The organism is Flavobacterium xanthum (genome assembly GCF_900142695.1).
GTDB lineage: Bacteria > Bacteroidota > Bacteroidia > Flavobacteriales > Flavobacteriaceae > Flavobacterium > Flavobacterium xanthum.
In genome coordinates this window covers 1-57671 of sequence record NZ_FRBU01000016.1, presented here as the reverse complement: position 1 = coordinate 57671, position 57671 = coordinate 1, and the positions used below count along the sequence as shown (strand labels likewise).

The window sequence follows — 57671 nt, the reverse complement described above, 5'->3', positions numbered from 1 at the left end:
TTTCACCTTCAATCTCACTTTTTGGAGTCAAAGCCGCAACCGAGTCAATTACAACAATGTCAATTGCTCCGGAACGAATCAAGTTCTCCGCAATTTCTAATGCTTGTTCTCCATTGTCTGGTTGTGAGATGATCAAGTTTTCGATATCTACACCTAATTTCTCTGCATAATTTCTATCGAAAGCGTGTTCTGCATCAATAAAAGCAGCGATTCCTCCTGCTTTTTGAGCTTCGGCAATGGCGTGCAATGTAAGGGTTGTTTTTCCAGAGGATTCTGGACCATATATTTCTATGATTCGCCCTCTTGGATAGCCACCTACTCCTAAGGCTAAATCGATTCCTAATGAACCTGAAGAAATCGTTTCCACTTCTTCAATGGCTTTATCGCCCATTTTCATTACGGTACCTTTACCGTAAGTTTTGTCTAGTTTATCCAGCGTAAGTTGTAGCGCTTTTAATTTAGATTCTTTTTCTGTACTCATCTTCTCTTTTACCTTTTCTTTCATCTATTTGTATTATTTTATAACTGTAAGAAACTGACAGGATGACTAATTATCCTGAAAATTCCAATTATGTGAGAATATTTTTTTTCGTAAAAATACTTCTTTTTTTAATGTAAATTTTCTCTTTCAAGAATATTTTAAAATAAAAATAACAAGCTAAAATGTTGCTACATGAACAACGCTTTTAATTCGGTTGCGTCATGCGGATTCATTTTTCCAGCCAAAACTAAACTTAATTGTTTGCGTCGCAGTGCGGCTTCAAAACGTTGTTTTTCCAGTTCGGTTTCTGGAACAATTTGGGGCACTTCAACGGGTCTCCCAGTATCATCCACGGCTACAAAAGTGTAAATCGCTTCATTGGCTTTGGTTTTATTACCAGATTCGCGGTCTTCCACCCAAATATCAATGTATATTTCCATCGAACTTTTGAAAGCGCGCGAAACTTTGGCTTCGACCGTAACCACACTTCCTAGTGGAATGGCTCTGTTAAAGGCGACGTGGTTTACAGATGCTGTAACCACAATTCTTCGGGAATGTCTTCTTGCCGCAATGCTGGCTGCACGATCCATACGGGCCAATAATTCGCCACCAAAAAGATTATTCAAAGGATTAGTCTCACTTGGTAAAACCAAATCAGTTAGTGTCGTTAAGGATTCAGAAGGATGTTTTGGAGTCATATTTTTATGTAAGAGGATAGTATTATTTTGTATGCGGAAGCTTTTTATTTTTAATTCAACCAATATACGGCTAATATCGCAGGGATAAAATAGATGACAATGGTTCTTGCGCCATCATAATCCTTAGCCAATCGTTGACCAAATAGCAACATTAATAGCGTGATACAAGAGAAAACAGCTCCGTAGAAACCAAAAATTCTTCCGTTGTTTACCAGTAATTCGATGCAACCCACTACGCATAAAATTCCGGAAATTAATTCTAAAATTAAAATGTTTAGTAAAGCCAGTGGGACTTGATTTTTTAATGGTGTTTTAGCGAAGTGTCCTTTTAACCAATCTACATTGTCTTTCCAATAAAACAGTTTGTCATATCCGGATTGTAGAAAAGTAATGGCTAGGAAGATTAAAATCAAAATTGAAGTAATGTTGTTCATTTTTTTATTTTTGGTGAATTAAACGGGTTAGTTTTATTGATAAATCGGTTAAAATAATTTTAGGATTTCCGTTGCGCTCAATGTGATACATGGCGTCTGACAGTTCTTTAAAAATAGCATTGATATTATTTCCATTTACAAAAGGCGCAAAATTTTCGAGTTTGAATTTCTCTACTTGCGGTTCCATGTAAACCAAGCTTGTTGTTTGGTAATTTAACAACAACGCCTGACGAAACATCTCAATACAAAAATGTAAAAATTTCTTTTGGGTTTCTCTTCCTAAACCAGCAATTTGCTCGCTCCATTGAATCAAATCCTGAATTGCTGCTGCGTTTCCTTTGGCTCTAAAAGCAGCTCGAACCCAATCGACAAACCATTTTTCAAAAAAAACGGATTCGCTATCCGGTTGCAGTAATTGTAATGCTTTATTGAAATTTCCTTGTGCCTGATGCGCTATTTTTATGGCGGTTTTTGATTCTATATTTTCTTTTGAAACCAAAGCTTCAGCGATTACTTTTTCGCTTAATCCATTAAAATGTAGGACTTGGCATCTAGAACGAATGGTTTGAATAATATCTTCTTCGTTTTCTGAAATCAATATAAAAACTGTTCTGTCCGTAGGTTCTTCCAGTAATTTTAGCAGTTTATTAGATGCAGCGATGTTTAGTTTATCAGCCATCCAAATAATCATTATTTTGTAACCGCCTTCGTAGGATTTCAACGCTAGCGATTTCAAAATCTCCTGCGCATCATCAACCCTAATTTCTCCTTGTTTGTTTTTAACACCCAACATTTGATACCAATCAAACAAACTTCCGTACGGATTATGTTCTAAAAACTGTCGCCATTCTGTGATAAAATCAATGCTTTTGGGTTTCGTCTTTACCTCTTCCGTACTTACCGTTGGGTATATAAAATGCAAGTCCGGATGTGAAGTTTTCTGGAATTTGAGGTTACAGGCTTCATTTGATCCCGAGTTTTCCGAGTTTTGATTGCTGCAAATAATGTACTGCGCATACGCAATCGCCATAGGCAAGGTTCCGCTTCCTTCAGGGCCAACAAACAATTGTGCATGTGGAATTCTACCCAAATCAGCACTTTTTGTCAAATGACTTTTGATGTGTTCTTGTCCTAAAATTTCTGAAAATTGCATGAAGCAAAGATAGTAGAAAATGGTTTAGTCTAAAATTTTAGCAAGCAAAGTTTCAGTACCAGCAAGTGTCGTGAAGTGGTAATTAACGCATTTATTTTTGAAATTTAATTTGTGTTTATTTCGAACAAAAAACACATAAAGTATTAAAAAGAAACATTATTTATTAATTTACAACGATTTCGTTGCTTAAAATTTATTTTATATGGTTTTCTCTAATTTATTAATAATTTAAAAGTTCTATATTTGTTACTCTTTCAAAAAAAATAAACTAAAAAACATACTGATGAAAACGTTAAGTGATTTCAATTTTGCAGATAAAAAAGCCATAATCCGTGTTGATTTTAATGTGCCATTGGACGAAAATTTCAATGTAACAGACGCCACTCGTATCGAAGCAGCAAAACCTACTATTGATGCGATTCTTGCTCAAGGCGGAAGCGTGATTTTGATGTCGCATTTAGGCAGACCAAAAGGTGTTGAAGGCAACTATTCATTGAAACACATCCTAAAAACAACTTCAGAAGTGCTTGGAGTTCCAGTTCAATTTGCATCAAACTGCATTGGAGCTGAAGCTAAAGCAGCAGCTGAAAAAGTGCAGGCTGGAGAAGTTTTATTATTGGAAAATTTACGTTTTCATAGCGAAGAAGAAGCGGGTGATGTTGCTTTTGCAAAAGAATTAGCGTCACTTGGAGATATTTATGTAAACGATGCTTTTGGTACGGCACACAGAGCGCATGCTTCGACTACCATTATTGCTCAGTTTTTTCCAACAGAAAAATGTTTCGGATTGTTATTGGCTAAGGAAATCGAAAGCTTGAACAAAGTATTGAAAAACAGTGAAAAACCAGTAACAGCTGTTCTTGGTGGCTCTAAAGTGTCTTCGAAAATTACGGTGATTGAAAATATTCTTGATAAAGTAGACCACATGATTATTGGTGGTGGAATGACCTTTACTTTCGTAAAAGCATTAGGCGGTAAAATTGGAGATTCTATTTGTGAAGATGACAAACAAGAATTGGCATTGGAAATCTTGCGATTGGCTAAGGAAAAGGGAGTTCAAATTCACATTCCGGTTGATGTTGTTGCTGCCAACGCATTTTCAAATGATGCCGAAACGCAAATTGTTGATGTAAAAGAAATTCCAGATGGATGGCAAGGTTTGGATGCAGGTCCAAAATCATTGGAAAACTTCAAAAAAGTGATCATGGAGTCTAAAACGATCCTTTGGAACGGACCATTAGGCGTTTTTGAAATGGAGAATTTTGCAAACGGAACAATCGCTTTGGGTAATTTTATTGCAGAAGCTACTGCAAAAGGAGCCTTTTCACTAGTAGGAGGAGGAGATTCTGTGGCGGCAGTAAAACAATTTGGATTGGAAGATAAAGTGAGCTACGTTTCCACCGGTGGAGGAGCGATGCTTGAAATGCTGGAAGGTAGAACTTTGCCTGGAATTGCAGCTATTTTAGACTAATGCAGTTGTTGAAAAACAAATACTAACGGTTAGATTTTAATTATTTTAAATTAAAAAAACACTCTCATAATACAATGAAACCTTAGCGATAAACTATTTATTGCTAAGGTTTTTTAATTTAAACTGTTAATTAGAATTATTAAAAACTTCAATTAATATTAAAAAAATTAACCATATAGAAACATAGAAAATAGAATCAGATAGCCCAATTCTTGGATTCTCATAACTATGATTTCCTCTAATATAGTGAAACGCCTTCCAGAATTTTAAATCTATGTTTCTATGTGGTTAAAAAATTTAACGAATTGATTCATACCCAATGGATAGACTAATAATTATGAATCTGGATTTATAATTATTTTTATTGTCAATTCAGGTGAAAATTCTTTGTAAATGCATCTAAGATTGCATTTTTAACAATATTTAAAGAAATTTTTAGTTTAAACCTATTAAGTTTGTAAAAACAAGCTTTGTAATCATTTGTAATATAGGTCTTTGATCGTAAAAATATGAATATAAAAAATACCACATTATCACTTTTGCTGCTGCTATCGTCGCAATTGTTTGCTCAAGAAAGTTCCGAAAATAAAGAAATTTCTAGATTCGAAACAAAATTATCCTATTTAGATTCCATCAAAAAAACATTCGTAAAAGATGATTTAGCCGCCTGCGTAGATAGCTTGTGGATGAAGGAATTGACTAATTTAGATTTGTACAACTCCATTTCGGATGATATTAAGAATGTCAATGTCGATGAGAAAATTGAGTATGAATTGTCAACGGAACTTCTCAAAGAAAGATTGGCTGCAATGGATGCGAAATCGCCTTTCAACATTGAATACAATCAAGGATTAGAAAACATCATCAAATCATTTTTGAAGAATCGAAAAAAATCCTTTGAACGTTTAATGGCGGTTTCTGAGTATTATTTTCCTGTGTTTGAAGAAGCTTTAGCCAAACAAAATGTCCCTTTAGAAATAAAATATTTAGCCGTTGTGGAATCCGCTTTAAATCCTAAAGCAGTTTCTAAAATGGGAGCAACCGGATTGTGGCAATTTATGTATCAAACGGGAAAACAATATGGTTTAAAAATTGATTCTTATATAGATGAACGCAGCGATCCTTTGAAAGCCAGTGCAGCCGCGGCCCAATATATGACTAATATGTACCGAATATTTGGTGACTGGGATTTGGTTTTGGCGTCCTATAATTCAGGTCCTGGAAATGTTTCAAAAGCAATCAGACGTTCCGGCGGTCAGCAAAACTATTGGAACATCAGAAAAAATCTGCCTAAAGAAACACAGGGATATGTTCCGGCTTTCCTGGCAACGATGTATATTTATGAATACCATAAAGAACACGGAATTGTTCCTAACAGAGCCACTGTGCAACATTTTGCTACAGATACCATACTGATTAAAAAGCAAATGACTTTCAAGCAAATATCTGATTTGTTGGATGTTCCTGTAGTTCAGTTGCAAGTACTAAACCCATCGTATAAACTCAATGTGATTCCGTTTTATCACGACCAAAATCATTATTTAAGATTACCTCAAGAAAAAATTGCTGTTTTTGCGTCTAATGAGGATCAGATTTATGCGTACACGCAATATGAATTAGACCAACGCGAAAGACCGTACCAAACTTCAAAAGCAGTTGTCAAAAACACTCCAAATACCTTTAGTCAAAGTAGTACAGCTGGTAAAATAGCGTACTATAAAGTAAAACGAGGAGATAATCTAACTAGCATTGCTTTTAAATATGGTGTTTCTATTACCGAACTAAAGAAATGGAATAACCTTAATAGTAATGCGCTTGCTTATGGCAAGAACTTGAAGATTAGTACAGGACAGCCTTTAATTAAATCAACAACAGTAGAACCTAAAGAAAATAATAGCATCTTAAAAAGCCAAATGATCTTGGTCGCCGAAACAAAAAATAATAAAGAAGAAAAAGTAAATAGTGCTTCAAGCATTTCTGCAACGGAGGAAGCAAAACTTTATTTGGTACAAAAAGGAGATAATCTAGGGAGCATTGCTACTAAATATGATGTTACAGTAGCAGATCTTCAAACCTGGAATGGGCTTACGAGCGATGCAGTTCAAGTAGGGGCTTCCTTGCAAATAGCGAATAACGAACTGGAGGAAAAACCAGCATTAGCTTCGATCCCAGAACGAAAAGATGTTGAATATATAGTTTTGAAAGGAGATAATTTAGGAGCTATTGCCGGTAAATTTGGAGCTTCCGTCGTGGATTTAAGACACTGGAATAAGTTGCCAGACAATACGATTACTATTGGAAAAACATTAATCGTTGCCAAAGATGAAATCGCCATTGTTACTGACAAGGCCACTGTCAATTCCTTCAAGAGTAAATCAAGTATAACGGCCTCCTCTAAAAAAGTACCTTCTAATTATTATGTCAAAAAAGGAGACTCTTTATTTAGCATAGCCAAAAAATATCCTGGCGTTACCACTTCGGATTTAAAAAAATGGAACGGTATTAGCGGTGAAGAAATCAAGCCTGGAATGAAGTTAAAAATTAACGGATAAATCAATTAACTTCGATAAATTTGGGTTTTACTTTATAATCGAACCGTAATGAATAAAGCCCATTTTCTATTTCTTTTTGTTTCTCTGCTTTTATTTTCTTGTAAAAAAGAGAATAATCTAGTAGCACGTAAAACTACCGGTAAAATCAACACGATTTCTGTAATTATCGATGATCAGCTATGGAACGGGGATATTGGTGATAGCATTCGGAACAAGTTTGCATCTCCGGTGATTGGATTACCACAAGAAGAACCTTTATTCAATATCAATCAATATCCAGTCAAGCTTTTAGAAGGATTTATGACGGATACGCGAGCGATTATAGTGGTCAAAAAAGCGGAAGAAAATAAGTTTGAAATTCGAAAAAATCAATACGCTTCCCCTCAAAATGTATTCCATATTTCTGGAAAAACCAATGCCGATATTCTCGCTTGCATTGAAAAAAATGCGCTGCAAATGGTTCAGATGATCAAACAAGCTGAAATTGCCGAGAGCCAACGAATAAACAGCCTGTCCCTAATAGATCCTAAAATTATAGAGAACAAGTTTCACATTGGTCTACAGGTTCCCTCTGGATATGCTTATGTGCTTCAAAAAAGTAATTTTATGTGGCTAAAAAAGGAAATCATAGGCGGGAATACCAGTTTATTGCTCTATCAAGTTCCTTTGAATACCATTAATAAAGACACTGATTTAATTACCAGTATTATAAAAATGCGGGATTCCATAGGTCATCTGTACATAAGCGGAAAAGAACCAGATACTAACATGATGACGGAAGAGGCCTACGCGCCTTATCTATTTAAGATCAATCTTGACGGAAAAGTTACTTATGAAACTAAAGGAACTTGGCAATTAAACAATGATTTTATGTCCGGACCTTTTATTAATTATGCTATTATTGATGCCGATTATAACCGAGTTTTGGTTTTAGAAGGGTTTTGTTACGCGCCTTCAAAAGATAAAAGGGATTTAATGCATGAACTCGAATCCATTATAAAATCAGTGGTAGTTGTTAAAAGAGTGCCTTAAATTTCTTTTATTTGCATTTTATAAAAAATATCTAGGCATGACAATACAATGGGAAATTAAGGCATTTGATGCCCTGACTGTACACGAGCTTTATGATTTATTACGCTTAAGAAGCGAAATTTTTGTGATAGAGCAGAACTGTGTTTACCTAGATCTCGACGGAAAAGATAAAGTAGCATTGCATCTTATTGGTTCGTTTGAAGGCAAAATTGTCGCTCATTCCAGATTGTTTAAACCGGGAATCAGTTTTGATTATGCTTCTATCGGAAGGGTAACTGTTGATGCAAATTACCGCGACAGAAAATGGGGACATGATCTTATGCGGGAATCAATTGCTGGAATTGCGCATCATTTTGGCGAAAGCAAAATTACTATTGGAGCACAATTGTACCTGAAAAAATTCTATGAAAGCCATGGTTTTGTGCAAACCAGCGAAATGTATCTGGAAGATGATATTCCACATATTGAAATGAAACGAGAATAATCAGATTTTCAGAATTATAAATTCAACTCTGCGATCCAGTGCTTCACCTTGGCCTAAAGGAAACTTGTTTCCGCTTCCCACATAGTGCATTCTAAGGCTGTTTATTCCCTTATTTATGAGATAGCGATAGACGTTTTTGGCCCTATTTAAAGATAGTTTTCGTTCCTGTGTGTCTTTATCTATGGCATCTTGGTAATGACTAGGCGTGCAGCATACATGTCCTCTGATTTCGAATTCCATTGTTTTTTGCTGTTGCAAAAGTAGTGCAATGGCATCCAATTCTTTCTTGGACTGTTCCGTTAATTTACTGCTGCCAAGGGCAAAAAGAATATTGTCTAGATAAATACGATCTCCCACTTTATGGCTTTCCTGAAATGAAGTATAAATACCCTTCCCAAAACTGTTTTTCTTGACAATAAATAAATCAACGCGCCTGTTTTTAGATCGGGTTTCAGACAGGTTTTCCACCCTATCTTTTTGTACAATTATACGACCTCTGCCTTCAATAATGACAATCTTATTTTTGTTAAAACCATTTTCCGTAAGAATATTTTGAACCGTAATTACCCTGTTTTTTGATAATTCAAAATTATAATCGTTGGCGCCTCGATCATCGCAGTAGCCATAAATTTGTATCGATTCGATTTTGGTTGTATCAGCTTTTTTTATAAAATCAATTATCGTTTGTACTTGCTCATCGTACAGAGTGAATTTGTCAAATTCAAAATAAACTGTTTCCACAGGTCTTGCTTGAGCGAAAAAATAGCTCGAAAAAAGAAGTAATGCTATGGAAAATGCTTGTTTCATTACATTTTTAAAATAGAGCGATACGCCGCATTAGTACTCAAAATAGAAGTAGCTTTTTTGATTTCTGAATTGTTTTTGGTGTAATATTGATACAATCCTTCTTGGTATTGGTATCTCTTAATGATTTCATCAACCATTAATTTTTTGATTTCTTTTTGATTTTTATCCAATAATGCATTTTCACTTTTCTGCAATGCGGTTAATAATTGTTGGTATTCGGCCTGAATAGATTCGTCCAGTTTTTCTTTTTTGGCTACAGCCAAAGTGTTTTTCAAAGCCAATTCCGTTTCGGTGTCAAAAGAAAATTTTTGCGCTTTCAAGAATTGTTTGAAATCTTCATAATCAGCATCAGAGAGGACCGGAATCTGATTCCCTAAACTCGGATTTTTATAGTAATAAGTTGTGGCATAGTTGAAAATTCCGTCGTTACGCAACAAAGCATTTGTGATGGGACTCGATTTTGTTTCTTCCATTTCCACGTCAGGTTGTATTCCGCCACCGTCATAAACGGTTCTGCCTTTTCTGGTTTTAAAAGCATTGAAGTTCTTCTCTTCTGTTTTAATTGCCATTCCATTTTTGTCTTTTCGAGAGTAATCCAAAGCTTGAATACACCTTCCGGACGGCGTGTAGTAGCGAGAAATAGTCACTTTTAGCTGTGTTCCAAACGTCAAATCTACAGGTCTTTGTACCAGTCCTTTTCCAAAACTGCGGCTTCCTACCACCACAGCGCGATCTAAATCCTGTAGTGCGCCAGCGACAATTTCAGATGCCGAAGCACTACGGCCATTTACCAGAATGATCAAAGGAATTTCAGTATCTACAGGATCTTTAGTCGTTTTGTAGGTGCTGTTGTGTTTTTCTATCTTGGATTTTGTTGTAACAATAATTTCGTTTTTTGGAACAAATAAATTACAGATATTAACGGCTTCATTCAAAAGTCCGCCCGGATTGTCTCGTACATCCAGTATAATACGTTCCGCACCTTCTTTTTTGAGTTGTTCCAATGCCTCTTTAGTTTCTACCGATGCTTTTTTATTGAAATGCGACAACACAATGTAGCCTGTTTTATCGTCTACTTTTCCAAAGAACGGAACTGATTTGATTTCGACTTCGTCCAAAATAATCTGTGTAGTATTTACTTTTCCCTGACGCATGTACTTGACATCAATTTTCGTGTTTTTAGCACCTTTGAAAAGTTGAGAAGCCTCGTCTTTGAAATCAGATAAAAGTACGTCTCCCACTTGAATAATTTCATCGCCGGCTTTCAATCCTGCTTTGTCGGCAGGAAAATCTTTATAAGGTTCCTTCACGATTAACTTATCTTCTTTCCGAGTCAATAAAGCGCCAATTCCAGTATATTCTCCGGTATTGTTGATCTTGAATCGCACCACATCCTGCTCGTTGAAATAGACGGTGTACGGATCTAAGTTAGCCAGCATTCCTTTGATGGCTTTGTCCATTAATTCACCGGGATTTGTCTCATCGACATAGTTCCTGTTCAATTCTTTGAAAAGTGTGGTGAATATCTCGATTTGCTTGGCAATTTCGAAAAAATCATCTTTGAAACTGGTTCCAATAAACAGAAATGCCGAAGCGACAACGGGAATTATTAATTTTTTTTTGAAGAAGTTCATAGGCCTAAATAGCTAAATTTGAGTCCACTAAAATAAGAATAAATCACCAAATAATTGTTCGGACGGAATCTAAAGGCAACTTTGTTTAATTAAAAAAGGTCAAATGTTTAAATTTCAGAAATAGAATCGATTTCTGATGCTGGTTTTTTAATGTTTTGAGCAATAAACTTCTCAAATAATTGAATGGTTTTGGTGTTGATTTCCTGATAGGACAATCGGTCCTTCGTTTGGTAAAAAAACATAAAGGAATACGGTTGATCCAGATTGTCAATCAATAAGTGTTTGTTCAAGCGATAAGTTTCGCGCAGTACACGTTTGAAATAATTGCGATCTACGGCTTTCTTGAAATTCTTTTTGGAAACTGAAACGCCCATTTTTATTTTTTCACTTTTGTCAAAAGAACCAGCTTTATATACCAATCGCAACGGATATTTAGATACTGATTTCCCTTCGGTAAACAATAATCCAATCGTAATTTTGCTTTTCAGCTTTTCGGTTTTCGGGTAAGTGAAATTCATTTTAATAGAAAAAATTCGTAGTTTTTGACTCGCAAAGTTACGATTAAACGTTGAGTCGGGATATTGTTTCCGATTTAAATAACGCTAAAAATATATTTCTTACTTTTGCCTTAAATTTTTAAGCATGCAAAAACTGATTTCGTATCCCATTTCCGTTATTTATTATTTATGTTTCGGTCTAACTTTGGTTATTTTTCATCCGATACAGTGGGTTTGTTTCCATGGCTTTGGCTATCAAGCCCATAAAAAAAGTGTTGATTATCTGAACTTTTTCTTAGTGAAATGTACAAATCTGCTAGGAACAACATACAAGTTTGAAAATATTGAGAATATTCCAAAGAATGTACCCTTGATTTTTGTCTCTAATCATCAAAGCATGTACGATATTATTGCTATGATTTGGTTTTTTCGCCGTTTTCATTGTAAATTTGTTAGTAAGAAAGAATTAGGAAGTGGTATTCCAAGTGTATCGTTTAATTTGCGTCATGGGGGTTCAGTGCTTATCGATCGTAAAGATCCCAAACAAGCTATTCCTGCCATTAAAGGATTGGCAGAATATATTGAAAAACACAACCGTTCAGCCGTTATCTTTCCAGAAGGAACACGAAGCAAGACCGGAAAGCCAAAAGAGTTTTCTCAAACGGGATTGAAAATATTATGCAAAAATGCTCCTTCAGCTTTCGTGGTTCCAATAAGCATAAACAATTCTTGGAAAATAGTTAAATACGGGTTTTTCCCCTTAGGTCTAGGAAATCGCCTTACCTTTGTAGTACATAAACCGTTAGCGGTTGCAGCGTATGATTTTGCGGAGTTAATGGAAAAGACAGAAGCAGCAGTAGTTCAAGGAATAAAAATTTAATTTATATATAATGTCAATAAAAAACATTCGATTAGAAGTAATGCAGTTTTTGGAAAAAAACGTAGACAGCTTTGTCGATCAGTATCTAATTCCAGTAGAAAAAATATGGCAACCAACTGATTTTTTGCCTAATTCTCAAAGTGATACTTTTTTTGATGAGGTCAAAGAATTACGTGAAATTGCAAAAGAATTACCATACGATTTCTGGGTAACATTAGTGGGAGATACTATTACTGAGGAAGCGTTGCCAACTTACGAATCCTGGTTAATGGATGTCGAAGGAATTGATAACGTGGAGAGAAATGGTTGGTCTAAATGGATTAGACAATGGACTGGTGAGGAAAATCGTCATGGTGATTTGTTGAACAAGTATTTGTATTTGTCAGGTCGTGTGAACATGCGTGAAGTTGAAATGACAACACAGCACTTGATCAACGATGGTTTTGATATTGGAACCGGAAGAGATCCTTACAAAAACTTTGTTTACACTAGTTTTCAAGAATTAGCAACGTATGTTTCTCATAACAGAGTGGCGCAAATGGCTAAGAAATATGGAGACAACAAATTGTCAAAAATGTGCAAAATGATTGCTGGTGACGAAATGCGTCATCATCATGCGTACAGCGAATTTGTAACTCGTATTTTTCAGGTGGATCCAAGCGAAATGATGCTTGCTTTTCAATACATGATGAAAGCAAAAATTGTGATGCCAGCGCATTTCTTGAGAGAATCTGGTGAAAAAATAAGTACTGCTTTTGAGCAGTTTTCTGATTCAGCTCAACGAATTGGGGTTTATACTGCAGCCGATTATGTAGATATCATGCAAAAACTAATCGAGAAATGGGAAATTGACAAAATTATAGGGTTGACGGATGAAGCAGAAAAAGCACGTGATTACCTGATGAAATTACCAGCTAGAATGGCCAGAATTTCAGAACGATTGGTAATTCCACAAGAATCCCATATTTTCAAATGGGTGGAGCCAGCTTTAATAAGATAGATTTCTGAATTCTAAATAAAGAATAAAAATGTTGGATTTTGAAGTTGAAGAACTTTGAAATTCAACATTTTTTTTAAATAAATATATAATGATTAATCCAGATTTAATACCTAGAACAATTCTTTTTGTAAAAGAAAAATTAGAAAATGCCGAAGGAGGACACGACTGGTTTCATATAGAGCGCGTGTACAAAAACACGTTGTTGATTGCTAAAAATGAAGCTTGTAATACTATAATAGTGCAACTTGGCGCTTTGCTGCACGATATTGCCGATAGTAAGTTTCACAATGGTGACGAAACCGTTGGTCCAAGAGTAGCTCGAGAATTTTTAGAATCTGAAAATGTTGATGAAGAAATAATCGAACATGTGGTAAATATTATTGAAAACATCTCCTACAAAGGTGGGAATTTTGAGAAAAAATTTACTTCGATAGAATTGAATGTGGTTCAGGATGCGGACCGTTTAGACGCCATAGGAGCCATCGGAATCGCCAGAACATTCAATTATGGCGGTTTTAAAAATAGAACGCTGTATGATCCCGAAATAGCGCCAAATTCAAGTATGACCAAGGAAGAATATAAAAAAAATGATTCGCCAACGCTCAATCACTTCTACGAAAAATTATTACTCTTAAAAGACAAGATGAATACCGAGACCGGAAAACAAATCGCACAAGAACGACACCGTTACATGGAAGGATTTCTAGCGCAGTTTTATGCGGAATGGGAAGGGGAGAAGTAGTAGTTCGCGTTCAGTTTTTTAGTTATCGGTTATCTGTTTTCCGCTTAGCAGTGATTTGGTATCCTATTTATCTCACTGGAAGCGTTTCACAGTTTGTTGTTACAGTAAAATCATATTATTGTCGGGATTCCTTCGGAATGATAAATTAATAATTTTTATTACCTGTTTTTTCGGGCTAATTTTTCCAACACAGTTTTTCCACTCCAGTTTGTCACGCTGGAAGCGTCTCATCACTTGCAGCTAAAGTAAAATCACACTATTGTAGGGATTCCTCAGAAATGACACTGTAAGCAGATAGTTTTATGACTGGGTTTTCCTAATCCAATTTTCCTAGTCCAGTTTTCCCAGTCCAATTATCCCAGTCCAATTATCCAGTTTAGTTTGTCACGCTGGAAGCGTCTCATCACTTGCAGCTAAAGTAAAATCACACTATTGTAGGGATTCCTCAGAAATGACACTGTAAGTAGATAGTTTTATGACTGGGTTTTCCTAATCCAATTTTCCTAGTCCAGTTTTCCCAGTCCAATTATCCCAGTCCAATTGTCCAGTTTAGTTTGTCACGCTGGAAGCGTCTCATCACTTGCAGCTAAAGTAAAATCATATTATTGTAGGGATTTCTCAGAAATGACAATGCAAGTAGGTAGTTTTATGACTTGGTTTTCCTAATCCAGTTTTCCTAGTCTAGTTTTCCCAGTCCAATTATCCAGTTTAGTTTGTCACGCTGGAAGCGTCTCATCGGTTGCTGCCGAAGCAAAATCATATTATTGTCGGGATTCCTCAGAAATGACAAATTAATAATTTTTATTACCTGTTTTTTCGGGCTAATTTTTCCAACACAGTTTTTCCACTCCAGTTTGTCACGCTGGAAGCGTCTCATCACTTGCAGCTAAAGTAAAATCACACAATTATAGGGATTCCTCAGAAATGACAATGTAAGTAGGTAGTTTTATGACTTGGTTTTCCCAATCCAGTTTTCCTAGTCCACTTATCCTAGTCCAGTTTTCCCAGTCCAATTATCCAGTTTAGTTTGTCACGCTGGAAGCGTCTCAGTGCCGGGTACTAAAGAATAATCAGACTATTGTAGGGATTTCTCCGGAATGACAAATTAGGATAAAGCACTTGCCTTTCTCAAAATATTTATTAGTTTTATCTTAAAAAAATGATTGAATATACAGAAGGAATCTACAACTTTTATGTTTACATGATAACAAATAAAAACAGAACTGTTTTATATACTGGTGTTACCAATAATTTAAAACGAAGGCTAAATGAGCATAAGAACCACATTAATGCTAGTAGTTTTACTGCTCGTTACAATGTCGAGTTTTTGATTTATTATGAACATTTCGGATGGATTCAGCTTGCCATTGCTAGAGAAAAGGAAATCAAAGACATGCGGAGAGAATTGAAATTAAATCTAATTCAAGAACTTAATCCAGAAATGAAATTCTTGAATTCTCATTTTGAGTAGTTTTTAATGTAATCTCAAAATCATAGTAGTGTAGTGATTCCTCCGGAATGACGAAGTTAGTAGATAATTTAACACCCGATTTTTTTAGTCCAGTTTTTCCAATCCAGTTTGTCACGCTGGAAGCGTCTCATCACTTGCTAATAAAGTAAAATCACACTATTGTAGGGATTCTTCCGGAATGACAAATTAAATAGATAGTTTTAGTACTTAGTTTAGTATAATTTTCTCAATCCAGTTTTCCCAGTCCAATTTGTCACGCTGGAAGCGTCCCATCGTTTGGTAATAAAGAATAATCACACTTATGTCCGGATTCCTCCGGAATGACAGAGTGAAAAGATGATCAAAAATCTTAAATTGAAATCCCTTTCGATTGCATTTCCATAATCACATCTGATGCGTTTTTAAAAGTTGGCGCTTGTTCAATAATACTCGCTACTCTTTTTTTATTGAGTTTAAAGGTGATGTCATTTTCTGTGGTAAATAAAAGGGCCGTTAAAAAAGGATTATTCATAAAAGGAGCCAATATCATGAAAGCTTCGTCTAAGGTATGAAATGACTCTATTTCTTCCGTTTTGTACTTTGCAGTAAGGGAAAGACTAAAAACATCATTTTCTAATAAAACGGGACGAACATAGATGTTTTTCAACTCGGTGTCACCTATCGTTTTGGCAAGTGTTAATTTGGCGTAAGTGCCATTTTGAATGCTTTTTTTTACATTTTCCCAGAAAAGTGCAAATACAGGTTGATATGACATAAGTTTATTTTTAAGAGATCTTCTATTCCGAAACCGGATTGCAAAATTAAGTGTTGTAATTCAAACAATCTCTTTTTGAAGAAAAATTATTTTAAATCAAAATACTTTAAACAAAAAAGAGAGTCAATTGACTCCCTTTTTTGTTTATTTCCCACTAAACACCGCTTTTCTTTTCTCTAAGAAAGCCGTCGTTCCTTCTTTAAAATCTTCTGTCCCAAAACATTTTCCAAAGGCCTTTATTTCGGTTTCAAAGCCGTTTTTTCCTTCTTTGAAATTTGCATTCACTGCTTTTATAGCTTTGCCAATAGCATACGGAGAGTTCTTGATTATTTTATTGGCTACACTCACACAATAATCAAGAAGTTCCCCTTCAGGAACAACGTGATTTACTAAACCGGTTCGGTATGCATCTTGCGCACTTATCATTCCAGCGGTCATAATCATTTCCATCGCACGGCCTTTTCCTACCAATTGAGGCAAGCGTTGTGTTCCTCCATAACCTGGAATTACACCTAAGGAAACTTCTGGCAATCCCATTTTTGCATTTTCTGAGGCAACTCTGAAATGACACGCCATCGCTAATTCTAATCCGCCACCCAATGCAAAACCATTGACAGCTGCAATAACAGGCGTTTTTAAATTCTCAATAAAATCGAATAATTTTTCTTGTCCTTCTGCCGCTAATTGTGTTCCTTCTTCAATCGAAAAATGAGCAAATTCAGAGATATCAGCTCCGGCTACAAACGCTTTTTCGCCGCTTCCTGTTAAAATAATAACTTGAATTTCATTGTTTTTTCCTAATGTTTTGAATGCTTTATTCAAATCAGAAATGGTAGCAACATTCAAAGCATTCAATTTCGAAGGACGATTGATGGTAATCGTTGCAATGTTATTTTCAGTTGCAATTAAAATATTTTCGTAGTTCATAAGTGTATTTTTAGGTGTTAATTATGGGAAGTGAAACAATAAAATTGGTTCCTTTTCCAAATTCAGTTTCAAAGGTAATCGTTCCTTTATAATTTTCGATAATGTTTTTTATAATTCCAAGACCAAGTCCCATTCCGCTACTTTTTGTGGTGAATTTTGGTTCAAATATACGGCTGATGTCTTTAGGTTGAATACCAATTCCATTGTCTGAAACCGTTATTAGTACATTGTTCGTGTCTTTACGAATGCGTACCACAACGGATTTTTCTTCTTGTTGCTCTGGAATCGATTGAATGGCATTTTTTGCCAAATTAGTAATAATTCGAATGAGTTGGGTTCGGTCAATTTTCGAAATAATTTCGGGAGAATCACTTTTAAATTCAATATATTCCTCGTTGAAAATATCCATTGCCAGCTCTACCACTTCTACCACATTTAAGGTTTCATTTTGCTGTGCAGGCATTGAGGCAAAATTTGAAAAAGCCGAAGCCACCGCACTCATCGTATCAATTTGCTGTATTAGAGTTTCGGAGTAGTCGTTCATTTTCTGTTTCACATTGGGATCCATTGGATCAAATTTTCGCTGGAAACTTTGTACCGTTAGTCGCATTGGTGTAAGCGGATTCTTGATTTCATGCGCCACTTGTTTCGCCATTTCGCGCCAGGCTTCTTCTCGTTCACTTTGGGCCAGTTTTATGGCACTTTTTTCCAACTTGTCCACCATTCCATTATAAGAGTTGATCAAAAGATTGATCTCTTTGCTACTAGCTTCCAAAACAATTTTTTCATTTTTTTGATTCAAGCTTGTTTCACTCAACTTGTCTGAGATTGTTTTTAAAGACTTGGTGATATAGGACGATAGAAAATAAGCAAACGCGAAAGCTATAATAAGCATGAAGGTATAAACTTGACCCAGACGAATTAGAAAACTTTTCAATTCATTTTCATAGTAGCCGTCATCTTCTACATAGGGTAAATTTAAAATTCCTAAGGGTTTAAATTTATCGTCTTTGATTTGGCTAAAAGCGGAACGATTTTTTTTACCATCAATTGTTTTGATGTCTACGTATCTTTTTTCAATTGAAGAACGGACGAGCTTCAAAATGTATTTTGGAATCGGGGGTGCTACTTTATCAACAGAGAAGGACTCCTTAGAGGATTTTAACAATTGTCCCTCCAAGCTATAAATGTTGATTTCAATGTTATGAATGTGAGCTAATTCGTGAATTTTATCTTTAAAAATAAGGTCTAGATTTCCAGAGGTCAACGGATAAGTCGTGGTGGATAAGATGAAGTTAATGTGTTGCTTTACGGCATTTTCATTTCGTTCCAAGCGCTCTTGGTGGTATTCTTTGGCTTCATTTTTAAATTGGAAAATCGAAATGGAAGCAAGAATCACAGAAGCCATTAATATCAATACAATCATCGAAAGGAAAATCCTGATTCGTAACGAGAGCGTTGCTATTTTGAAGCTTTTAAACATATTAAGATTGATTTCTTTCTCTAATTCTTTTGTAAAATTTGAACCCAAGCATAATCAAAATGGAAAACAAGAAGATGCCAAGCACACCATAGATCCAATTAACAGCATTTTTTAAAATTACTAAAAATACGACAGCAAAAAGGATAATTGTCGCGCCTTCGTTCCATAAGCGCATGAAAGTTGTGGTATATTTTACTTCGTCATTTTGCAATTGCTTGAATATTTGTTGGCATTTTGCATGGTACAAATACAGGGCAAATACGAAGCCAAGTTTTACATGCATCCAAGGCATTTTTAACCACGCTTGGCCTAAATCAGTAAAGAACAACATCCAAAAAGCAAAAATACTGGCTAAAACGGCTGATGGCCAAGTGATGATGTACCACAAGCGATAGGTCATTATTTTGTACTGTTTTTGTAAAATTTCTTTTTCTGGCGAAGGTTTTTGAGCGGCCTCAATTTGGTAAACAAACAAGCGCACAATATAAAAGAGCCCAGCAAACCAGGTGATGACAAAGATGAGGTGTAAGGATTTTAAATAATTATAGTATTCCATCGTTAGTTTGAATCAGTTTTGTGTTCATTTCTTTTTTTAGAAAATAGCCAGTCAATAGCGTTGATAAGATATCTGCAATTGGGAATGCAATCCACACTCCAAAAATACCTAAAAAATTTGGTAGTATCAGTACTAATGGAATGAGGAAAAAGCCCTGTTTGCTTAAGGTTAATAATAGTGCTTTTTTTGCTTTTCCGGCTGCTTGAAAATAAGCGGCACCAATGAGTTGAATGGCAATAATTGGCGAAGCTGCGAAAACCCAGCGCAACGCTTCTGGAGTTTGGTCAATCACGAGTGCATCTGTAGTGAAAACAGCAACAATAGGTTTGGCAAAAATTAATATAACCACAAAAATTAATGAAGCTAAAACAGCAGCATATTTTATGGAAAGCAACACACTTTCCTTGACTCTCTCATAATTTCCTGCGCCATAATTAAAACCTGCGATAGGCAAAAAACCCTGAGTTATGCCCAAAATGGGAAATAAAGCAAACATCAGCATCCGGCTGATAATTCCATAAATAGCAACGGAGTGCTCACCGCCATAGGTGTACAAAGTGTGATTTAGAATTATGGCTAAAACACTCACTACGCCTTGTCTTGAGAATGTTACAAAACTCAACTCCGAAATTTCCTTTACAATTGGCATTTTGAACTTAAAATGCTTCATTTTTAGCTTTAGTTCGCTTTTGAAAACAAAAAACCAAAGCACAAACAGGAAACAGGTGAAATAAGAAATGGCTGTTGCCATAGCAGCGCCAAACATTCCTAAATTTAAGTATTTGATGAAGAGAATGTCCAAGGCGATATTTACAAAAGCAGGGATAATCATGGCGACCATTGCAAACTTGGCTTTGCCTTCTGCCCGAATCACATTGTTGCCCATCATACAAAGAGCTAGAAACGGAACACTAATGATTATGGGAGTAAAAAATTCTTTTGCGGGTTCCATAATGGCGCCTTTTGCACCAAAAAGCATTAGCATTTCATCACTGAAAAAAAGACCAAACAGCACGAAAACAGACGCCAATAAAAAAGTCATCATGATTTGATTGCCAAAAGTGTGTAATGCTTTTTCCTTGTGATTTGCTCCCAATGCTCTGGAAAGTACAGAACCTCCGCCCACACCAATCGCCATCCCTAGTGAAGAAATCAAAAAGGTGATAGGCAAAACTACGGTTACCGCAGCTATAGCTAATGAACCGATCCATTGTCCCACAAAAATGGTGTCGATTAAAATATTAACCGACATGAATAAAATTCCAATGGAGGATGGAACGGCTTGCTTGATCAAGAGTTTTTTGATGTCCTGAGTGCCTAACTCATCGGCGGTAACAGCCATTTAAGCGATTGTTTTTTCAACATCAACTTTAATGGATGAAGAGGCATTCGACCAATTTGAAATCCAATTGCTTACTGTTTTACACCAATCGTCACCGTCATTTAAACAAGGAATTGCTTTGAAGTTTTCTCCTCCATGAACTTTAAATTCATGATTGGCTTCCATCGCAATTTCTTCTAATGTTTCTAAACAATCAGAAACAAAAGCAGGTGTTACAACAGCCAAATTTTTAATTCCTTTTTCTGGCATTTTGTTTACTTCCACATCAGTATAAGGGGTTAACCATTTGTCACCCGCTAAACGCGATTGAAAAGTCTGGCTGTATTTTCCTTCTGGGATTCCAAGTAACTTTACCACTTGTTTGGTGGTTTCATAACATTGGTGTCGGTAGCAAAATTCATGCGCTGGTGAGGGCGTGTTGCAGCAAGAACCGTCTATTTTACAATGTGATTTTGTAATATCTGTTTTGCGAATGTGACGCTCTGGAATTCCATGGTAGGAGAATAAAAGATGGTCGTAATCATATCCTTCTAAATGTCCTTTTATAGAGTCGGCAAGGTTTTGTAAATAATCGGGTTTGTTGTAAAAAGCAGGCACAATTGTAAATTTCATTTCTGGGAAATATTTTTTACGGTGCTCTTCAGCTAGTTCTAAAATGGTAGTTGTCGAAGCCATGGCGTGTTGTGGATACAAGGGGAAAAGCAACACTTCAGTTACTCCTTTATCATGTAATTCTTGTAAACCAGATAGCAAAGATGGATTTCCATAGCGCATGGCTAGTGATACAGGAACATCAACTAGTTTTTGTACTTTCTCGTGCATTCTTTTAGAAATAACGACAAGTGGAGACCCTTCATCCCACCATATCTTGGCGTAAGCTGCGGCTGATTTTTTAGGTCTTGTTTGCAAAATGATTCCACGCACTAATAAGGCTCGCAACAAAAACGGAACGTCAATTACGTACTTGTCCATTAAAAATTCATCTAAATACGGTTTTACGTCTTTTGCTGTTGGACTTTCTGGGGAACCTAAATTTACTAATAATACACCTTTCATATTTGCTATTTTTTTCATTATTGTCATTGCTTCGCCAGTTCGGGTAAACCCTCGTGTCCGAAGAATGAGGAATCTTGGTACAAAAGTACTTAAACTTACTTTTTTATAAATTCCGATTAACTATTTTTTATTTATTGTTTAATATAAGAAATCAATGGATTACGTCATATTTGGGTTGATGGACATCAAGTATTTCTTTGGCGTGGTAGCAAATTTCTTTTTGAATGCGGCTATAAAATGGCTTCCGGTACTGTAGCCAATTTTGAGTCCTACTTCGTTTACGTTGTAGGAACCACTATCGAGTAACTTTCGAGCAAAATCCATTTTATAGTCAAATAGAAATCCATAGACTGTATCGCCATAAATTTGTTTGAAACCCATTTTTAGTTTCTTTAAATTCAAACCAATTTGATCAGCTAGTTCCTGCAATCCAGGAGGTTCTGCCATGTTAGCAATAATGATTTCTTTGGCTTTCTTAATTTTGATGACATTATCTTCATCAATTAAAAACGGACATTGTTCTGCGTTGGGATCTTCGGTTCTATTGAAGTATAGGCTTAATAACTCGTATCCTTTTCCCTTGTAATACAGGTTTTTTATGGAAGGATGCAAGCTATAATGAAACAATTGAGACAATACAATAGCCATTGATGGACTTATATTTCCCTCATTATAGTATTTTTTATCTTTATTATCGGCGCTTAAAAACGTGATGTAATCTGCTTCGGTCGAAAATAAAGCATGGAATTTTTTGATGGAAATAATCACAGAAATCACCCATGAATTTGGTGCCAATTCTAGATTTAAGGGTAATTCTTTTTGTGGATTGTATAACAGCAGTGATTTCTCCTCTTTCAGTTCTAAAGCGTAATTGCCTTGATTAAAGATGAATTTGGCGCTACCTTTTAAGCCAAAGTGAAACTGAATTAATCCGCTGCCTACTTCGCGTTGGGCAATAAAGGCATTAATTCCATCATTTTGAAAGCGAATGAGCGTAAAGTCATCCTCAATTTTTATAATTTCCTGAGAACCCATAGCGATATTTTTTTAATATAAAAATGATCTTTATCAAACCTTTTTATTTAGAACAACTCTAAATAGATTGATTCAAACAACTTGATTTCACTACAAAAATAGAATTTTTTACCATAAAATACGCAATTAGAACTAAAAAATCACGTAGCGATACAAAAAGAACTTCTAGCGTTACTTTTATAAATACTATAGTGATAATTTTGTTCCACTTTCTGGAAAAGTGCAAATATGGAAAACAAGAACACATTAAAGCATCACTATTTTTACGCAGTAGGATTGAGTTATAAAAAAGCAGATGCTGAGATTAGAGGTAAGTTTAGTTTAGATGCCGCTGCAAAAACGCGTTTACTGGAACAAGCTAAGAATGAAGGAATAGAGAGTTTAATAGTTACTTCAACCTGCAACCGTACTGAAATTTATGGTTATGCAGAACATCCATTTCAATTAATCAAATTAATTTGTGAGAATAGTCAAGGCTCCGTTGAAGCATTTCAAAAGGTTGGTTTTGTCTATAAAAATCAAGAAGCGATCAATCACTTGTTTCGTGTAGGAACTGGTTTAGATAGTCAGATTCTAGGTGATTTTGAAATTATTTCACAAATAAGAAATTCTTTTTCTCAGTCCAAATCTTTGGGTTTAGCCAATGCTTTCATGGAACGATTGGTGAATGCTGTGATTCAAGCCAGTAAAAAAATAAAAACCGATACGGAGATTAGCTCTGGTGCTACTTCGGTTTCTTTTGCAGCAGTGCAATACATTTTCAAAAATGTAGAAGACATCGGAAACAAAAATATTTTATTGTTTGGTACAGGAAAAATTGGTAGAAATACCTGTGAAAATTTAGTAAAACACACTAAAAACGAACACATCACGCTAATTAACCGAACCAAAGAAAAAGCAGAGAAATTAGCCGGAAAATTGAATTTAATTGTAAAAGATTATTCGGAATTGCATTTGGAACTTCAAAAAGCAGATGTTGTGGTAGTTGCTACTGGCGCTCAAAATCCAACGATAGACAAAGCCATTCTGAATCTGAAAAAACCACTATTGATTTTGGATTTATCTATTCCGAAAAATGTAAATGAAAATGTGGAAGAAATTGAAGGTGTCACACTTGTTCACATGGATTACTTGTCTCAATTAACGGACGAAACTTTAGAAAACAGGAAAAAACACATTCCTGCTGCCGAAGCCATCATAGAAGAAATAAAAGAAGAATTTATGACCTGGACCAAAGGGCGTAAATTTGCTCCAACAATCCATGCATTAAAAGCGAAGTTAAATGCGATAAAAATCTCTGAATTGGATTTCCAAAGTAGGAAAATTTCAAACTTCAATGAAGAACAAGCTGAAATAATCAGTAATAGAATTATCCAAAAAATAACCACTCATTTTGCCAATCATTTAAAAGACGATGATACCATGGTGGATGAAAGTATCGAATGGATCGAGAAAGTTTTCAAAATAGGACTTGCAGCAAAATAAATTTATATAAAACATAATGAATCTTAATTTCGTAATGGTTTTTAATTTTTTATAACCATTAAGAAATCAAAATATAAAAATGGCTGAAAAAACAATACGAATTGGTACCAGAGACAGTGAACTCGCACTTTGGCAAGCACATACAGTAGAAAAAAAACTAAACGATTTAGGGTATAAAACTCAAATTATATCGGTTAAATCTACAGGAGATATCATTCTTGACAAACCACTTTACGAATTAGGAATCACAGGAATTTTTACTAAAACACTCGATGTGGCTATGATAAATGGCGATGTTGATATTGCAGTGCATTCCATGAAAGATGTTCCTACGGCTTTGCCTAAAGGGATTGTTCAAGCAGCAGTTTTAGAGAGAGCCAATACCTTAGATATTTTAGTGCATAAAGGCAATCTTGATTTTCTTAATGAATCAGGAACTATTGCTACAGGAAGTTTGCGTCGTCAAGCACAATGGTTAAATAAATACCCAACACACAAAGTAGTTGACTTACGCGGAAATGTAAATTTGCGTATGAAAAAGTTAAACGAAGGAGACTGGAACGGAGCTATTTTTGCTGCGGCTGGTTTAGAAAGAATCAACTTAAAACCGGAGAATTACATTGATTTAGACTGGATGATTCCCGCTCCAGCACAAGGCGCTATGCTAGTTGTTGCCATGCAAAACGATGCGTTTACCTTAGATGCTGTATCGCAGCTAAATAATATTGAAACCGAAATCGTAACGTACATAGAACGTCAGTTTTTGAAAACTCTAGAAGGCGGTTGTACGGCACCTATTGGAGCTTTGGCACGTTATGATGAAAAGGAAGACACCCTCCATTTTCAAGGAGTTCTATTTTCGCTTGACGGAAAAGAAAAAATAGAAGTGGATAAAGTGGTTCCTATAGAAGAATGGAAAAAATTAGGTTTCTATTCTGCTCAGGAAGTTTTGAATAATGGTGGAACGAAATTAATGATGGAAATTAAAAATAATTTAAAGAAATAATGGATCAAATAAGCATTTTATCAACCAAAACCTTGTCTGATGAACAAAGACAAGTATTTCTTGACGCAGATTTCGATCTTTTAGAACAAGATTTTATCGAAATTAAAAACAATCTTTTTGAATTAAATACGATCAATGCTAATTTGATTTTCAGTAGTCAAAATGCTGTTTTAAGTTTAATAGAGCAAAATGGATGGGAAGTTCTTAAAAACAAAAGTGTGTTTTGTGTGGGCATTAAAACTAAAGAATTGCTCGAGCTTAACGGTTTTAAAGTGGATGTTTATATGGACTACGCTTCAGAACTAGCAGAAATTATCACCTTAATTTACAATAAGGAAAGTTACACTTTTTTAAGCGGAAACTTACGCAAAGAAACGTTACCACAAGCCTTGAAAAATGAAGGGATTACTTTTAATGAAATCGAAGTCTATCAAACTACATTAGCGCCTTTTAAAATATCCGATCAAGAAAAATTTGATGGAATTCTTTTTTTTAGTCCATCTGCTGTTGAGAGTTATTTGACAAACAACAAAATCAAAAACGAAGTTTGTTTTTGTGTGGGTACTACCACTGCAAAAACATTAGAATCAAATAAAATTAAGAACATCATAATTGCCGAGACACCTACAATTGAAGAGGTTATTGTGGAAGTTATAGACTATTATAGAAGTCCCAAAGCCCCTGAAGGGGGAACTGAGGAAAGGGTAACCGTATAAATAAAAATTAAAAACTTAGATCAAGTTTAAAAAAACTATATGATGAACGATAAAGATTTGCAAATTCCCCTTTCGGGGGGTAAGGGACTTAAGAATGATTTATTTTTAAGAGCATTAAAAGGAGAAACCGTGCAACGTCCACCCGTTTGGATGATGCGTCAGGCAGGACGATATTTACCTGAATTCATCGCATTGCGCGATAAATATGATTTTTTTACGCGTTGTCAAACACCGGAATTAGCTGCTGAAATCACTGTGCAACCGATAAGAAGAATTGCTCCCGATGCAGCGATTTTATTTTCAGATATCTTGGTAATTCCGCAAGCGATGGGAATTGAGGTTGAGATGAAACCTAATTTTGGTCCCTATTTACCCAATCCTATTCGTACGATTCAAGACGTTGAAAGAGTAATCGTTCCAGATGTGAATGAAACTTTAGGATACGTTTTTGACGCGATCAAATTGACCAAAGAAATGTTGAATGATGAGGTGCCATTAATTGGTTTCGCAGGTTCACCATGGACAATTATGTGCTATGCAGTGGAAGGAAAAGGGTCTAAAAGTTTTGATATGGCTAAAGGATTTTGTTTTCAACATCCAGAAGCAGCACACGTTTTATTACAAAAAATCACAGATACTACTATTGCGTACCTAAAAGAAAAAGTAAAAGCAGGCGTAAATGCAGTTCAAATTTTTGACTCTTGGGGCGGAATGTTATCTCCAGTGGATTATCAGGAATTCTCTTGGAAATACATCAACCAGATTATAGAAGCTTTGGCCGATGAGACACCGGTAATTGTTTTCGGAAAAGGATGTTGGTTCGCCTTAGGCGAAATGGGAAAAAGTAGAGCCGCTGCACTTGGAGTAGATTGGACCTGTTCTCCAAGAAATGCACGATACTTGTCAGGTGGAAACATCACGTTGCAAGGGAATTTTGATCCGTCAAGATTGTTGTCTCCAATTCCGGTGATCAAGAAAATGGTACACGAAATGATTGACGAATTCGGAAAAGACAAATACATCGTGAATTTAGGTCACGGAATTTTACCTAATATTCCTGTGGATCACGCGAAAGCATTTATCGATGCGGTGAAGGAGTATAATCAGTAAATTGTTCAATCCTACAAGGTTTTTTTAACTTTGTGGTAGGTTGGCCTTTTTACTTAAAATTGATACCTACAATTTGTTGAAAACCTTGCAGGAGATTTAAATAGAGGGTAAACTATAATAATAGGATAGCTTTAGCGGAAGCCAATAATGAATACAAACTCCTTATAATTTTGTAGTGGAAAAAGATTGGTATACAGAAAATTTTATGATTGATCCACTGATACCAGCCGATGCCAATCAGTTGTATCAATTTATGGTTGATAATACGGATCGTTTAAAGTATTATTTGCCAGTTACACTAGCAAATAATGCAACACTAGAAAAAACTATAGCATATATTGCCACAAAGAATAAAGAGATTGAAGAAAAGATAAATTTCACTTTTGCAATTAGAAATAGAATAACAAATGAAATTGCGGGGTTAATCATTATAAAAAAAATAGATTGGGCAAATAAGCAAGGGGAATTTGCCAACTGTATTGGTTTACATGAGGAAGGAAAAGGATTGACATCTTATGCAGTAAAGGAAAGGATTACATTTGCTTTTAGTGAATTAGAATTAAAAACACTTCAAATCATTGCTCATAAATCGAATTTAGGAAGTGTAAAGGTGGCTAAAAATAATGGTTTTATTTGGCAAAAAACAATGGTAAACGAATTTACACCAACGAATCAAGCGCCATTAGATATGGAACTTTATGAATTAACAAGATGAAAGAACAATTTTACGCATATATACAAAACCTACAAGACCAAATCGTCGCAGGATTAGAAGCTGTCGAAGGCAAAGCCAAATTCCGTGAAGACCTTTGGGATCGTCCAGAAGGTGGCGGTGGAAGAACACGTGTTATTGAGAATGGCAAAGTTTTCGAAAAAGGCGGTGTGAATATTTCGGCAGTTCATGGTAAATTACCGGAAGCCATGCAAAAAATGTTCAATGTAGGCGAAGCTGATTTTTTTGCTTGCGGATTAAGTTTGGTTTTGCACCCAAAAAATCCAATGGTGCCAACCGTTCATGCCAATTGGCGTTATTTCGAAATGTACGATGATAATGGAAACGTGATCCAACAATGGTTTGGTGGCGGACAAGATTTAACACCGTATTATTTGTTTGAAGAAGATGCGGTTCATTTTCATCAAACGTGTAAAACTGCTTGCGAAAAACATAATCCGGAGTTTTATCCAAAATATAAAAAACAATGTGATGCCTATTTTTGGAACGCTCACAGAAATGAAGCACGCGGAATAGGAGGATTATTTTTCGATTATCGCAAAGCGACTGACGATATGACCATGGAAAATTGGTTTGATTTCGTATCCGAAGTGGGTAATAGTTTCCTTGAAGCTTACGTTCCCATTGTTGAGAAAAGAAAACAGTTACCGTATACACCAGAACAAAGAACTTGGCAGGAAATCCGTCGTGGTCGTTATGTGGAGTTTAATTTAGTTCATGACAAAGGCACTTTATTTGGTTTAAAAACCAATGGAAGAATCGAGAGTATCCTAATGAGTTTACCGCCAAAAGTGCAGTGGGTTTATGATCATCACCCAGAAGCCGGAAGCGAAGAAGAAAAATTAGTAAACGTATTAGAAAATCCGAAAAATTGGATTGCAGATTGATGATTAACGATTTTTGATTTCAGATTTTCTGTTGTCACCAATTCGTTTTAAATCATAAATCAGCAATCGCTAATCTAAAATCATAAATCATATGTTCCCATTACAAAGAGGTAGAAGATTACGTGTTAACGAATCCATTCGTTCCATAGTTCGTGAAACGACTTTAAGTCCAAGTGATTTCATGTTTCCTATGTTTATTGCTGAAGGCGAAAACTATCAAGTAGAAATCCCTTCCATGCCTGGAATTTTTCGTCGTTCAATTGATTTAACGGTTAAAGAAGTCAAAGAAATTTATGCTTTAGGCATTCGTGCGGTGAATATCTATGTTAAAGTTGATGAAAGTTTAAAAGACAACACTGGTAAAGAAGCATGGAATCCGCAAGGATTAATGCAAACCTCCATTCGTGCTATCAAAGCCGCTTGTCCAGAAATGATCGTTATGCCAGATGTAGCTCTAGATCCGTATTCTATATATGGTCATGACGGCATTATAACGCACGGAGATGTAGAGAATGATTCCACCAATGAAGCTTTAGTGAAAATGGCGGTTTCGCATGCACAAGCAGGAGCCGACTTTGTGGCGCCAAGTGATATGATGGACGGTCGTGTGTTGCGTTTGCGCCAAGGATTAGACGCTGCTGGTTTTCATCACGTAGGCATCATGAGTTACTCCGCTAAATATGCTTCGGCGTTTTACGGACCGTTTCGAGACGCTTTAGATAGCGCGCCAGTAGATTCTACAGATATTCCCAAAGACAAGAAAACGTACCAAATGGATTATGCCAATCGTATCGAAGCCATAAAAGAAGCCTTAATGGATGTCGAGGAAGGTGCTGATATGGTCATGGTGAAACCAGGAATTGCTTATCTAGACATTGTACGCGAAGTTAAAAATGCGGTAAATGTGCCTGTGACCGTTTTCCATGTTTCGGGTGAATATGCGATGATCAAAGCCGCTGCCGAAAGAGGTTGGTTGGATCACGATCAGATTATGATGGAACAATTAATGTGTATCAAGCGCGCCGGGGCTAGTTTAATTTCAACTTATTTTGCCAAGGAAGCCGCAGTACTTTTAAATAAATAAACATGAAAAAGCCAATATTATTATTGATTTTATTGGTTTCAAACTTCATTTTTGCTCAAGTTGAGGTAGTTTCCACTTTTGTTGAAAAATGGGATAATTCTAAGGGTTATCTTGTAGCGGTAGCTCAAGCCATGCCTGAAGATAAATACGATTACAAGCCCACACCACGCGAAATGTCGTTTAGAGAGCAATTGTTTCATATTCAGGATAATGTAAATTGGTTAAGTATCACGCATTTTTCTGGAATAAAATACATTAGTAAAGAGGTGGATAATGGGCTTTCAAAAGCGCAAATAATTCTAAATATTATAGCTTCATTTGATGCTGCAAAAGCTCGGATCCAAAACATAAAAGAGGCTGAACTTTCTCAAAAAGTAGACTTTTTTGCTGGTCCAAAGTCAAAATTGCAAATACTCAATCTCATGCAAGATCATGTCACGCACCATCGTGCGCAAATTTTAATTTATTTGAATCTCAATCAAATTCAACCTCCAGAGTATGTAGGTTGGTAATTATTTTGTAACTTACAGCATAACATCAATAGAAAATATCATGAAAAAGACTTTGTTTTTATTTGCGTTTTTAGCGTTCGCTTCTTGTAAAAAAGAAGAAGTCAAAGAAGAACCCTTGTACCCAACCACATCTGAAGAAATAGTGCAAACTCCGGTTCAAACTCCTGTCCAATTAGGAGAAGAAATTTTTAAAGGTAAAGGAAAATGCGTATCCTGTCATAAAGGTGCTGAAAAGTTAATAGGCCCAAGTTTGCAGGATATTGCCAAGATTTACAAAGATAAAAATGCAAATATGGTCGCGTTTTTAAAAGGAGAAGGTGAACCCATTGTCGATCCAAGTCAATACGAAGTCATGCGAGCAAATTTCGTGATTACAAAAGCCATGTCTGATGAAGAACTACAAGCTTTAGAAGCCTACGTCTATTCTCATTTAAAATAGATTACTTTTTTAGGAGCTATTTCCCATTCCCAAAATTTAGGGAATGACACAAAAGAATCATGCCTTTATCGGGGCTAAATAGAAAAACCGTTCGTCATTGCGAATGGTTTTTTTATGCTCAAATTCAGCTGATGCAGATTAATTTTTTACCTTTAAAAAATGGAAACAGCCTACATCAAAACACCTCTAGGAATAGCCGCAATTACTGGTGATGAAACTGGAGTAGCCATAATCTCAGTTTCAGATGAAGGAATTGCTTCCACTGAAATCCCTCTTTTTCTACAAATTGCGGTGCAGCAACTCCAAGAATATTTCGATTCTAAAAGAACCGATTTTACTTTTTTACTTAACCCCAAAGGAACTGAATTCCAACAAAAAGTTTGGAAGTCATTAGTAAACATTCCGTTTGGAAAAACAAAAACTTATCTGGAGCAATCCAAAGGGTTAGGCGATGTGAAAGCCATACGGGCTGTGGCTTCAGCCAATGGTAAAAACCCGCTTTGGATTGTTGTTCCTTGCCATCGAGTCATTGGATCAGATGGTTCGCTTACTGGTTACGCTGGTGGTATATGGCGTAAGAAATGGTTATTGGAACATGAAAACCCAACTACTCAACAAAGTTTGTTTTAATAAAATAAATACGAATTGCACGAATTATCACTAAATAAAGTTTTAGCTATTTTAATTTGTGAAAATTTGTGTAATTTGTGGTCAAATATGCCAAGATGATCGAAAAAATAAACCTTAATAATATTCTGTTTCTTGATATAGAAACCGTTCCAGAAGCCGAAGATTTTAATGCATTAGATTCTGAAATGAAAGACCTTTGGGAGCATAAAACCCAATACCAGCGGAAGGATGAATACACACCTGAAGATTTTTACGATCGTGCGGGAATTTGGGCTGAGTTTGGAAAAATTGTTTGTATTTCGGTGGGTTATTTTACGATTAAAGGCGATATTCGAAATTTTCGAGTGACTTCTTTTTTTGGAGAAGAAAAGAAATTGCTGCTTGACTTTAATAATCTACTAAATAATCATTTCAACCAGCCGCAACATGTCTTGTGTGGTCACAATGCTAAGGAATTCGATATTCCTTTCCTCGCACGACGTATGATTATCAACCAAATTGCCATTCCAAACAAACTGAATTTATTTGGAAAAAAACCATGGGAAATCCCACATCTCGATACATTGGAATTATGGAAATTTGGCGATTATAAACATTATACTTCCTTAAAATTAATGTGTAAAGTGCTCGGTATTCCCTCTTCAAAAGGCGATATCGATGGCAGTCAAGTGGGCCATGTTTTTTATGTAGATAAAGATATTGATCGAATCGTAAATTATTGTGAAAAAGATACGATCGCTGTGGCACAAATTTTCCTTCGGCTGCGCAGAGAAGATTTGCTGATTGAGGAAGAGATTATTCATGTGTAAGAACATTTTCAATCACAGCAACTTTTTAAGTTATAAAAGTGTAGCATACTTTGCGAATCCCTTTGCGGACTTTGCGGTTATTTTTTTACATTTACAAAAATTATAAGTTATGGTATTGAGTAGATTTTGGTTGGTCATTTTTATTTCAGCAATTGTATTTGTAATGTTTAGTTTGTTTTCTGGAGAGAGTTATACTATTGACCACGTTTTGAACGGAAAGAAAGATGATCCTATACTAATTTCCGAAAAATTCGCAGAAGAACTTCCTGCCTTTATTAAAGACAGCATCAGAACAGCTCCAGAACAAACCATGATTATCAATCGCGATACGCTAAATGCGGACACGACTTATGTTTATAAAAACAAAACGGTAAAAATTTATAGTGGCGTTCAAAAATCAGATGGCTTGTTGCCAACCTGTAAAAGTACTTTGTTGGATTTAATCATTCCGCTTATTGCTTATTTGGCGTTTTTCTGTGGTTTGATGGAACTTTTGATCATTTCTGGGGCTTCTGGAAAGCTAGCTAAAGGATTGAGTCCTGTTTTTGTTAAAGTGTTTCCGAGTATTCCTAAAGACCATCCATCCATCTCTTATATGACGTTAAACTTCGCTGCTAATTTCTTAGGATTGGATTCAGCTGCGACTCCTTTTGGTCTAAAAGCTATGGAAAGTTTACAAGAGATAAACCCAGATAAAGACAAAGCCAGTGATGCCCAAATTATGTTTATGTGTTTGCATGCCTCGGGTCTTACTTTGATTGCTACTTCTATTATTGGGTATCGCGCTGCCGCAAATGCCAGCAATCCAGCGGATGTCATGTTGCCTTGCATCATCACTTCTTTTATTGGTACGATTGCCGCTTTTCTAATTGTTGGGATCAAACAGAAAATTAATTTCAAAAGTGCTTCTTTGGTACTCGTATTGATTACATTAATAGCAGGAATAATTGGATTGTTGATGTACGTGAATCATCTTGATTTGATTGGGAAAAACTATTTTACGTCTAATCTTTCGGCTTTAATTTTGATAGGAATTATTGCTTTTACTTTGATTTTTTCATTCTTAAACGAAAAGAAATTTACTGCTGCTAGTACAACGGTGTTTGATTCTTTTGTGGTAGGAGCCAACAATGGGGTAAAAACCGGCGTGACTATTTTTCCTTATGTCTTGGGAATGTTGGTGGCTATTTCGTTATTTAGAAACAGTGGATTATTTGAAATTATTAGCAATTGGATTGCTTTCATTTTTTCTAATATGGGAGTAAATAAACAAATTACGGATGCTTTGCCAGTAGCTTTACTACGTCCTTTTAGTTCTGCGGGATCTAGAGGGTTTTTGATTGATTCAATGAATACTTTTGGAGCCGACTCTTTAACGGCAAGATTGAGTAGTATTTTTCAATGCAGTGCCGAAAGCACTTTTTATGTAATTGCAGTTTACTTTGGTTCGGTTAATATCAAAAACACCCGTTATGCATTAGGAACAATGCTTCTAGTTGATTTGATTTGTGTCATTACAGCAATTTTTGTTGCCACGTGGTTTTTTTAGTAGCAGCATAAGAATCAATTGTGTAGTCTAAGTACGCCTTTGTTTCGCATAATTTATAACTGGAGTGATTGCTCACGAAACAAAATCTGTAGGCAATTTTATTGAATCAGTTTGCGCTAACGCAGGATCGAATAATAATGTCCTTTCAACTTATCTTCAAAGAGCAAGTCCACAATTGTAATTTAAAAAAAAAGAGTCGGAATTTCAATAGTAGAAATTCCGACTCTCTTGTATTTTATAGTACGCTTTTAATCGATAACCATCTCTGGAATTTCTCCTTCAATGATTAAATCTGCTGCTGTAGAAGCGATGATGTGTTCCACCGAAACGCCTGGGGCGCGTTCTAATAGCTTAAAACCTTTTGACGTCACTTCCATGACGGCAAGTTCTGTAACGACTTTTTTAACGCATCCGACGCCAGTTAATGGCAAACTACACTTTTTTAGAATTTTGGATTCTCCTGCTTTATTCACGTGCATCATCGCAACGATAATATTTTCGGCAGAAGCGACTAAATCCATTGCACCACCCATTCCTTTGACCATTTTACCTGGGATTTTCCAGTTGGCAATATCTCCGTTTTCGGCTACTTCCATAGCGCCAAGAATGGTTAAATCTACTTTTTGGGAGCGTATCATTCCAAAACTCATTGCTGAGTCAAAAAAAGAAGCTCCTGGAAGTGTTGTTATGGTTTGTTTTCCTGCGTTGATTAGATCAGCGTCTTCATCGCCCTCAAAGGGAAATGGACCCATACCAAGAACGCCGTTCTCACTTTGAAATTCAACGTCAATTCCTTCAGGAACATAATTAGCAACCAGTGTCGGAATTCCAATTCCTAGATTCACATAGTAGTTGTGTTTTAATTCTTTTGCAATGCGTTTTGCAATTTGATTTTTATCTAAAGCCATTTCTTAATGTATCAATTTATGAATGTAACAATATATCAATTTTGAGAATTATTACTTATTATTTTTACTAGTGCTTAGGATTTTGTAAACTATTAATCCTAATTCATTAATTTGAATTTTCAGGCTTTCATCAAAAGGGTATGAGGATGCTTTTTCACAAAGCAAAAGCCAGTATTTTGTTTCCTCTAGTTCCTTGGCTGCAATTTTAATTTTATGGATAAAATCTGCTCTGCTTTCGGCATTTTGTGCTTCATGAATATTAGCGCCTATACTTGTTCCTGATTTTAATAGTTGATTGGCAATAATAAATTTGCGTTTACTTTCTAATATTTCACAAAAAGCTATAATACCTAATGCAAAATCAATGGATTTAGAAACAACAACATTCTCTTTATCCATTTTTTATTAATTGTTATATTGAAAAATTGCTAAATTGTTTAATTTTTTGCGCGAACCGTTCGTTGTTCAATTCTTTTCTCGTATTTCTCACCTTGAAATATTCTATTTACAAGTATTCCTGGAATATGAATTTCATTAGGATCTAAACTTCCTGCAGGCAATAATTCTTCGACTTCGGCAATAGTGATTTTTGCAGCTCCCGCCATACTTGGGTTGAAATTTCTGGCTGTTCCTTTGAAAATTAGATTTCCAGCTTCGTCCCCTTTCCATGCTTTTACAATGGCAAAGTCAGCTTTGAAAGCGTGTTCCATAACATGCATTTTTCCATTGAATTCGCGAACTTCTTTCCCTTCAGCTACTTCAGTTCCGTAACCGGCGGGTGTAAAAAAAGCAGGGATTCCAGCTTGTGCAGCACGGCAACGTTCTGCTAAGGTTCCTTGAGGAATAAGATCTACTTCTAATTCTCCAGAGAGCATTTGGCGTTCAAATTCGGCATTTTCGCCCACGTAGGAAGAGATCATCTTCTTAATTTGTCGTTTTTGCAAAAGCAATCCAAGACCAAAATCATCAACACCTGCATTGTTTGAAATACACGTTAAATCCTTAGTTTCTTTTTTTACCAATTCAGCGATGGAATTTTCTGGAATACCACATAATCCAAAGCCACCAAGCATAATAGTCATCCCGTTTTCAATTCCTTGAAGGGCGTCTTGAACGTTGTTTACTTTTTTGTTAATCATAAAAATGAGTTGCTATGGTCCAATTTTATTTTAAAAGGATCAAATTATTTGTTGAAATTTCTCCTTGTTTTGACTACGAGAAATGGGAGTTTATAATTCAAATTCATCAGTGTTCTGCTCTACAGCAGTTGTATCTATTACTTTTTTAGGAACGTAGCAGTCTACTTTTATAGAGAGATTTGCTGGTCTTTCAAAGTTTCCTTTAGAAACTTTAAGAGCGGGATCAGCATAACATAATTTCATAAAATAACCCCAAACCGGTAGTGCTGCTGTAGCTCCCTGACCGTAAGTAATGCTTTTAAAACGAGCGGAACGATCCTCGCATCCTACCCAAACTCCCGTGACAAGATTAGGAACCATTCCCATAAACCAACCATCGGATTGATTTTGTGTAGTACCTGTTTTTCCTGCAATAGGGTTCTTAAATTGGTATGGATAACCAGTCCAGCGGTTGTCTCCGCTTCCGCCACCAGTAGTTCGCAAACGATCTCCCGATCCACCCTCGGTTACACCTTCAAGCAATTTGACAACTGCATAAGCAATATCTTTATTTAAAACATCATGCGACTCAGGGATTGGTTCGTAGATGATTACACCACTTTTATCTTCAATTTTAGATATGAATTGCGGTTTCATGTAAACCCCTTGATTAGCGAAGGTGCTGTAAGCAGCAACCATGTCTTCAACCGTTATTTCTACTGCTCCTAAAGCGATGGATGGTTGCAAAGGAATTTCAGATTTTACCCCCAATTTATGCGCTAGATCAACCACCGCCTCTGGGCCTACCTTATCCATCAATTTGGCAGATATAGTGTTAATAGAGTTGGCTAAACCTCTCTTCAAGGTGACCATTCCGCGGTACCTGTTATCTGAATTTTTTGGTTCCCAATCTTCGGTGACGTGATGACGTCCTTTGCGAATCATAAACGGGCCATCAATAATCGAGTCACAAGGGGACATATTGAGTTGCTCGATGGCCGTTGCGTATACAAATGGTTTGAATGTAGAGCCTACTTGTCTTGCTCCTTGTCCTACGTGATCGTATTGGAAATATTTATAATTAATTCCGCCTACCCATGCTTTTACATTTCCCGTTTGTGGTTCCATGGCCATTAATCCAGACTGTAAAAAGTGCTTGTAATAGCGTATAGAATCTAAGGGTGTCATTATGGTATCTTTCTCTCCTTTCCAGGAAAAAACAGTCATTTTTGTTTTTTCGCTAAACGATTTTACAATATCTTCCTCGCTTTTATCCATTGATTTCATAACCGCCCAGCGATTAGATGATTTCATCGCTTGATTTAAAATTCGTTGTGTTTCTACCGCAGAAATATTCACAAAAGGAGCATTTTTGTTGCCTTTAGATTGCTTGAAAAACTCCTCCTGAAGGTTCGCCATGTGTGCTGTAACGGCTTCTTCGGCATGTAACTGCATCCTAGAATCTATAGTGGTGTAGATTTTCAAACCATCTTTGTAGATATCATAATCTGAGCCATCTGATTTTTTATTCTCCTCTGCCCATTTTTTCATGTAATCACGAAGGTATTCTCTAAAATAGGTTGCCGTTCCGTCTTTATGTGTTTCTAATTTGAAGTTTAATTTGATAGGTAAACTTTGTAGTCGTTCTTTTTCCTCATTCGAAATTATTTTTCCTTTTTCCATTTGTAAAAGCACGACATTTCTGCGGTTTTTCACTCCTTCTGGATTTCGTATCGGATTGTATAAACCTGAGTTTTTAAACATTCCTACCAATATAGCCGACTCACTTATTGTAAGGTCTTTTGGTTCTTTTGAAAAATAAGTTTTTGCTGCGGAACTTACTCCAACCGAATTATTTCCAAAATCATAGACATTACAATACATGGCAATAATTTCATTTTTAGTATATTGTCTTTCTAATCGGATAGCAATGATCCATTCTTTAATCTTTTGCACGATTCTAAAAGGTAAAAACTTTGACCCTTCTCCGTGGAATAATTGTTTGGCTAATTGCTGTGTCAATGTACTCGCACCACCGCTAGTTCCTAAACTCGAAATGGCTCTTAAAGTACCTCTTCCATCAATGCCAGAATGTTCGTAAAAACGAGCATCCTCCGTAGCAATTAATGCTTGTACTAAGTTTTTTGGCAAGTCTGAATACTTTAGCTGCGACCTGTTTTTTTCGAAATATTTACCAATCACGACTCCGTCAGCGGAAATAACTTCAGTTGCTAAATTGGAATCGGGATTTTCTAAATCTTCAAAGGAAGGCATGGAGCCAAAGATTCCCCAAGAAGCAAATAAGAAAAACAAACCGACGCTTCCTAAGCCTATAAAGAATATTTTCCAAAATTTCTTTTGATAGTGTGTAATGTCTTTTCCATTACCTCTTGCTGGGTTATTATTTTTTTTGATAGCCATAATACTATTTTATTCTTTTTTTTCTATTCTAAAACCAACCTCGGTAATTCCATCTAGCGCTTTTACGCCAGGAACTTTCCCGTTTTCTCTAACCGCTTGCTTGATGTGAACCTTGTAATTGGAGCGGAACCTAACATTTTCTTTGTAAAAAAGTTTACTTTCTTTAATATCTGAAAATCCTTCTCCTAATAATGTTCCTTGCGGATCGGCCATTTGGTACTCTAGTGTGTCCACTTTAGTATAACCATTTGGTAATTCCAAAGCCACAATTAAAAACAAATTATTGTATTGATAATCATTGTTTGCTCTTAAATTGACAAATAAATCATATCGCTTTGTCGAGTCCAGTTCAGGCAAATTGAAGGTTACAATACTGTCTTTGTGCCAAGTAGTTCCAACAGACTTATATTGATCAAAAACTCTTTTTTTATCACAGGAAGAAAAGAGGATTACGAGCAAAAGAAGTAAAGCGCTATTTTTTATCCACATTTTTAGTAATAATTATTGGTTTTCTTGGCTCCGTGGGCTTTTTGTCATTGGGAGTCTGACGGTTATTGTTTGCCGGTTTGTTGTTATTAGCTACAATAGTATTTTCGCCAGCGGGTTTGCGTTTTTTATTTGGTTTCTTTTTTGCTTTAGGTTGGTCAAAACGTGTTAGGCTTTCTTGTCCCATGGCATTATTGAAGTTTTTCTCTGGCTCTACAAGAATTTCTATTGCAAAATCTTCTAATGAAGAAACTTTGTTTTTTAGCTTATTTTCTGCAACAATTTCTTTGACTTGGTCAATTTTCAAGACGTGCCAATTGGCAAAATTATTGGTGTAAGCAAACCACATTAATCCTTTGAATATGTCTTGCTTTTGGCAAATGGCATCTCCTTTTTCCGTGACCAATTTGGTTTCAAAATCTGGAAAATCTTTCAACGCATCCATGTAAGTGTCTAGCTCATAGTTTAAACAACATTTTAATTTCCCACACTGTCCAGCCAGTTTTTGCGGGTTCAAAGAGAGTTGTTGGTAACGTGCTGCCGAAGTATTTACACTTCTAAAATCCGTTAACCAAGTAGAACAGCATAATTCTCTACCGCAAGAGCCTATTCCGCCTAAACGAGCTGCTTCCTGACGGAAACCTACTTGTTTCATCTCAATTCTGGTGCTGAATTCCTTTGCAAAATCTTTAATTAAAGCACGAAAATCAATTCGGTCATTTGCTGTATAATAAAAAGTAGCTTTTGATCCATCCCCTTGAAATTCGATATCCGAAATTTTCATTTCTAGTTTTTGCGCAATGGCTAATTCCCGCGCTCTAACTTTCATTGGCTCTTCTTTATCGCGAGCAGTAGACCAAATGTCAATGTCTTTTTGAGATGCTTTTCTATAGATTTTTGGAACTTCATTACTCAAATGATTTACTCCTTTTTTCTTCATTTGAATTTTTACTAATTCACCTGTGAGAGTAACAATTCCTATGTCGTGACCAGGTGAGGCAACTGTAGCTACAATGTCTCCCATGCTTAAAGTCAGCTTCTCGGTATTGCGATAAAACTCTTTTCTGCCGTTTTTAAAGCGAACTTCAACACAGTCAAAAGGAGCTTCGCCATTAGGTAAACTCATATTAGAAAGCCAATCAAAAACCGTTAATTTATTGCAGCTATCGGTGCCGCAAGTCCCATTATTTTTACAACCCTTTGGTGCGCCACCATCAGAAGTTGAACAACTTGTACATGCCATAATCTTATATGTAGTGTTGCGACGAGCACAACTTAAGTTCTTAAAACGTTTAATTTGTAAAGATAGTATTTTTTAATTTTACGGAACAACGCCTATCTGAGCCAATAAATCATAAAGTTTTTATAAAAAAACCCATTACAATTTGATTTGTAATGGGTTAATTTGAAGTGATTTAAAGTGGTTTTTTTAGTCTAAAATCTTATATAATTTATCAGATAATCGAATTCTAAATGGTAATTTAAACGTACATGTATCTCCAGCAATTGCATTTTCTTGCGCTAAATCATTTACTAGCATTTCGCTAATTACTAGTTTTTGTTCGCCGGTTGTAGTTCCTTTTATCAAAATGGTGTCGCCAATTTTGATTTCGTTTTCTTCAATTAGAAATTGACCAATACTTGGTTTTGGAAAAAAATGCGTCCCTTTTCCAATATATTGTTTTTTAACTTTTACTTCTTTTTTAATGGTAGTCCCAACGCTTCGGGATGGTTTTTCAGCCACAAAAATACCATGCGTTTCTTCGTTGTTTTTAAAAGTCAAAACGTCTGATTTTCCTTTTTTGAAAATCTTATTCCCGTTTTTAATACCACGTCTGATGGCTTTTTGTTCCTCTTCCGGCAAGTGAATGACACGCACACATTCTGCAGAACAGCAGCCTTCCATTTTCTCTTTACAGGAATCGCATTGAATGAAAAGCAAATGGCAGCCTTCGTTCACGCAATTCGTATGCACATCACAAGCTTCGCCACATTGATGGCATTGCGAAACAATATCATTTGTAATTCTTTCGCCTAAGCGGTGATCAAAAACAAAGTTTTTACCAATGAATTTGCTTTCTAAACCTTCGGCTTTTACTTGGCGTGTGTATTCTATAATCCCGCCTTCCAGTTGGTACACGTTTTCAAAACCTTTGTGCTTGAAATAAGCACTAGCTTTTTCACAACGGATTCCTCCGGTGCAATACATCAATAGTTTTTTATCTTGCTTGTGTTCAGAAAGTTGTTCTTCGATGATGGGTAAACTTTCACGAAAAGTATCCACATCTGGTTTTATAGCTTTGGTAAAATGTCCAATTTCACTTTCATAATGATTGCGCATATCCACCACAATGGTATTGGGATCTTCTAGCAAGTCGTTGAATTCTTTTGCTTTAAGGTGAATTCCAATATTCGTCACATCAAAAGTTTCATCAACCAAACCATCAGCAACAATTTTGTCTCGCACTTTTACCGTCAGTTTCAAAAAAGAGTGGTCGTCTTGTTCTACGGCAATATTCAAACGGATTCCTTTCATGAAATCATACACTTCGATAGTGTCTTTAAACGCGTAGAAATTATCTGCAGGAAGCGATAGTTGGGCGTTAATTCCCTCAGGGGCTACATAAATTCGCCCTAGAACTTCAAGAGAGTTCCACGCTAGGAATAATTCGTTACGAAATTGTGTTGGATTTGAAATTTGCGCATAAGCATAGAAAGACAACGTAAGACGTTGTTTTCCGGCATCATCAATCATGATGGCTCTTTCTTCTGCGCTTAAGGTGTTGTACAGTTGCATGCTATAAACAGTTTAAGTTGAGAAATATATTTTTTGCAAAAGTAGGTAAAAAGGTTCAGAGGAGCAAAGTATTATAGGAACTAAGGTTCGCCATGAATAATAGACACTTAATTTTTCTTAATGTCTTAGTGATTTATTTTTCTTGGAGCTACTTCCAGCTTTTCGCTTTATCTCTTGTTTTCGCTAGCGCTTCAACAAGAGTATGCCGCTTCAATCTGGGCTAGGGGAGTTGGTATTAAAGGAATATTTTGTGGTTATTTTGTCATTCTGAGGAACGAAGAATCGCTATATGGTGAGCAACATCTGCTGGCATGAGAGTTTTCAGAAAGGTCAGGAGACCTTTTAGCGCCACCTCAAAGTTGGAAACTTTGCGGAGCAGATGTGGTGGTCTGTGTTTATTTTGTCATTCTGAGGAACGAAGAATCTCTATATGGTGAGCAACATCTGCTGGCATGAGAGTTTTCAGAAAGGTCAGGAGACCTTTTAACGCCACCTCAAAGTTGGAAACTTTGCGGAGCAGATGTGGTGGTCTGTGTTTATTTTGTCATTCTGAGGAAAAAAGAATCTCTGTATGGTGAGTAGCATCAGCTGGCATGAGAGTTTTCAGAAAGGTCAGGAGACCTTTTAACGCCACCTCAAAGTTGGAAACTTTACGGAGCAGATGTGGTGGTCTGTGTTTATTTTGTGATTCTGAGGAACGAAGAATCTCTGTATGGTGAGTAACATCAGCTGGCATGAGAGTTTTCAGAAAGGTCAGGAGACCTTTTGACGCCACCTCAAAGTTGGAAACTTTGCGGAGCAGATGTGGAGACCCTTCCTTTTTCTGAATGATAGATTGGGGTAAAAAAATTGATGCAATAGTAAGTGTTCACAAGCAGAATACTCATGCTAATGCGATGCAAAAGAGTTAGGAATCTTACAGAGATTCGCCCGCTTATGGTTTAAATTTTTAAAGGTCGTAGATTTTGCAATCCAGTTGCTTACTTGTGATTATTGACCACATTCTCCGTCAGTATTTGAGATACTTCTTTTAGTTTTCCTTGTTCGTATAATTTTGGTAAGTCTTTCAAAGGAGTTTTCAAAGGGGCTTCATAATTAATGTAATCCTGAAAAGTTATACCGTCAATTACGCGGGTGTTAAAGGCCACTCTAAAGCGCACACCACCATCATTCACGCGGTAATTATAGGCCAAGTAATCCATTTTATGCGTGGTTGTATTGATCCAGTAGTGATACTCATCATCAAAATCTTTGCCGCCACCGTCTTGACCAAAAGTTACACCTATTGCATCGTATTGCTGTCCTTTGATTGTGATTTCTTCAATGAATTTTTTATTTACGGAAGCATCTTGAAGTTTGTAGGGAAGTGTGGCAAAATAAATAACCGAATTTATTGCCTCTGAATACTTCGCAGAATCTTCTTTGGATAAAGATTGTAACTTGCTATTTATAGAACGTTCAAACTTTTCTGGAGTCAGTAGGTCTTTGATAAGAGAATCTCCCTTTTGAATTTCAGAAGAATATATATAGGAAGCTCCATTATTCTTAAAACGGTACTCTTTACCTCTAAAAATAAAGGAGTAGTTGGCAGTAGTATATAATTTTCCGCCGTGTGCTTCAATGGCTTTATTAATTATAGAATCTGCTTTTGAGAATTTTTTTTCGGTTGCAAGGGTGTCGTTGTTGACGGTTGCTCCATTACTTTCCTTTTTCTTGTTACAGGAGAATAAAAGTGTCGCCAAAACGCAAAGCAATATTAGATTTTTTTTCATTTTTTAAAAGTATCATATTTAGTAACGAACGTTGAAACAAGTGCTCTTTTTATAAAAATTTTAACTTAACCATTATTCTTTTCTGATCTTAATAAAATGACTTAGAAATGAATTTTTCGCTGGTTGCAGTTACGTATTCTGATTCTTGGGACTGTCTGTTTAGCGAGGAGATTTGGTCTTTACTTTTTCTTTTCTTCTTCAACAATTAGTTTCAAAGAATTGATATAATCGGTATCAAATTCTATGACTCTTATTTTGCTGGGCTTAAAACTCATTTCGCCTTCAAATTTTCCTTCGGTTCCTAAAAAGTCTATTACGACCTCTTCCTCATTCATTTCTATGAGTTTACCAAGATATAGTGCTTTTTCAGACTTCGTTGCAATTTGAAAAATCTCATATTTGCTTGCTACAAAATAGAGAATGGAAAATACGTCTTTAAGCGGAATTATTTCGGAAGCGCTTGTTTTTAAACCTTTTAGTTTAATTACTCGTTCGGTAAATTCGTGATCCTTATCTTGGATAATAGCCTTTACATTTTTGTTTTTCAATATGGTATAACCATCAATTATAAAATCGACAGGGTTATTTTTAAGTAAGATCCAATCTTCAGTCCAATCAATTAGAAAGCCACTAAAAATTTCTTTTTTGTCGTCAAACTCTATTGTAATTAATTGCCGTAAGTATTTGTCCATGCTAGTTTTTTTAATTTTCAAAAGCGGTTTGTCACTCCTAGTCGTTTTTAGAATCGTCGCGATAAAAGGAAGTTGCTATCTTTGGTTACTTCATACAAAAGTAAAGATACCGATTTTAATACACGACGGCTTGGATTTTTTCGTTCTAATTGCTCACTCCAAAGAGAGTATGGATTTTTAATCAGCGCCCGGAGCGACTGCTAATTATTTAAGTGATGTCTGACTATAATATGACTATCCGTAAGTAGGTCCAATACTATTTTTTGCCAGAGATTGCATAGATTAAAGAAAAGGGGAATTAGAATTACTGGATAAATTCGTGAAAATCTCTTAATTCTGTGGCAAAAAAAGAAAGTTAGTCCTCAAAGCGGGCAGTTCTAAAATATAAAATAATACTTTTTAAAACCTTTTTTTGTGGAGAACTAGTGAAAGCAACGAAAAAATTTATTCGCTACCGTTTTGCCACTATTCGCGCAGTGGGTGCCCATTACAACCCAAATCTGGAAATTAGTGTCTAATCATCGAAACACCAATTTTTTCTCCTACTTTGACGGAAGTTTCATGTCCTTTTAAAGTATTAAGCAATAGATCGGCATCGATATTAATTTTATTTTTTTCAAACAGCAGCACTACCGTGGATCCCCCGAATTTGAAATATCCTTTCTCGTCCCCTTTATTTACAAAATCTCCTTTATGAGTCTGGACTATGCTTCCTACCATGGTCGCGCCTACTTCGGCTATGACAACATCTCCAAACAAAGGGTTGGTAACGATTGTATATTCCCTTTTGTTTAAACAGAATATTTCAGTCATTTTGCGCAAAGCAAGTGGGTTAACTGAATAATATTCACCCTCAATCCGAGTGTTTGATGATACGTTTCCGCTAATGGGAAAATGAAAACGATGGTAATCAGCAGGGGCGAGCCGGATAATCACCAAGGCACCATCAATGTATTTTTTAGCAAGTTTAGCATTATTTAAAAACGATAAAATGTCGAAGCGGTACCCTTTGATGATAAAATCACTATTGCTGATATCGGTATAGACCAATATTTTTCCATCAGCCGGTGAGACTGTACTAGTTGCCGTACTATCTACTGGTCTGGCATTATTTTTTAGTTTCCGGGTAAAGAAATCGTTGAAAGAGTGGAACTCTTGTTTCTGGAAGGACCTCCTGTCAATATCAAATTCGGCAATAAAGGGTTGTATTTTTTTAGTCGATGAAGGACGATCCATCATAGTACCGTAAAGAGAAGAAACCAACTTTCTTTTCACCAATGCCCACAATGTTGCTTCGCCAACCGGATTATTATACAACCAAACCAGCCATTTTTCGGCAGCCACTTTTTCTGTATTTAATACCCCAGTTTCCCTATCATAATACTGGATGGGAGCTTGTGGCGGCACTGGATAAATAGCAAATAATGCAATGATTACCAATAATAACAGAATGATACCCCAGCTTTTTTTAGTTTTTGTAATTTTCATGCTTGACTTTCTTTTTTATTTCTGGTCGTTTGGCAGTCAAAACTTTTCTGCCATCGTTTCGCTTTCTTTCTTCCGCGGGCTGGATATATTTTATCCAGTTGCTTACCGCAAAGATAACGCGGATTTTTAATTGACGCCCGTAAAGATTGAACAGTGTTTTATTTAGTATCTAGATATGGAAGTGTGCTTTTTAAAATTATTTGTTTTTTTGTGGCTAAGTCTTGCGGGAGAACCTTAACCTTTTCTCAAAAAATCACATACAAACTGTATCAGGTTTAGGAGCTACTCAGTTTCCGTTTGTTTCAAGTGAAATAGACTTTTGGTCGTTTATTACATCAATTCCAAGGAAAAATAGGGTAATAACAAAAAGAATTTTCATAATTATACGGTTCGAAGTGGCGCATAAAGTATAGATACCACCAAATAGAGACTTCTTTTTGACACTAATTGTTATTTGGTAAGTTGATTAGTAAAACGGAGTTATAGCAAGGGATTGCAGGAATTATTAAGGATTGTAATTTAAATCCAGACCATTTCTAGCCCTGATTGTAGTGAAAATCCTTTTTTATCCGCTTCTTTAGCGGGAAAAAAGATTGCAACGGAAAGCAGGAAACAGCTCCAAATAAAAAAACCACGAATGAACGTGGTTTTAGTTTGACTCTTTAATGAATTAGCAGTACTCGTTGAAAGCATCTTTTAAGTTTTCAGCAATTAGTTCTGCTGGGCGACCTTCAATGTGGTGACGCTCTAGCATGTGGACTAATTCTCCGTTTTTGAACAAAGCCATAGCGGGCGATGATGGAGGAAAAGGGAACATGTGTTGTCTGGCTGCATCAACAGCATCTTTGTCAACTCCTGCAAAAACCGTGATTAAATGATCTGGTTTTTTACCACCTTCTAAACTCATTTTTGCTCCTGGACGTGCATTTCTTGCAGCACAACCACAAACCGAATTCACTACCACAAGGGTTGTTCCTTCTAATTTCATTGCATTTTCTACTGCCTCAGCACTATGTAAATCTTGAAAACCGGCAGTCGTTAGTTCCGCTTGCATTGGTTTTACCATTTCTTCTGGATACATATCTTTTTTATTTTAAATAAATACTATTTTGAGTTGCAAAGTTACAAAGTTTACCTTCAAGATTTAGAGATGAATTATAAAGTTTTGTTATAGTTTGATTGATTTGAAAACGACATGAAAAATTGCTTTGATAAATAGTGTTTTGGGACATTTCAAAATCACTTTTATGTCTTCTATCAAAGAGGTTTCTTCATCTAAAAACTTAAAAATTAAGCTGGGATTGCCTTTTTTGAACATAGAAGAAAAGATGTGAGAACCCAATTCATTTTTTCGGTCTAAAATATCCAATAATAGGAGATCATAAAACCAGAATTTACTTCTTTTATGAAATTTTCTAAAGTCAGTTTCTCTTTGTAAAAAGGCCACGAGTTCAGTTGATTTTTTATCAGAATTTTTAAAAGTATAGCCCGTACTTGCTTTGGTCCATCCGCCAGAAGTTCCTATATTCAGTACGTTTTTTGTATTCGCCTTCCAAAAAGGGAAACACGTCATAGGAATGCTACCCTGTTCTTTCTCTAAGATTTCATAATTTGTGATACCCAGTTTTTCGATGTAGTGCTGGATCTCGTTTTCGTATTCTTCCTTTTTTAAATGCTGGTGAGAAAACAAGGTGTATTCTAATAACGCTTCTGTTTTAGATGTTGGCAATACGTACATAAAACGGGTATTCCCTTTTTGCTCCACCGAAAAATCCATGAAAGTAGCTTGCTCTGGATTAAAAACGGGCTGCTCGCTTTTTATAAACCAGCCAATAAAATGCTGCTGAAGCAAAGGATATTTTGTCTGACTTACAGCTTTTTGGTAGTTGTAAATGCTATTGAATAATTTGGAACACGAAAAACTATCTTTTTCAGTTTGTACTAGAACAATGGTCTCTGATTCTTCAATGGCCAATACCTTCTGATGAAGGAAAGTAATGTTGTCTTGTTTTGAAAGCAAGTCAAATACTTGGTTGTAAAAATCGAGCCCTTTTGCCATATTGTATTGATACGGTTTCAAGTGTAAATCGCGGCGAAAATTTTCATTGGCAAACAAAGCTAAATCCCATTTTTTAGAAATCGATGGTTCCCAAGCGGAGTCCTGCGTTTTCCAAAAGCACCAGGTTCTATCATTCGTTTTTTTGGTGTTTTCGTCCAATATCAAAATACTGCTACCGGCAAATGAACCGGATTGCACCATTTTATATACGGTCATCAAAGCCGATAGTCCTGCGCCTGTAAAAATATAATCATACTGTTTCACTTTGCAAATATAATTTTTTAGAGGCAGTATTAAAAGAATAAACCACGCCAAAGCGTGGTTTATTGATCAATCGTAAAATAAGTAAATATTATTTGTGCATTAAAACAGTGTCAATTACATGAACTATACCATTTGACGCATCTAAATCTACAGCGGTAATTGTTGCAACTCCACCTTTTTCATGCGTAACCATTACATTTTCACCCTTTAAAGATGCTGTTAATGTTCCACCCTGAACGGTCGTCAAAACAGCTTTACCTTTTCCTGCTTTAATAGCTGCAACAACTGCTTTGCTATCGATTTTACCAGCAACAACGTGGTAGGTTAGAATGCCTTGTAGTGTTTTTAAGTTTGCTGGTTCTAATAAACTTGCGACTGTGCCTTTAGGTAATTTGTCAAAAGCAGCGTTTGTAGGTGCAAAAACAGTAAATGGTCCTGCTTCTGTTAAAGTGTCGACTAAGCCTGCTGCTTTCACAGCCGCTATTAATGTCGTATGGTTTTCAGAACCTACGGCTACTTCTACAACGTTTTGTGCAAAAGAGCTAATACCAGTAAAAAGTGCAAATGCTAGAATTGCTGACGAAATAATTTTCTTTGTTTTCATAGTGACAGTTGTTTTCAATAAAATTACGGAGTTTCTAAAACGTACTAATGAAAGTTTGTATAAGTTTAACTTCCGTTTACTCTCAATAGTTTAAAATTATATATTGAAAACTAGTGATTTATAAGGTTACAGCAAGTAATTTCGACTCCTTGCCAAATTTTAAATTTTATGGTATCGTTTTATGAAAACAAAATATAATGAAACAAAACGGTTTTGATAGATAATTACTCGAAAATGGTTTTCAATTTGATGGAGGTAAAAGTAAAACACAAGCTTCTCAGCGCTAAATTAATTTAGGAAACGATATTATCTAATCAATATGATACCGCAGTCCAAGGAACATTCGCCTGCCTTGATTGGGACCGTAGGCGTAGGTTGGGTCAAATGTCAAGGCATAAGGGTTGTCAGCAGTGGGTACAACATTTCCAGTGTTGTCGAACTGCACATTTTTGTCAAAGGGATCATTTGCTCTGGCAATTATAAAAGGATTGCCACGATTGGGCGTCCAATTCAATAGGTTTTTAACACCACTATAAATTTCTAAATTATGAATTTTTTTGAATGTAAATTGAATGTTTTGAATACTAAATGGCAGAGACTTTTCACGTCTTGGGTCCAGAGCACCAAGAAGTGGTAAGCGCATCGATCCTGTGGTATTTCCCGTGTAATCAATAGCTAAAAACCAAGAAGGAATTTCATAATTAATAGCCCAATTGATTGAAAATTTTTCCGTGAATAAGGGTACGAACTTCTGTTTGTTTTGCTTCGTTATTGGATCATAATAACTTACGCCAACGGTTGCTTTTAGTCCAAATGGCGTAATCCAATCCACATTAGAACTGAGTCCGAAAATTCTAGAATAACCATTTAAATTGTCATAAATAATCTGATTAGGATTTATATCATAATTCGCAAAAATCTTGTTTGTAAAATACGTGTACCAAGAAGAGAGTTCTAAGTTAATTACCCCGGCGTTGGTAAGATTGTATTTTTTTAAATAATTCAAATTTAAATTATAGGAGGTTTCAGGCTTTAGGTCTGTTAGTAAAATAACGGTTCTTGCTCCTGATAAGGCTTGATGATCTTCAGTAAAAAGATTAACAACTCTAAATCCAGTTCCAAAATTAAGCCGCAAAATATCAGTTGTGGATGGCTTGTATTTAAAAGCGAAACGAGGCGTTACGATAGAGCCATGAGCCGCATTATAATCATAGCGCAAACCAAGTAGTGCACTTGTTTTGTCACTGAATTTAATTTCGTCTTGTAAAAAAGCACTATAAATTTTAGAATGATCAGCGTTTATAGTTGCTGCCGTGTTATCATTATAATATTGATATCGAAATGCTGTACCCAAAAGTACCGAATGCTTGTTCCAGTTTTTATCCCAAAGCAGTTGTCCAAAAGCGATTTTTTGACTGGCCAGAAAAGTGGAATTACCGTAAACAGAGTTTTGGTCGTGACCAATTAATGAAAATTGCAAATACATTTTTTCTTTAATGGGAAGTTCATATTTGCCCAAAACTTCATAACGGGAAGTATAAATACTTTCACCATAAACGGCACTTCCGCCTCTAAAACTTTTGTTCCACTGCATTTCGCCGCCCCATCGATCTTCATACAAATACCTTGAAACCAAACTAAATTCTTTTTTTGATTCTCTATTGAAGTTCAATTTACTGAAAATAGAAACTCGGTTTTGTAGCGATAAATCTGTAAAATTATCGTTGTTGTTATCAATAGGGTTGTTATAGGTAAAATAATTTACCCCAATCAGGGCGTCGGTCTTTTTGCCGATGGTAGTTCGATAACCCAAATCAATGTTGGTCTCTAGCCACGAAGTGGAGAAAATATCAGCTGTAAAAACAGGAACAGCTTGGGGTCTTTTAGTTATGATGTTGATTAGTCCTCCCACTGCTTCGCTGCCGTATAAAGTAGAAGCCGCGCCCTTGACCACTTCAATTCTATCGATCATCGAAGTGGGTATTCCTGACAACCCATATACTGTCCCAAGGGCGCTGACTATGGGCATGCCATCAATGGTAACCATGGTGTACGGGCCATCTAATCCATTGATGCGTATGTCGCCGGTATTGCAAACATTACAATTGTTTTGTGGTCGTAAACCATTTACATTTTGCAATGCATCAAAAACAGTACTGGTTGGATTTTGTTTTAAAAACGTTGCCGTTATGATCTCAACAGGAACGGGGTTTTCCAAACGTTTTACAGGTTTTAGCGTTCCTGAAATTACCACTTCATTGAGTTGATTTTGAACCGTTGAAAGTTCAATGTCAATAGTTAGATTCTCATTTTTTTTAATGATGATGGTTATACTCTGAGATAGGTAATCTTCAGCCGAAATGGTAAGTTTATATTTTCCCTCAACAATATTTTCTATGCTATAATGTCCTAAACTATCCGTTTGTGCAGTATAATCAGTTTTGATTAAAAGAAGTCGTGCCGCTTTAATTTTACTTTCGTTAGAAGAAACAAAGCCTGAAATACTCCCTTTTTCTTGGCTGTAGCCAAAGTTTAAAGTCAAAAAAAGCAACAATAAATGTATTTTTTTCATTCAATTTAAATTAAATTTTAGACAAATCTAAAAAATATATTTGACATTTTTAAAATAGTAGCAATTTATCCATAAAATAAAAACGGCTCACCTTGAAGATGAACCGTTTAAGCACCCAATAATTAACCAAAACAATCGGGATTTATAACTAATTTAATTCATTTAATTGAGCCGTTACGGCATTGGTAACGGCTGCTCTTGGAATAGGAAAATCATCTTTGCTTGAGAAAAATCCATCTTGTAAATCCATAATTTCATCGGCTGTGCACAGGCAATTATCGAGTTGGCTTCGAACTTCTGTTTCATTTAATGCCATGCCTATAAATACGATTTCGTTCAGTCGGTCACCAAAATTAGCGGTCCATCGTTCCTCAATAATGTCTTGGTATTCGACAAAATTATTGAAAGTCATCCGTTCACCAAGAGGCATACTTGCCCACCATACGCCGGCACCTTCAGCTTTCATGGATCCGCCGGCTTGACTCCAGTTAATTGCTTGTTCGGGTCTAGAAGCAATCCAGCAAAGACCTTTGCTTCTAATAATGTTCTGCGGAAAATTGACGGTGAGGTAGTGCCAAAAACGTTGTGGATGAAACGGGCGCTCGTCTCTGAAAACAAAAGATGAAATTCCATATTCTTCGGTTTCAGGCGTATGAATTCCTTCCAATTCCCGCATCCAACCCGCAGAAGATTCCGCTTCTTCGTAGTTGAATAAATGCGTATTTAGTAGCTCACTTGCCGGTACTTTTCCAAGAATTGAAGTGATTATTTTAGCCACAGGATTCAGTTTTGTGATTGAGGCTTTTAATAATGTTAATTCGTTTGCAGTAACTAAGTCGGTTTTATTTAAAATAATAACATTGGCAAATTCAATTTGATCTACGAGCAGGTTAACAATGGTCCGATTATCATTTTCAATATCGGATGCTTTTCTATCTTGTAAGGTTTGTGCTGAACCAAAGTCTTTGAAGAAGTTGAACGCATCTACTACAGTCACCATAGTATCGATGTAGCTAAATTGAGACAAATCAATATTTTCCTCTTCATTAACAAACGAAAATGTTTGTGCCACGGGAATAGGTTCACTTATGCCTGAGCTCTCAATTAACAGATAATCAAAGCGATTTTCTTTGGCTAATTTTTCAACCTCAAGCATCAAATCTTCGCGCAGCGTACAACAAATACAGCCGTTACTCATTTCAACCAACCGTTCTTCGGTACGTGACAAGGTGTTTTCAGCTTTTACTAAATTGGCATCAATATTTACTTCGCTCATATCATTGACAATTACAGCTACTTTCAAGCCTTCTTTATTGTGAAGAATGTGATTGAGTAAAGTGGTTTTTCCCGCTCCAAGGAAACCAGATAATACAGTTACTGGTAATTTTTTCATAAGTGCTTTTTTTTATGATTTTTATAATTCATAAGATGACCCATTATCATCCCGATACCTCCCAGCAGAATTAAACTAGTGTGGTAGTCCAAAAAGATTTCGATCACTACGCCCAAAAGGATCAGTGTTATAGAAACTAAAAGCAACATAATAACACCTAATTTAGCCGTTTTGATAATCCGTATGACAGCCCAAAGCCCTATAAGAACAAATAGTAAATCGATGTAGGGATTGTGAATCAATCCTATAGGCAGTATAGTCAGTAAAGGGAAAAGTAAACAATGAACTAGGCACAAACTGGCAGTTGAAATCCCTAAAATATCCATGTTAAACGATGTTGTTTTCTTCATTTCTCGTATATTTGCTTAATGCAATTGTGTTGCAAATATATAAATATATTTTATAATGCAACAATGTTGCGTTAATAATTTAAGCAAAGATGAAAGCCACTCGAAATACCACTGCTAAAACCACTATTTTAGAAATTATAAAAAATTCAGCAGTCGCTTTGTCGCATACTGAAATTCAGACTTTAAGCCATACTATTTGTGATCGTGTTACTATTTACAGGGTTTTAGATCGTTTAGTAAGAGAAGATATAATTCATAAAATTGTAAATTTAGACGGAACTATAAAATATGCGAGTTGCCATCACGCTCATAATGAAATAAAACATACCCACAATCACATTCATTTTAGTTGTGAGAAATGTCACTTAGTAACGTGCTTAGAGCATGTTGAGCCTACTTTTGATTTACCACCCAATTATCAAGTTAATGAAGTCAATTTTACGCTTTCTGGTTTGTGCCCGAACTGTTTATAGAAAGTAAAATTGTTTTAGACTAGACTAAAAAAATATTTTTGGTGTTCTTTTTTGTTTATATTTGTCGCTGAAGTTATGTTGCAATTTTAATTGTTAAATAATTTTAGCAACACATTCTATTTCTACATCGTTATAAGATGTAGGGAAAATATCCAAAATAATACTATGACCTTTTCAGAAGAAAATTATCTCAAGACCATATACCACCTTATGGCAGTGTCGGATGCTGATATTAGCACCAACGCCATTGCTGAAAAAATGGAAACAAAAGCATCATCTGTCACCGATATGCTTAAGAAACTTGCCGAAAAAGAGTTGGTTAACTACATAAAATACCAAGGGGTATCTCTTACCGAAAAAGGACAACTAGCAGCCAAAATGATTGTTAGAAAGCACCGTCTTTGGGAAACTTTTTTAGTCGAAAAACTAGATTTTTCATGGGATGAAGTACACGATCTTGCGGAACAACTGGAGCATATTAAATCAGAAAAACTAATCAATAAATTAGATGATTTTTTGGGAAATCCTACGGAGGATCCTCATGGAGATGCTATTCCCGATGCTAGTGGAAGAATCATAAAAATAGAAAAACAGCTACTTTCGGAAATGGAGAAAAACCGAGTAGGAATTTGTGTGGGAGTCAAAGACACTTCTTCTGATTTTCTAAAATATTTAGACAAGCAAGAAATCGCTTTGGGTTCCCAAATTGAAATTATAGAAAAGGAAAGTTTTGATTCCTCTTTTAGAATTCGGGTGGAAACCAAAGAGATAACGATTTCACATAAAATAGCCAGTAATTTATATATCAAGTAATTATGTATCAATCAATAGTTGATTATTTCACGAGTATCGACCCAATTTTAGCCGCTTTGTATGCGAGTTTATTCACTTGGTTTCTTACCGCTTTAGGGGCTTCTTTTGTTTTTATGTTTAAAACCATGAATAGAACCGTTCTCGATGGAATGCTCGGTTTTACCGGAGGCGTAATGGTTGCCGCAAGTTTCTGGAGTTTATTGGCTCCAGCCATTGAAATGACTGGCGGTGAAGGTTTTGAAAAAGTTATTCCCGCAGCTTTTGGATTTTTCCTTGGTGCGCTGTTCATTTTTGGAATAGACAAAGTATTGCCGCACCTTCATATCAATTTTAAAGTTTCAGAAGGTGTTAAATCTCCTTGGCAACGCACCACATTATTGGTTTCGGCTATTACACTACACAATATTCCAGAAGGTTTGGCTGTTGGAGTTCTTTTTGGAGGTGTCGCTGCTGGAATTCCTGAAGCTTCTATCGCAGGAGCCGTCACTTTAGCGATTGGAATAGGAATTCAGAATTTTCCCGAAGGGATTGCAGTTGCTATGCCGTTGCGACGCATGGGAATGAGTAGGTGGAAAAGCTTTATGTACGGACAATCTTCCGCATTGGTAGAACCAGTTGCGGCGGTGTTAGGGGCTTTTGCAGTCACTTTTTTTACGCCAATTTTACCCTACGCTTTAGCTTTTGCTGCAGGAGCCATGATTTTTGTAGTAGTTGAAGAAGTAATACCAGAAACACAACAAGATAAAAACACAGATATTGCCACGCTTGGATTCGTTGGCGGGTTCATTGTGATGATGGTGTTGGATGTGGCTTTAGGCTAGGAATCTTTTTTTTGAGATTCTCAGGAAAAGAAAGCGTAGTTTTATATTTCAAAAACAGCCTATGAAAAAGTCAATACTATTCTTTTTTATCCTCATCGGTACTTTTGCTTTGGCGCAAAGCCCAAAAGATCAAAAGATAAAATATGTAACTATAGATCAAAAAGTATGTTCCAATCTAAAGGGTTTTCAATTAGTTTTAAAATCGATTGTTGCTGATTCCCGCTGTCCTGAAGGCGTAACTTGCATTTGGGCCGGAGAAGTAACCGCTGTCGTTTCGGTGTATAAAGATTCAAAATTAATTGAAGATGCAACGTTGCTATTCGCAATGAAAAATGAAAAAGAAAATAAAGAGTGGTTTGCTAAGTACTTACCAAGAAAGCAGAAGAAGATAAAAACCATGCAGGTGTTGCCGTATCCAAAAGAAGGAAAGAAAATTGATTCCAATGACTATTGCCTAAAAATTGGCTATTATAAACAGGATTAACTGCAACCACAATCGCCACTTCCACAATTTTTGTCCGACTTTTTCTTTTTGAAAAAGAATTTTTTAATTAGAAAAGCGAGTGCGACGGCTAGTGCGGCAAAGGCTAAAATTTCTTGAATATCCATAATGTAAAAATAAGAAAAAGCAACCGATACCGGTTGCTTTTTTGAGTTAAACTAATGACAATTTTTTACAATTGTGCCATAATTCCAAAGTTGATTCCAAAAGGTTGCCCTGGTCTTAAGCCCGCAGGAACTCTAGAAACTGCATATTCCTTATCTAACAAATTGATTATATTTCCCATTAAGCTAATGTGCTCGTTAAGATTATATTTTGCCGAGAAATCTATAATGAAATTCGAAGCCACTCTGTTATTTGCTGGAATAGTTCCAGTACCAGCTTCTGTTCTGAAAGCATCTACGTATTTTCCGCTAAGGGCAAAATTAAATTTCTCCGTTTCAAATGCTGTTGTGATAGCCAATTGATTTTTAGCAATGTATGGGATTTCATCTCCACTTTCTACATTTCCCCAAATTGTGCTGTTGAAATTGTTTTTCAACTCTGTATCCGTTAAAGTGTAGGAAACAGTCACTGGTAATTTAAATCCTTTTTCTAGGTTGTCTATAATATTATAGGTTGCTAGTAATTCAATTCCTTTTACAATTGCTGCACCCGCATTAAATAAATCACCAGTTCCAGCGCCTCCTCCTGACATCGAATCAGATCCTTGCAGATTTGAAAAATTATTATAGTATCCTATGATCTCTCCTTTTAATGCATTCTTGTGGAAACGGAAACCCAATTCTGTATTTAAACTGTTTTCGGCATCTTCTCCTGCAGATACACCAGGTGGCGAAAAACCTTTGTGAACACTAGTAAATAAGTTGTAATCATCATTTATTTTGTACAAAATTCCCATTCCTGGAATCCATACATTGATGTTGTTATTGGCTTTTGCCAAGGTAGTCCCAACTCTATTAATGTCATTTGTACCAAAATTCAGTGAATTTAATTTGATATCTTCATAACGAATTCCTGGAGTAAAAGTAAATCGATCAATGTTCAAATTATAAAGTACATGTGCTGCAATAGCTTCTGCCTTTGTAATTCTATTTGCATCAGTTCCTGGAGTTCCGGTACTAGTTCTGTTCATTACTCCGTTTTGGATGGCGTACCCATCTACCCATTGAAAACGATCTTCGTAATCCTCATGGTAGCGAATACCAAAATCAATATCATGTTTTGCTTTTCCAGTTTCAAAAGTGTAGTTCCCAACGGTTTGAATCCCTTTAGCTTCATACTTACGGTTGTTTGCCTTCACTAACAAGGCGTTGTCAATGGTATTGTCAGCTCCAGTTACGGCTTGATATTCCGCATTGTATTTTGCAGGATTGGTCAGGATATTATTGATGCTCACCTTTGATGACCCTAGTTTTAAAGCGTCTAATTTATACCAGTTTCTTGCGAATTCGTTTTGATACGCTTTTGTGGTTATGCTAAAGTTTTTAGTAGGTCTTATGAAGTGCGTCAGCATGATTTGACGGTGTTCTGTATCGATAAAATCTTCATTTGAACCTACATATCTTCTGTAGGCATTTTTAGCATAATCTTCATCGGTCAAACCAAGGTAGGTTTCGTTTGCCAAGTCTTCACTGTATTGAACTTTAGCGGTCAAAGACTGATATACTTTAGCATCAGCATCCGTATTAATTCTAAATTTTGCCACGTAATCATTTGTTTGAAAACCAGTGCTTTTTGAACTATTATCAATTTTTTTGAATCCATCTGAATTTCGATTGTTGTATTCTAATACGTAACCAAAATTTTTATGTTCATCTCCAATATTTACGTAGGTCTTTTTAGTGTTAAAGCTTCCTATGCTGGCGATGACACGTCCAGAAAAACGGTTTGGGATTTGGGTTGAAACCATATTAATAGCACCACCTGTAGTATAAGGGCCGTATTGAATCTGGCTGCCCCCTTTTAATATCTCAAAGGATTGCATTCTGCTTACAGTTGGGAAATAATACGCTGCTGGAGCAGCATAAGGTGCTGGAGCAATAAGAATTCCATCTTCCATTAAAGTGATTTTCTCGCTCCTATTAGGGCTAGTTCCTCGCATACCTATGTTGGGTCGCAATCCAAAACCGTCTTCTTCCTGAATCGTTATTCCGGGCACTGTTCTTAGAATTCGGGAAACGTCATCGTAGTTGAACGTTTTTAATTCTTTTGGAGAAATAAAATAAGTAGAGCCTGCTTTGTTTTTAGCTTTGAACTTACTTCCTATAATAGCATCAGTGGTAACGATAACTTCTTTCAAACTTTCAATACTGTCTTTTTGAGTTTTTGAAAGTTCTTTTTCTTGCGCAAACATAACGGATGTAACTAATAAAGAAGCTACAAGTAAATTATTTTTCATTTCTATTTAGATTGATTCTACGGTGCAAAAGTAAGGCACAAATCTTATTTAGACAAATTAAAAATAACATATATGCGATATTTAACTTTTGTCGACGAAGTTTAATATCATTTGCGTTTGAATGATATTGATTGTGTACTTATTAACCAAAAAAAAAGGAGTATAAACTTTTGCTATACTCCTTTTAATACTAGGTGGATTCAATTAATTAATGCGAATTCCTGATTATTGTTTAATAATTGTAAATATACTTCATTTGGAGAATCAAATTGATGCCTTTTCCGAGGT

The 57671-nt window shown here is 35.9% G+C and carries 56 protein-coding genes (1 of these 56 running past the window's edge); 24 read left to right on the top strand and 32 right to left on the bottom strand.

The features are described from left to right. The 4 genes from recA to BUC11_RS08570 all read right to left on the bottom strand — a co-directional run. Nucleotides 1–481, bottom strand: the 5' end (the start) of a protein-coding gene (recA, locus tag BUC11_RS08585) for a recombinase RecA (RefSeq protein WP_073353354.1). It extends 527 nt beyond the left edge of the window; the window shows 481 of its 1008 coding nt (coding positions 1–481); the start codon lies at nucleotides 479–481; its stop codon lies beyond the left edge, outside the window. A 188-nt stretch (nucleotides 482–669) separates the two neighbouring features. After that, the gene (locus BUC11_RS08580) at nucleotides 670–1179 is read right to left on the bottom strand and encodes an acyl-CoA thioesterase (RefSeq protein ID WP_073353352.1); all 510 of its coding nucleotides are present in this window, start codon (nucleotides 1177–1179) and stop codon (nucleotides 670–672) included. A gap of 50 nt (nucleotides 1180–1229) precedes the next feature. After that, the gene (locus BUC11_RS08575) at nucleotides 1230–1613 is read right to left on the bottom strand and encodes a DoxX family membrane protein (protein ID WP_073353318.1); all 384 of its coding nucleotides are present in this window, start codon (nucleotides 1611–1613) and stop codon (nucleotides 1230–1232) included. A gap of 4 nt (nucleotides 1614–1617) precedes the next feature. After that, nucleotides 1618–2766, bottom strand: a complete 1149-nt coding sequence (locus BUC11_RS08570) for a DNA polymerase III subunit (RefSeq protein ID WP_073353316.1) — start codon at nucleotides 2764–2766, stop codon at nucleotides 1618–1620. A 283-nt stretch (nucleotides 2767–3049) separates the two neighbouring features. Between BUC11_RS08570 and BUC11_RS08565 the strand changes: the two genes are divergently transcribed. The 4 genes from BUC11_RS08565 to BUC11_RS08550 all read left to right on the top strand — a co-directional run bounded on the left by BUC11_RS08565 (nucleotide 3050) and on the right by BUC11_RS08550 (nucleotide 8305). Beyond that, the gene (locus tag BUC11_RS08565) at nucleotides 3050–4237 is read left to right on the top strand and encodes a phosphoglycerate kinase (RefSeq protein ID WP_073353314.1); all 1188 of its coding nucleotides are present in this window, start codon (nucleotides 3050–3052) and stop codon (nucleotides 4235–4237) included. A gap of 509 nt (nucleotides 4238–4746) precedes the next feature. Then, nucleotides 4747–6789, top strand: coding sequence for a lytic transglycosylase domain-containing protein (locus tag BUC11_RS08560; RefSeq protein WP_073353311.1), 2043 nt, complete (start codon nucleotides 4747–4749; stop codon nucleotides 6787–6789). Between the two features lie 48 nt (nucleotides 6790–6837). Continuing rightward, complete coding sequence (locus BUC11_RS08555; protein WP_073353309.1) at nucleotides 6838–7821, top strand: DUF4837 family protein; 984 nt, start codon at nucleotides 6838–6840, stop codon at nucleotides 7819–7821. Between the two features lie 37 nt (nucleotides 7822–7858). Beyond that, complete coding sequence (locus BUC11_RS08550) at nucleotides 7859–8305, top strand: GNAT family N-acetyltransferase (protein WP_073353307.1); 447 nt, start codon at nucleotides 7859–7861, stop codon at nucleotides 8303–8305. Here the strand turns inward: BUC11_RS08550 and BUC11_RS08545 are convergent, their stop codons facing one another. The 3 genes from BUC11_RS08545 to rnpA form a co-directional block, all read right to left on the bottom strand. Further along, the gene (locus BUC11_RS08545) at nucleotides 8306–9112 is read right to left on the bottom strand and encodes an OmpA family protein (RefSeq protein WP_073353305.1); all 807 of its coding nucleotides are present in this window, start codon (nucleotides 9110–9112) and stop codon (nucleotides 8306–8308) included. It lies immediately after the preceding gene. Then, nucleotides 9112–10746, bottom strand: coding sequence for a S41 family peptidase (locus tag BUC11_RS08540; protein ID WP_073353302.1), 1635 nt, complete (start codon nucleotides 10744–10746; stop codon nucleotides 9112–9114). The genes BUC11_RS08545 and BUC11_RS08540 overlap by 1 nt, the downstream gene beginning before the upstream one ends. Nucleotides 10747–10853: 107 nt before the next feature. Further along, complete coding sequence (gene rnpA / locus BUC11_RS08535) at nucleotides 10854–11264, bottom strand: ribonuclease P protein component (RefSeq protein ID WP_073353300.1); 411 nt, start codon at nucleotides 11262–11264, stop codon at nucleotides 10854–10856. A 124-nt stretch (nucleotides 11265–11388) separates the two neighbouring features. Between rnpA and BUC11_RS08530 the strand changes: the two genes are divergently transcribed. The 4 genes from BUC11_RS08530 to BUC11_RS08510 all read left to right on the top strand — a co-directional run bounded on the left by BUC11_RS08530 (nucleotide 11389) and on the right by BUC11_RS08510 (nucleotide 15336). Continuing rightward, entirely contained in the window at nucleotides 11389–12123 is a 735-nt protein-coding gene (locus BUC11_RS08530; RefSeq protein ID WP_073353298.1) for a lysophospholipid acyltransferase family protein, read from the top strand. Between the two features lie 10 nt (nucleotides 12124–12133). Continuing rightward, entirely contained in the window at nucleotides 12134–13123 is a 990-nt protein-coding gene (locus BUC11_RS08525; protein ID WP_073353296.1) for an acyl-ACP desaturase, read from the top strand. Between the two features lie 88 nt (nucleotides 13124–13211). Next, nucleotides 13212–13865, top strand: coding sequence for an HD domain-containing protein (locus BUC11_RS08520; protein ID WP_073353294.1), 654 nt, complete (start codon nucleotides 13212–13214; stop codon nucleotides 13863–13865). A gap of 1159 nt (nucleotides 13866–15024) precedes the next feature. Beyond that, the gene (locus tag BUC11_RS08510) at nucleotides 15025–15336 is read left to right on the top strand and encodes a GIY-YIG nuclease family protein (protein ID WP_073353290.1); all 312 of its coding nucleotides are present in this window, start codon (nucleotides 15025–15027) and stop codon (nucleotides 15334–15336) included. 349 nt (nucleotides 15337–15685) lie between these two features. Here the strand turns inward: BUC11_RS08510 and BUC11_RS08505 are convergent, their stop codons facing one another. From BUC11_RS08505 to BUC11_RS08475, 7 genes are all read right to left on the bottom strand, one after another. Then, the gene (locus BUC11_RS08505) at nucleotides 15686–16090 is read right to left on the bottom strand and encodes a hypothetical protein (RefSeq protein WP_073353286.1); all 405 of its coding nucleotides are present in this window, start codon (nucleotides 16088–16090) and stop codon (nucleotides 15686–15688) included. 144 nt (nucleotides 16091–16234) lie between these two features. Then, complete coding sequence (locus BUC11_RS08500) at nucleotides 16235–17017, bottom strand: enoyl-CoA hydratase/isomerase family protein (protein ID WP_073353284.1); 783 nt, start codon at nucleotides 17015–17017, stop codon at nucleotides 16235–16237. A gap of 10 nt (nucleotides 17018–17027) precedes the next feature. Further along, nucleotides 17028–18500 carry an ATP-binding protein gene (locus tag BUC11_RS08495; protein WP_073353349.1) on the bottom strand — a complete coding sequence of 491 codons (1473 nt, stop codon included), beginning with the start codon at nucleotides 18498–18500 and terminating at the stop codon, nucleotides 17028–17030. 1 nt (nucleotide 18501) lies between these two features. Continuing rightward, nucleotides 18502–19056 (bottom strand): CopD family protein, encoded by a 555-nt coding sequence (locus tag BUC11_RS08490; protein ID WP_073353282.1) that lies wholly within the window; start codon nucleotides 19054–19056, stop codon nucleotides 18502–18504. Next, nucleotides 19043–20398 (bottom strand): MATE family efflux transporter, encoded by a 1356-nt coding sequence (locus tag BUC11_RS08485; RefSeq protein WP_073353280.1) that lies wholly within the window; start codon nucleotides 20396–20398, stop codon nucleotides 19043–19045. The genes BUC11_RS08490 and BUC11_RS08485 overlap by 14 nt, the downstream gene beginning before the upstream one ends. Further along, nucleotides 20399–21454: a ferrochelatase gene (gene hemH / locus BUC11_RS08480; protein ID WP_073353347.1), complete on the bottom strand. Its 1056-nt coding sequence runs from the start codon at nucleotides 21452–21454 to the stop codon at nucleotides 20399–20401. Nucleotides 21455–21613: 159 nt separating this feature from the next. Further along, complete coding sequence (locus tag BUC11_RS08475) at nucleotides 21614–22489, bottom strand: helix-turn-helix transcriptional regulator (protein ID WP_073353278.1); 876 nt, start codon at nucleotides 22487–22489, stop codon at nucleotides 21614–21616. Between the two features lie 228 nt (nucleotides 22490–22717). Here BUC11_RS08475 and hemA point away from each other — a divergent pair, with 228 nt between their 5' ends. The 12 genes from hemA (at nucleotide 22718) to BUC11_RS08415 (ending at nucleotide 33449) form a co-directional block, all read left to right on the top strand. Then, nucleotides 22718–23974, top strand: a complete 1257-nt coding sequence (gene hemA, locus BUC11_RS08470) for a glutamyl-tRNA reductase (protein WP_073353277.1) — start codon at nucleotides 22718–22720, stop codon at nucleotides 23972–23974. 79 nt (nucleotides 23975–24053) lie between these two features. Beyond that, nucleotides 24054–24980, top strand: a complete 927-nt coding sequence (gene hemC / locus BUC11_RS08465; RefSeq protein WP_073353275.1) for a hydroxymethylbilane synthase — start codon at nucleotides 24054–24056, stop codon at nucleotides 24978–24980. Beyond that, complete coding sequence (locus BUC11_RS08460; protein WP_073353274.1) at nucleotides 24980–25696, top strand: uroporphyrinogen-III synthase; 717 nt, start codon at nucleotides 24980–24982, stop codon at nucleotides 25694–25696. The genes hemC and BUC11_RS08460 overlap by 1 nt, the downstream gene beginning before the upstream one ends. 42 nt (nucleotides 25697–25738) lie before the next feature. Further along, on the top strand, nucleotides 25739–26806 hold the full coding sequence (gene hemE / locus BUC11_RS08455) for a uroporphyrinogen decarboxylase (RefSeq protein WP_073353272.1): 1068 nt from the start codon (nucleotides 25739–25741) through the stop codon (nucleotides 26804–26806). 205 nt (nucleotides 26807–27011) lie between these two features. After that, complete coding sequence (locus tag BUC11_RS08450; RefSeq protein WP_073353345.1) at nucleotides 27012–27521, top strand: GNAT family N-acetyltransferase; 510 nt, start codon at nucleotides 27012–27014, stop codon at nucleotides 27519–27521. Further along, on the top strand, nucleotides 27518–28426 hold the full coding sequence (gene hemF / locus BUC11_RS08445; protein WP_073353271.1) for an oxygen-dependent coproporphyrinogen oxidase: 909 nt from the start codon (nucleotides 27518–27520) through the stop codon (nucleotides 28424–28426). The genes BUC11_RS08450 and hemF overlap by 4 nt, the downstream gene beginning before the upstream one ends. Nucleotides 28427–28517: 91 nt before the next feature. After that, nucleotides 28518–29510, top strand: coding sequence for a porphobilinogen synthase (hemB, locus tag BUC11_RS08440; protein WP_073353269.1), 993 nt, complete (start codon nucleotides 28518–28520; stop codon nucleotides 29508–29510). A 2-nt stretch (nucleotides 29511–29512) separates the two neighbouring features. Further along, complete coding sequence (locus BUC11_RS08435) at nucleotides 29513–30022, top strand: DinB family protein (RefSeq protein WP_073353268.1); 510 nt, start codon at nucleotides 29513–29515, stop codon at nucleotides 30020–30022. A 40-nt stretch (nucleotides 30023–30062) separates the two neighbouring features. Next, the gene (locus BUC11_RS08430; RefSeq protein ID WP_073353266.1) at nucleotides 30063–30461 is read left to right on the top strand and encodes a c-type cytochrome; all 399 of its coding nucleotides are present in this window, start codon (nucleotides 30063–30065) and stop codon (nucleotides 30459–30461) included. 159 nt (nucleotides 30462–30620) lie between these two features. Continuing rightward, complete coding sequence (locus BUC11_RS08425; protein WP_073353265.1) at nucleotides 30621–31091, top strand: methylated-DNA--[protein]-cysteine S-methyltransferase; 471 nt, start codon at nucleotides 30621–30623, stop codon at nucleotides 31089–31091. Between the two features lie 95 nt (nucleotides 31092–31186). Continuing rightward, nucleotides 31187–31900, top strand: coding sequence for a 3'-5' exonuclease (locus tag BUC11_RS08420; protein ID WP_073353263.1), 714 nt, complete (start codon nucleotides 31187–31189; stop codon nucleotides 31898–31900). Between the two features lie 109 nt (nucleotides 31901–32009). Next, complete coding sequence (locus tag BUC11_RS08415; protein WP_073353262.1) at nucleotides 32010–33449, top strand: nucleoside recognition domain-containing protein; 1440 nt, start codon at nucleotides 32010–32012, stop codon at nucleotides 33447–33449. A 248-nt stretch (nucleotides 33450–33697) separates the two neighbouring features. Here the strand turns inward: BUC11_RS08415 and BUC11_RS08410 are convergent, their stop codons facing one another. From BUC11_RS08410 to BUC11_RS08330, 16 genes are all read right to left on the bottom strand, one after another. After that, on the bottom strand, nucleotides 33698–34357 hold the full coding sequence (locus BUC11_RS08410) for a CoA transferase subunit B (RefSeq protein WP_073353260.1): 660 nt from the start codon (nucleotides 34355–34357) through the stop codon (nucleotides 33698–33700). Between the two features lie 51 nt (nucleotides 34358–34408). Further along, nucleotides 34409–34756 carry a four helix bundle protein gene (locus BUC11_RS08405; protein ID WP_073353259.1) on the bottom strand — a complete coding sequence of 116 codons (348 nt, stop codon included), beginning with the start codon at nucleotides 34754–34756 and terminating at the stop codon, nucleotides 34409–34411. A 38-nt stretch (nucleotides 34757–34794) separates the two neighbouring features. Beyond that, complete coding sequence (locus tag BUC11_RS08400; RefSeq protein ID WP_073353257.1) at nucleotides 34795–35496, bottom strand: CoA transferase subunit A; 702 nt, start codon at nucleotides 35494–35496, stop codon at nucleotides 34795–34797. A gap of 90 nt (nucleotides 35497–35586) precedes the next feature. Then, nucleotides 35587–37896 carry a penicillin-binding protein 1A gene (locus BUC11_RS08395; protein ID WP_073353255.1) on the bottom strand — a complete coding sequence of 770 codons (2310 nt, stop codon included), beginning with the start codon at nucleotides 37894–37896 and terminating at the stop codon, nucleotides 35587–35589. A 9-nt stretch (nucleotides 37897–37905) separates the two neighbouring features. Further along, nucleotides 37906–38385: a gliding motility lipoprotein GldH gene (locus BUC11_RS08390; protein WP_073353254.1), complete on the bottom strand. Its 480-nt coding sequence runs from the start codon at nucleotides 38383–38385 to the stop codon at nucleotides 37906–37908. After that, nucleotides 38369–39625 carry a PSP1 domain-containing protein gene (locus tag BUC11_RS08385; protein ID WP_073353252.1) on the bottom strand — a complete coding sequence of 419 codons (1257 nt, stop codon included), beginning with the start codon at nucleotides 39623–39625 and terminating at the stop codon, nucleotides 38369–38371. The genes BUC11_RS08390 and BUC11_RS08385 overlap by 17 nt, the downstream gene beginning before the upstream one ends. Before the next feature lie 186 nt (nucleotides 39626–39811). After that, complete coding sequence (gene trhO / locus BUC11_RS08380; protein ID WP_073353251.1) at nucleotides 39812–41179, bottom strand: oxygen-dependent tRNA uridine(34) hydroxylase TrhO; 1368 nt, start codon at nucleotides 41177–41179, stop codon at nucleotides 39812–39814. A gap of 980 nt (nucleotides 41180–42159) precedes the next feature. Beyond that, complete coding sequence (locus tag BUC11_RS08375) at nucleotides 42160–42951, bottom strand: DUF6503 family protein (protein ID WP_073353249.1); 792 nt, start codon at nucleotides 42949–42951, stop codon at nucleotides 42160–42162. Between the two features lie 179 nt (nucleotides 42952–43130). Next, nucleotides 43131–43643 (bottom strand): hypothetical protein, encoded by a 513-nt coding sequence (locus BUC11_RS08370; protein ID WP_073353248.1) that lies wholly within the window; start codon nucleotides 43641–43643, stop codon nucleotides 43131–43133. Nucleotides 43644–44150: 507 nt separating this feature from the next. After that, nucleotides 44151–45131 (bottom strand): phosphatidylserine decarboxylase, encoded by a 981-nt coding sequence (locus tag BUC11_RS08360; RefSeq protein ID WP_084129571.1) that lies wholly within the window; start codon nucleotides 45129–45131, stop codon nucleotides 44151–44153. A 670-nt stretch (nucleotides 45132–45801) separates the two neighbouring features. After that, complete coding sequence (locus BUC11_RS08355) at nucleotides 45802–46212, bottom strand: BrxA/BrxB family bacilliredoxin (protein ID WP_073353245.1); 411 nt, start codon at nucleotides 46210–46212, stop codon at nucleotides 45802–45804. Nucleotides 46213–46299: 87 nt separating this feature from the next. After that, nucleotides 46300–47454, bottom strand: a complete 1155-nt coding sequence (locus tag BUC11_RS08350) for a lycopene cyclase family protein (RefSeq protein ID WP_073353243.1) — start codon at nucleotides 47452–47454, stop codon at nucleotides 46300–46302. A gap of 88 nt (nucleotides 47455–47542) precedes the next feature. Next, nucleotides 47543–48058, bottom strand: a complete 516-nt coding sequence (locus BUC11_RS08345; RefSeq protein ID WP_073353242.1) for a fasciclin domain-containing protein — start codon at nucleotides 48056–48058, stop codon at nucleotides 47543–47545. A 310-nt stretch (nucleotides 48059–48368) separates the two neighbouring features. Next, on the bottom strand, nucleotides 48369–50630 hold the full coding sequence (locus BUC11_RS08340; protein ID WP_073353241.1) for a TonB-dependent receptor: 2262 nt from the start codon (nucleotides 50628–50630) through the stop codon (nucleotides 48369–48371). Nucleotides 50631–50778: 148 nt separating this feature from the next. Beyond that, complete coding sequence (locus BUC11_RS08335; protein WP_073353239.1) at nucleotides 50779–52023, bottom strand: GTP-binding protein; 1245 nt, start codon at nucleotides 52021–52023, stop codon at nucleotides 50779–50781. After that, on the bottom strand, nucleotides 52020–52373 hold the full coding sequence (locus BUC11_RS08330; protein ID WP_073353238.1) for a MerC domain-containing protein: 354 nt from the start codon (nucleotides 52371–52373) through the stop codon (nucleotides 52020–52022). Before BUC11_RS08330 ends, BUC11_RS08335 begins: the two co-directional genes overlap by 4 nt. An 89-nt stretch (nucleotides 52374–52462) precedes the next feature. Here BUC11_RS08330 and BUC11_RS08325 point away from each other — a divergent pair, with 89 nt between their 5' ends. The 4 genes from BUC11_RS08325 (at nucleotide 52463) to BUC11_RS08310 (ending at nucleotide 54964) form a co-directional block, all read left to right on the top strand. Next, the gene (locus BUC11_RS08325) at nucleotides 52463–52846 is read left to right on the top strand and encodes a Fur family transcriptional regulator (RefSeq protein WP_073353236.1); all 384 of its coding nucleotides are present in this window, start codon (nucleotides 52463–52465) and stop codon (nucleotides 52844–52846) included. A 165-nt stretch (nucleotides 52847–53011) separates the two neighbouring features. After that, nucleotides 53012–53659 (top strand): metal-dependent transcriptional regulator, encoded by a 648-nt coding sequence (locus tag BUC11_RS08320; RefSeq protein ID WP_073353235.1) that lies wholly within the window; start codon nucleotides 53012–53014, stop codon nucleotides 53657–53659. Between the two features lie 2 nt (nucleotides 53660–53661). Continuing rightward, on the top strand, nucleotides 53662–54480 hold the full coding sequence (locus tag BUC11_RS08315) for a ZIP family metal transporter (RefSeq protein WP_073353233.1): 819 nt from the start codon (nucleotides 53662–53664) through the stop codon (nucleotides 54478–54480). Between the two features lie 61 nt (nucleotides 54481–54541). Continuing rightward, the gene (locus tag BUC11_RS08310; protein WP_073353232.1) at nucleotides 54542–54964 is read left to right on the top strand and encodes a hypothetical protein; all 423 of its coding nucleotides are present in this window, start codon (nucleotides 54542–54544) and stop codon (nucleotides 54962–54964) included. Here the strand turns inward: BUC11_RS08310 and BUC11_RS08305 are convergent. Then, a complete protein-coding gene (locus tag BUC11_RS08305) occupies nucleotides 54961–55089 on the bottom strand; it encodes a FeoB-associated Cys-rich membrane protein (protein WP_072675702.1) in 129 nt (42 codons plus the stop codon). The genes BUC11_RS08310 and BUC11_RS08305 overlap by 4 nt on opposite strands. A gap of 65 nt (nucleotides 55090–55154) precedes the next feature. Then, nucleotides 55155–57383 carry a TonB-dependent receptor family protein gene (locus tag BUC11_RS08300; RefSeq protein ID WP_073353230.1) on the bottom strand — a complete coding sequence of 743 codons (2229 nt, stop codon included), beginning with the start codon at nucleotides 57381–57383 and terminating at the stop codon, nucleotides 55155–55157. Between the last annotated feature and the right edge of the window lie 288 nt (nucleotides 57384–57671).

Bases quoted from the DNA above. Each gene is read 5' to 3' on its own strand.
- BUC11_RS08345 (WP_073353242.1), bottom strand. From the start codon at position 48,058: ATGAAAACAAAGAAAATTATTTCGTCAGCAATTCTAGCATTTGCACTT.
- BUC11_RS08545 (WP_073353305.1), bottom strand. From the start codon at position 9,112: ATGAAACAAGCATTTTCCATAGCATTACTTCTTTTTTCGAGCTATTTT.
- BUC11_RS08355 (WP_073353245.1), bottom strand. From the start codon at position 46,212: ATGTATCCAGAAGAAATGGTAAAACCAATGCAAGCGGAACTAACGACT.
- hemE (WP_073353272.1), top strand. From the start codon at position 25,739: ATGAACGATAAAGATTTGCAAATTCCCCTTTCGGGGGGTAAGGGACTT.
- BUC11_RS08520 (WP_073353294.1), top strand. From the start codon at position 13,212: ATGATTAATCCAGATTTAATACCTAGAACAATTCTTTTTGTAAAAGAA.
- BUC11_RS08410 (WP_073353260.1), bottom strand. From the start codon at position 34,357: ATGGCTTTAGATAAAAATCAAATTGCAAAACGCATTGCAAAAGAATTA.
- BUC11_RS08495 (WP_073353349.1), bottom strand. From the start codon at position 18,500: ATGTTTAAAAGCTTCAAAATAGCAACGCTCTCGTTACGAATCAGGATT.
- BUC11_RS08360 (WP_084129571.1), bottom strand. From the start codon at position 45,131: ATGAAAATTACAAAAACTAAAAAAAGCTGGGGTATCATTCTGTTATTA.
- BUC11_RS08420 (WP_073353263.1), top strand. From the start codon at position 31,187: ATGATCGAAAAAATAAACCTTAATAATATTCTGTTTCTTGATATAGAA.
- BUC11_RS08370 (WP_073353248.1), bottom strand. From the start codon at position 43,643: ATGGACAAATACTTACGGCAATTAATTACAATAGAGTTTGACGACAAA.
- BUC11_RS08485 (WP_073353280.1), bottom strand. From the start codon at position 20,398: ATGGCTGTTACCGCCGATGAGTTAGGCACTCAGGACATCAAAAAACTC.
- hemA (WP_073353277.1), top strand. From the start codon at position 22,718: ATGGAAAACAAGAACACATTAAAGCATCACTATTTTTACGCAGTAGGA.
- BUC11_RS08310 (WP_073353232.1), top strand. From the start codon at position 54,542: ATGAAAAAGTCAATACTATTCTTTTTTATCCTCATCGGTACTTTTGCT.
- BUC11_RS08395 (WP_073353255.1), bottom strand. From the start codon at position 37,896: ATGGCTATCAAAAAAAATAATAACCCAGCAAGAGGTAATGGAAAAGAC.
- BUC11_RS08375 (WP_073353249.1), bottom strand. From the start codon at position 42,951: ATGAAAAAAAATCTAATATTGCTTTGCGTTTTGGCGACACTTTTATTC.
- BUC11_RS08540 (WP_073353302.1), bottom strand. From the start codon at position 10,746: ATGAACTTCTTCAAAAAAAAATTAATAATTCCCGTTGTCGCTTCGGCA.
- BUC11_RS08315 (WP_073353233.1), top strand. From the start codon at position 53,662: ATGTATCAATCAATAGTTGATTATTTCACGAGTATCGACCCAATTTTA.
- BUC11_RS08335 (WP_073353239.1), bottom strand. From the start codon at position 52,023: ATGAAAAAATTACCAGTAACTGTATTATCTGGTTTCCTTGGAGCGGGA.
- hemF (WP_073353271.1), top strand. From the start codon at position 27,518: ATGAAAGAACAATTTTACGCATATATACAAAACCTACAAGACCAAATC.
- hemC (WP_073353275.1), top strand. From the start codon at position 24,054: ATGGCTGAAAAAACAATACGAATTGGTACCAGAGACAGTGAACTCGCA.
- BUC11_RS08550 (WP_073353307.1), top strand. From the start codon at position 7,859: ATGACAATACAATGGGAAATTAAGGCATTTGATGCCCTGACTGTACAC.
- BUC11_RS08435 (WP_073353268.1), top strand. From the start codon at position 29,513: ATGAAAAAGCCAATATTATTATTGATTTTATTGGTTTCAAACTTCATT.
- BUC11_RS08320 (WP_073353235.1), top strand. From the start codon at position 53,012: ATGACCTTTTCAGAAGAAAATTATCTCAAGACCATATACCACCTTATG.
- BUC11_RS08580 (WP_073353352.1), bottom strand. From the start codon at position 1,179: ATGACTCCAAAACATCCTTCTGAATCCTTAACGACACTAACTGATTTG.
- BUC11_RS08390 (WP_073353254.1), bottom strand. From the start codon at position 38,385: ATGTGGATAAAAAATAGCGCTTTACTTCTTTTGCTCGTAATCCTCTTT.
- BUC11_RS08430 (WP_073353266.1), top strand. From the start codon at position 30,063: ATGAAAAAGACTTTGTTTTTATTTGCGTTTTTAGCGTTCGCTTCTTGT.
- BUC11_RS08530 (WP_073353298.1), top strand. From the start codon at position 11,389: ATGCAAAAACTGATTTCGTATCCCATTTCCGTTATTTATTATTTATGT.
- BUC11_RS08400 (WP_073353257.1), bottom strand. From the start codon at position 35,496: ATGATTAACAAAAAAGTAAACAACGTTCAAGACGCCCTTCAAGGAATT.
- BUC11_RS08325 (WP_073353236.1), top strand. From the start codon at position 52,463: ATGAAAGCCACTCGAAATACCACTGCTAAAACCACTATTTTAGAAATT.
- BUC11_RS08510 (WP_073353290.1), top strand. From the start codon at position 15,025: ATGATTGAATATACAGAAGGAATCTACAACTTTTATGTTTACATGATA.
- BUC11_RS08570 (WP_073353316.1), bottom strand. From the start codon at position 2,766: ATGCAATTTTCAGAAATTTTAGGACAAGAACACATCAAAAGTCATTTG.
- BUC11_RS08500 (WP_073353284.1), bottom strand. From the start codon at position 17,017: ATGAACTACGAAAATATTTTAATTGCAACTGAAAATAACATTGCAACG.
- BUC11_RS08565 (WP_073353314.1), top strand. From the start codon at position 3,050: ATGAAAACGTTAAGTGATTTCAATTTTGCAGATAAAAAAGCCATAATC.
- BUC11_RS08415 (WP_073353262.1), top strand. From the start codon at position 32,010: ATGGTATTGAGTAGATTTTGGTTGGTCATTTTTATTTCAGCAATTGTA.
- BUC11_RS08305 (WP_072675702.1), bottom strand. From the start codon at position 55,089: ATGGATATTCAAGAAATTTTAGCCTTTGCCGCACTAGCCGTCGCACTC.
- hemH (WP_073353347.1), bottom strand. From the start codon at position 21,454: ATGAAAGGTGTATTATTAGTAAATTTAGGTTCCCCAGAAAGTCCAACA.
- BUC11_RS08490 (WP_073353282.1), bottom strand. From the start codon at position 19,056: ATGGAATACTATAATTATTTAAAATCCTTACACCTCATCTTTGTCATC.
- BUC11_RS08505 (WP_073353286.1), bottom strand. From the start codon at position 16,090: ATGTCATATCAACCTGTATTTGCACTTTTCTGGGAAAATGTAAAAAAA.
- rnpA (WP_073353300.1), bottom strand. From the start codon at position 11,264: ATGAATTTCACTTACCCGAAAACCGAAAAGCTGAAAAGCAAAATTACG.
- BUC11_RS08525 (WP_073353296.1), top strand. From the start codon at position 12,134: ATGTCAATAAAAAACATTCGATTAGAAGTAATGCAGTTTTTGGAAAAA.
- BUC11_RS08555 (WP_073353309.1), top strand. From the start codon at position 6,838: ATGAATAAAGCCCATTTTCTATTTCTTTTTGTTTCTCTGCTTTTATTT.
- BUC11_RS08450 (WP_073353345.1), top strand. From the start codon at position 27,012: ATGATTGATCCACTGATACCAGCCGATGCCAATCAGTTGTATCAATTT.
- hemB (WP_073353269.1), top strand. From the start codon at position 28,518: ATGTTCCCATTACAAAGAGGTAGAAGATTACGTGTTAACGAATCCATT.
- BUC11_RS08300 (WP_073353230.1), bottom strand. From the start codon at position 57,383: ATGAAAAATAATTTACTTGTAGCTTCTTTATTAGTTACATCCGTTATG.
- BUC11_RS08405 (WP_073353259.1), bottom strand. From the start codon at position 34,756: ATGGATAAAGAGAATGTTGTTGTTTCTAAATCCATTGATTTTGCATTA.
- BUC11_RS08425 (WP_073353265.1), top strand. From the start codon at position 30,621: ATGGAAACAGCCTACATCAAAACACCTCTAGGAATAGCCGCAATTACT.
- trhO (WP_073353251.1), bottom strand. From the start codon at position 41,179: ATGCAACTGTACAACACCTTAAGCGCAGAAGAAAGAGCCATCATGATT.
- BUC11_RS08385 (WP_073353252.1), bottom strand. From the start codon at position 39,625: ATGGCATGTACAAGTTGTTCAACTTCTGATGGTGGCGCACCAAAGGGT.
- BUC11_RS08340 (WP_073353241.1), bottom strand. From the start codon at position 50,630: ATGAAAAAAATACATTTATTGTTGCTTTTTTTGACTTTAAACTTTGGC.
- BUC11_RS08460 (WP_073353274.1), top strand. From the start codon at position 24,980: ATGGATCAAATAAGCATTTTATCAACCAAAACCTTGTCTGATGAACAA.
- BUC11_RS08560 (WP_073353311.1), top strand. From the start codon at position 4,747: ATGAATATAAAAAATACCACATTATCACTTTTGCTGCTGCTATCGTCG.
- BUC11_RS08330 (WP_073353238.1), bottom strand. From the start codon at position 52,373: ATGAAGAAAACAACATCGTTTAACATGGATATTTTAGGGATTTCAACT.
- BUC11_RS08475 (WP_073353278.1), bottom strand. From the start codon at position 22,489: ATGGGTTCTCAGGAAATTATAAAAATTGAGGATGACTTTACGCTCATT.
- BUC11_RS08575 (WP_073353318.1), bottom strand. From the start codon at position 1,613: ATGAACAACATTACTTCAATTTTGATTTTAATCTTCCTAGCCATTACT.